55 protein-coding genes and 1 riboswitch (2 of these 56 only partly in view) are annotated in these 57482 nt (G+C 59.0%); of the genes, 30 read left to right on the plus strand and 25 right to left on the minus strand.

Translation table 11 applies throughout. The annotated features are described in order from the left end of the window. The 4 genes from J3R80_RS12340 to trpS form a co-directional block, all read right to left on the minus strand. Positions 1-275, minus strand: partial view of a DUF2461 domain-containing protein gene (locus J3R80_RS12340; RefSeq protein ID WP_275394086.1) — the beginning only. 367 nt of this gene lie to the left of the window's left edge; only the first 275 of its 642 coding nucleotides appear in the window; it begins with the start codon at positions 273-275; the stop codon falls past the left edge of the window. Positions 276-325: 50 nt separating this feature from the next. Beyond that, the gene (locus tag J3R80_RS12345; protein ID WP_275394087.1) at positions 326-892 is read right to left on the minus strand and encodes a hemerythrin domain-containing protein; all 567 of its coding nucleotides are present in this window, start codon (positions 890-892) and stop codon (positions 326-328) included. A gap of 61 nt (positions 893-953) precedes the next feature. Further along, positions 954-1589 carry a CDGSH iron-sulfur domain-containing protein gene (locus tag J3R80_RS12350; RefSeq protein ID WP_275394088.1) on the minus strand — a complete coding sequence of 212 codons (636 nt, stop codon included), beginning with the start codon at positions 1587-1589 and terminating at the stop codon, positions 954-956. A 130-nt stretch (positions 1590-1719) separates the two neighbouring features. Next, complete coding sequence (gene trpS / locus J3R80_RS12355) at positions 1720-2745, minus strand: tryptophan--tRNA ligase (protein WP_275394089.1); 1026 nt, start codon at positions 2743-2745, stop codon at positions 1720-1722. A gap of 99 nt (positions 2746-2844) precedes the next feature. Between trpS and J3R80_RS12360 the strand changes: the two genes are divergently transcribed. After that, positions 2845-3531 (plus strand): rhomboid family intramembrane serine protease, encoded by a 687-nt coding sequence (locus J3R80_RS12360; protein ID WP_275394090.1) that lies wholly within the window; start codon positions 2845-2847, stop codon positions 3529-3531. A 4-nt stretch (positions 3532-3535) separates the two neighbouring features. On the opposite strand, the gene murJ is transcribed toward J3R80_RS12360, so the two are convergent. Genes murJ through J3R80_RS12375 form a run of 3 tightly spaced genes read right to left on the minus strand, consistent with a single transcriptional unit; the run spans position 3536 to position 9016 of the window. Then, positions 3536-5074: a murein biosynthesis integral membrane protein MurJ gene (gene murJ / locus J3R80_RS12365; protein ID WP_275394091.1), complete on the minus strand. Its 1539-nt coding sequence runs from the start codon at positions 5072-5074 to the stop codon at positions 3536-3538. Further along, positions 5074-7857: a [protein-PII] uridylyltransferase gene (locus J3R80_RS12370; RefSeq protein ID WP_275394092.1), complete on the minus strand. Its 2784-nt coding sequence runs from the start codon at positions 7855-7857 to the stop codon at positions 5074-5076. The genes murJ and J3R80_RS12370 overlap by 1 nt, the downstream gene beginning before the upstream one ends. Further along, on the minus strand, positions 7844-9016 hold the full coding sequence (locus tag J3R80_RS12375; protein WP_275394093.1) for a penicillin-binding protein activator: 1173 nt from the start codon (positions 9014-9016) through the stop codon (positions 7844-7846). Before J3R80_RS12375 ends, J3R80_RS12370 begins: the two co-directional genes overlap by 14 nt. 81 nt (positions 9017-9097) lie before the next feature. On the opposite strand from J3R80_RS12375, the gene rsmI reads away from it, so the two are divergent. From rsmI to J3R80_RS12395, 4 genes are all read left to right on the plus strand, one after another. Beyond that, on the plus strand, positions 9098-9955 hold the full coding sequence (gene rsmI / locus J3R80_RS12380; protein ID WP_275394094.1) for a 16S rRNA (cytidine(1402)-2'-O)-methyltransferase: 858 nt from the start codon (positions 9098-9100) through the stop codon (positions 9953-9955). After that, positions 9952-10305 carry a YraN family protein gene (locus tag J3R80_RS12385; protein WP_275394095.1) on the plus strand — a complete coding sequence of 118 codons (354 nt, stop codon included), beginning with the start codon at positions 9952-9954 and terminating at the stop codon, positions 10303-10305. The genes rsmI and J3R80_RS12385 overlap by 4 nt, the downstream gene beginning before the upstream one ends. Before the next feature lie 61 nt (positions 10306-10366). Next, positions 10367-11308, plus strand: coding sequence for a glutathione synthase (gshB, locus tag J3R80_RS12390; protein WP_275394096.1), 942 nt, complete (start codon positions 10367-10369; stop codon positions 11306-11308). Further along, positions 11305-12237, plus strand: coding sequence for an alpha/beta hydrolase (locus tag J3R80_RS12395; RefSeq protein WP_275394097.1), 933 nt, complete (start codon positions 11305-11307; stop codon positions 12235-12237). Before gshB ends, J3R80_RS12395 begins: the two co-directional genes overlap by 4 nt. Here the strand turns inward: J3R80_RS12395 and J3R80_RS12400 are convergent. The 4 genes from J3R80_RS12400 to cobU are packed head-to-tail and all read right to left on the minus strand — an operon-like array spanning position 12197 to position 15825. After that, on the minus strand, positions 12197-13717 hold the full coding sequence (locus J3R80_RS12400) for a YifB family Mg chelatase-like AAA ATPase (RefSeq protein WP_275394098.1): 1521 nt from the start codon (positions 13715-13717) through the stop codon (positions 12197-12199). The two genes, J3R80_RS12395 and J3R80_RS12400, sit on opposite strands and share 41 nt — an antisense overlap. A 54-nt stretch (positions 13718-13771) precedes the next feature. Continuing rightward, entirely contained in the window at positions 13772-14644 is an 873-nt protein-coding gene (locus J3R80_RS12405) for a glutathione S-transferase (RefSeq protein ID WP_275394099.1), read from the minus strand. A gap of 57 nt (positions 14645-14701) precedes the next feature. After that, entirely contained in the window at positions 14702-15286 is a 585-nt protein-coding gene (locus tag J3R80_RS12410) for a histidine phosphatase family protein (RefSeq protein ID WP_275394100.1), read from the minus strand. Continuing rightward, positions 15283-15825 (minus strand): bifunctional adenosylcobinamide kinase/adenosylcobinamide-phosphate guanylyltransferase, encoded by a 543-nt coding sequence (cobU, locus tag J3R80_RS12415; RefSeq protein WP_275394101.1) that lies wholly within the window; start codon positions 15823-15825, stop codon positions 15283-15285. Before cobU ends, J3R80_RS12410 begins: the two co-directional genes overlap by 4 nt. Before the next feature lie 82 nt (positions 15826-15907). Here cobU and J3R80_RS12420 point away from each other — a divergent pair, with 82 nt between their 5' ends. From J3R80_RS12420 to J3R80_RS12450, 7 genes are all read left to right on the plus strand, one after another. Then, complete coding sequence (locus tag J3R80_RS12420) at positions 15908-16696, plus strand: ChaN family lipoprotein (protein WP_275394102.1); 789 nt, start codon at positions 15908-15910, stop codon at positions 16694-16696. 75 nt (positions 16697-16771) lie between these two features. Further along, the gene (gene coaBC / locus J3R80_RS12425) at positions 16772-17977 is read left to right on the plus strand and encodes a bifunctional phosphopantothenoylcysteine decarboxylase/phosphopantothenate--cysteine ligase CoaBC (protein ID WP_275394103.1); all 1206 of its coding nucleotides are present in this window, start codon (positions 16772-16774) and stop codon (positions 17975-17977) included. Next, a complete protein-coding gene (dut, locus tag J3R80_RS12430; protein ID WP_275394104.1) occupies positions 17974-18441 on the plus strand; it encodes a dUTP diphosphatase in 468 nt (155 codons plus the stop codon). Before coaBC ends, dut begins: the two co-directional genes overlap by 4 nt. A 12-nt stretch (positions 18442-18453) precedes the next feature. Then, complete coding sequence (gene moeB / locus J3R80_RS12435; protein WP_275394105.1) at positions 18454-19485, plus strand: molybdopterin-synthase adenylyltransferase MoeB; 1032 nt, start codon at positions 18454-18456, stop codon at positions 19483-19485. After that, positions 19463-19960, plus strand: a complete 498-nt coding sequence (locus tag J3R80_RS12440; RefSeq protein ID WP_275394106.1) for a GNAT family N-acetyltransferase — start codon at positions 19463-19465, stop codon at positions 19958-19960. Before moeB ends, J3R80_RS12440 begins: the two co-directional genes overlap by 23 nt. Before the next feature lie 132 nt (positions 19961-20092). Further along, on the plus strand, positions 20093-20482 hold the full coding sequence (locus J3R80_RS12445) for a hypothetical protein (protein ID WP_275394107.1): 390 nt from the start codon (positions 20093-20095) through the stop codon (positions 20480-20482). Positions 20483-20577: 95 nt separating this feature from the next. Beyond that, positions 20578-22602, plus strand: a complete 2025-nt coding sequence (locus J3R80_RS12450; protein WP_275394108.1) for a M3 family metallopeptidase — start codon at positions 20578-20580, stop codon at positions 22600-22602. A 2-nt stretch (positions 22603-22604) separates the two neighbouring features. Here the strand turns inward: J3R80_RS12450 and J3R80_RS12455 are convergent, their stop codons facing one another. Together J3R80_RS12455 and J3R80_RS12460 are read right to left on the minus strand one after the other, a co-directional pair. Continuing rightward, the gene (locus J3R80_RS12455; RefSeq protein WP_275394109.1) at positions 22605-23519 is read right to left on the minus strand and encodes a cation diffusion facilitator family transporter; all 915 of its coding nucleotides are present in this window, start codon (positions 23517-23519) and stop codon (positions 22605-22607) included. A gap of 52 nt (positions 23520-23571) precedes the next feature. Further along, positions 23572-24096, minus strand: a complete 525-nt coding sequence (locus J3R80_RS12460; protein ID WP_275394110.1) for an SH3 domain-containing protein — start codon at positions 24094-24096, stop codon at positions 23572-23574. A gap of 139 nt (positions 24097-24235) precedes the next feature. Here J3R80_RS12460 and J3R80_RS12465 point away from each other — a divergent pair, with 139 nt between their 5' ends. The 5 genes from J3R80_RS12465 to J3R80_RS12485 all read left to right on the plus strand — a co-directional run bounded on the left by J3R80_RS12465 (position 24236) and on the right by J3R80_RS12485 (position 29674). Continuing rightward, positions 24236-25222 (plus strand): D-glycerate dehydrogenase, encoded by a 987-nt coding sequence (locus J3R80_RS12465; RefSeq protein ID WP_275394111.1) that lies wholly within the window; start codon positions 24236-24238, stop codon positions 25220-25222. A 15-nt stretch (positions 25223-25237) separates the two neighbouring features. Then, entirely contained in the window at positions 25238-25906 is a 669-nt protein-coding gene (locus J3R80_RS12470) for a hypothetical protein (protein ID WP_275394112.1), read from the plus strand. Positions 25907-26015: 109 nt separating this feature from the next. Further along, a complete protein-coding gene (locus tag J3R80_RS12475) occupies positions 26016-28520 on the plus strand; it encodes an FAD-dependent oxidoreductase (RefSeq protein ID WP_275394113.1) in 2505 nt (834 codons plus the stop codon). Between the two features lie 91 nt (positions 28521-28611). Continuing rightward, complete coding sequence (locus J3R80_RS12480) at positions 28612-29316, plus strand: aspartate/glutamate racemase family protein (RefSeq protein ID WP_275394114.1); 705 nt, start codon at positions 28612-28614, stop codon at positions 29314-29316. Then, on the plus strand, positions 29309-29674 hold the full coding sequence (locus J3R80_RS12485; protein WP_275394115.1) for a GFA family protein: 366 nt from the start codon (positions 29309-29311) through the stop codon (positions 29672-29674). Before J3R80_RS12480 ends, J3R80_RS12485 begins: the two co-directional genes overlap by 8 nt. Here the strand turns inward: J3R80_RS12485 and J3R80_RS12490 are convergent. The 5 genes from J3R80_RS12490 to J3R80_RS12510 all read right to left on the minus strand — a co-directional run bounded on the left by J3R80_RS12490 (position 29671) and on the right by J3R80_RS12510 (position 34281). Continuing rightward, the gene (locus J3R80_RS12490) at positions 29671-30744 is read right to left on the minus strand and encodes a DUF1513 domain-containing protein (RefSeq protein ID WP_275394116.1); all 1074 of its coding nucleotides are present in this window, start codon (positions 30742-30744) and stop codon (positions 29671-29673) included. The two genes, J3R80_RS12485 and J3R80_RS12490, sit on opposite strands and share 4 nt — an antisense overlap. A 1-nt stretch (position 30745) precedes the next feature. Then, positions 30746-31774 carry an imelysin family protein gene (locus J3R80_RS12495; RefSeq protein ID WP_275394117.1) on the minus strand — a complete coding sequence of 343 codons (1029 nt, stop codon included), beginning with the start codon at positions 31772-31774 and terminating at the stop codon, positions 30746-30748. Beyond that, complete coding sequence (locus J3R80_RS12500) at positions 31771-33261, minus strand: di-heme oxidoredictase family protein (RefSeq protein ID WP_275394118.1); 1491 nt, start codon at positions 33259-33261, stop codon at positions 31771-31773. Before J3R80_RS12500 ends, J3R80_RS12495 begins: the two co-directional genes overlap by 4 nt. A 92-nt stretch (positions 33262-33353) precedes the next feature. Continuing rightward, a complete protein-coding gene (gene trxC / locus J3R80_RS12505; protein WP_275394120.1) occupies positions 33354-33794 on the minus strand; it encodes a thioredoxin TrxC in 441 nt (146 codons plus the stop codon). A 61-nt stretch (positions 33795-33855) separates the two neighbouring features. Next, positions 33856-34281: an Lrp/AsnC family transcriptional regulator gene (locus tag J3R80_RS12510; protein WP_248367426.1), complete on the minus strand. Its 426-nt coding sequence runs from the start codon at positions 34279-34281 to the stop codon at positions 33856-33858. Between the two features lie 135 nt (positions 34282-34416). Here J3R80_RS12510 and J3R80_RS12515 point away from each other — a divergent pair, with 135 nt between their 5' ends. Genes J3R80_RS12515 through J3R80_RS12525 form a run of 3 tightly spaced genes read left to right on the plus strand, consistent with a single transcriptional unit; the run spans position 34417 to position 37367 of the window. After that, the gene (locus tag J3R80_RS12515) at positions 34417-35373 is read left to right on the plus strand and encodes an arginine deiminase-related protein (protein ID WP_275394122.1); all 957 of its coding nucleotides are present in this window, start codon (positions 34417-34419) and stop codon (positions 35371-35373) included. Beyond that, the gene (rocF, locus tag J3R80_RS12520) at positions 35370-36299 is read left to right on the plus strand and encodes an arginase (protein WP_275394123.1); all 930 of its coding nucleotides are present in this window, start codon (positions 35370-35372) and stop codon (positions 36297-36299) included. Before J3R80_RS12515 ends, rocF begins: the two co-directional genes overlap by 4 nt. An 18-nt stretch (positions 36300-36317) precedes the next feature. Further along, positions 36318-37367 carry an ornithine cyclodeaminase gene (locus tag J3R80_RS12525; RefSeq protein ID WP_275394124.1) on the plus strand — a complete coding sequence of 350 codons (1050 nt, stop codon included), beginning with the start codon at positions 36318-36320 and terminating at the stop codon, positions 37365-37367. Between the two features lie 67 nt (positions 37368-37434). Here the strand turns inward: J3R80_RS12525 and gcvP are convergent, their stop codons facing one another. The 3 genes from gcvP to gcvT all read right to left on the minus strand — a co-directional run bounded on the left by gcvP (position 37435) and on the right by gcvT (position 41882). Then, on the minus strand, positions 37435-40281 hold the full coding sequence (gene gcvP / locus J3R80_RS12530) for an aminomethyl-transferring glycine dehydrogenase (protein ID WP_275394125.1): 2847 nt from the start codon (positions 40279-40281) through the stop codon (positions 37435-37437). A gap of 89 nt (positions 40282-40370) precedes the next feature. Next, positions 40371-40730 (minus strand): glycine cleavage system protein GcvH, encoded by a 360-nt coding sequence (gene gcvH, locus J3R80_RS12535; protein WP_275394126.1) that lies wholly within the window; start codon positions 40728-40730, stop codon positions 40371-40373. 27 nt (positions 40731-40757) lie between these two features. Then, positions 40758-41882, minus strand: a complete 1125-nt coding sequence (gene gcvT, locus J3R80_RS12540) for a glycine cleavage system aminomethyltransferase GcvT (protein WP_275394127.1) — start codon at positions 41880-41882, stop codon at positions 40758-40760. A gap of 152 nt (positions 41883-42034) precedes the next feature. Beyond that, positions 42035-42123: riboswitch (glycine riboswitch) on the minus strand. 71 nt (positions 42124-42194) lie between these two features. Here gcvT and J3R80_RS12545 point away from each other — a divergent pair. After that, a complete protein-coding gene (locus J3R80_RS12545) occupies positions 42195-42761 on the plus strand; it encodes a gamma-glutamylcyclotransferase family protein (protein WP_275394128.1) in 567 nt (188 codons plus the stop codon). On the opposite strand, the gene J3R80_RS12550 is transcribed toward J3R80_RS12545, so the two are convergent. After that, entirely contained in the window at positions 42732-44150 is a 1419-nt protein-coding gene (locus tag J3R80_RS12550) for an MATE family efflux transporter (protein ID WP_275394129.1), read from the minus strand. The genes J3R80_RS12545 and J3R80_RS12550 overlap by 30 nt on opposite strands. Before the next feature lie 97 nt (positions 44151-44247). After that, entirely contained in the window at positions 44248-45573 is a 1326-nt protein-coding gene (gltX, locus tag J3R80_RS12555; protein WP_275394130.1) for a glutamate--tRNA ligase, read from the minus strand. A 63-nt stretch (positions 45574-45636) separates the two neighbouring features. Here gltX and J3R80_RS12560 point away from each other — a divergent pair, with 63 nt between their 5' ends. Then, on the plus strand, positions 45637-46035 hold the full coding sequence (locus J3R80_RS12560; protein ID WP_275394131.1) for a metallopeptidase family protein: 399 nt from the start codon (positions 45637-45639) through the stop codon (positions 46033-46035). Here J3R80_RS12560 and J3R80_RS12565 read toward each other — a convergent pair whose 3' ends face one another. Beyond that, positions 46036-46470, minus strand: coding sequence for a DUF1801 domain-containing protein (locus J3R80_RS12565; RefSeq protein ID WP_275394132.1), 435 nt, complete (start codon positions 46468-46470; stop codon positions 46036-46038). A 118-nt stretch (positions 46471-46588) separates the two neighbouring features. Here J3R80_RS12565 and J3R80_RS12570 point away from each other — a divergent pair, with 118 nt between their 5' ends. After that, positions 46589-47524, plus strand: a complete 936-nt coding sequence (locus J3R80_RS12570) for an MBL fold metallo-hydrolase (protein ID WP_275394133.1) — start codon at positions 46589-46591, stop codon at positions 47522-47524. Positions 47525-47543: 19 nt separating this feature from the next. Here J3R80_RS12570 and J3R80_RS12575 read toward each other — a convergent pair whose 3' ends face one another. After that, positions 47544-49205 (minus strand): NAD+ synthase, encoded by a 1662-nt coding sequence (locus tag J3R80_RS12575; RefSeq protein WP_275394134.1) that lies wholly within the window; start codon positions 49203-49205, stop codon positions 47544-47546. 187 nt (positions 49206-49392) lie between these two features. Between J3R80_RS12575 and J3R80_RS12580 the strand changes: the two genes are divergently transcribed. From J3R80_RS12580 to mrdA, 7 genes are all read left to right on the plus strand, one after another. Beyond that, the gene (locus tag J3R80_RS12580) at positions 49393-50865 is read left to right on the plus strand and encodes a 2-isopropylmalate synthase (RefSeq protein ID WP_275394135.1); all 1473 of its coding nucleotides are present in this window, start codon (positions 49393-49395) and stop codon (positions 50863-50865) included. A 249-nt stretch (positions 50866-51114) separates the two neighbouring features. Then, positions 51115-52653, plus strand: coding sequence for a 2-isopropylmalate synthase (locus tag J3R80_RS12585; RefSeq protein ID WP_275394136.1), 1539 nt, complete (start codon positions 51115-51117; stop codon positions 52651-52653). A 39-nt stretch (positions 52654-52692) separates the two neighbouring features. Further along, on the plus strand, positions 52693-54030 hold the full coding sequence (locus tag J3R80_RS12590) for an MFS transporter (protein ID WP_275394137.1): 1338 nt from the start codon (positions 52693-52695) through the stop codon (positions 54028-54030). Between the two features lie 172 nt (positions 54031-54202). Further along, positions 54203-55240, plus strand: a complete 1038-nt coding sequence (locus J3R80_RS12595; RefSeq protein ID WP_191286430.1) for a rod shape-determining protein — start codon at positions 54203-54205, stop codon at positions 55238-55240. A gap of 55 nt (positions 55241-55295) precedes the next feature. Continuing rightward, positions 55296-56246: a rod shape-determining protein MreC gene (gene mreC, locus J3R80_RS12600; RefSeq protein ID WP_275394138.1), complete on the plus strand. Its 951-nt coding sequence runs from the start codon at positions 55296-55298 to the stop codon at positions 56244-56246. Then, positions 56243-56782, plus strand: coding sequence for a rod shape-determining protein MreD (locus J3R80_RS12605; RefSeq protein WP_275394139.1), 540 nt, complete (start codon positions 56243-56245; stop codon positions 56780-56782). Before mreC ends, J3R80_RS12605 begins: the two co-directional genes overlap by 4 nt. Further along, on the plus strand, positions 56779-57482 hold the 5' end (the start) of the coding sequence (gene mrdA, locus J3R80_RS12610) for a penicillin-binding protein 2 (RefSeq protein WP_275394140.1). 1252 nt of this gene lie beyond the right edge of the window; 704 of the gene's 1956 nt are visible here — the first part of the coding sequence; its start codon is at positions 56779-56781; its stop codon lies off the right edge, out of view. The genes J3R80_RS12605 and mrdA overlap by 4 nt, the downstream gene beginning before the upstream one ends.

Here is a 57482-nt window from a genome sequence, read left to right on the forward strand (position 1 = left end):
GCTGCCCCGGTCGCAGCGTCGCTGAAACTGATATGCACATGGGCGTTGTAGGGGGTTTTGTCTTTCGAGAATCGCAGATCGCGATGTATGCGAAACATTTTGGTGGTGACCTCTGTGCCGTATTGCGCGGCCAATCGAGGGGCAAGATCGTCGCAAAACGTTTTGGCAGCGTCCTTTACCTGGGACGAATATCGGGCCTTGTTCTGTGCAAACCAATCCCGCGTGTTGTTTGCCTTGAGATCCCGTAAGAAGGCGGTGGTTTCTTTGGTGAACATCTTGCTTCTCCCCATCAAGGTGTCTGCGCCGATTGACGCAGACACCGGTGTTACCCGCGCAGTTTGTGATGAAGCAGGATCGGCACGACCAGATCTTCCTCGTCAGTCAGATGCCGCGACAGGAATCCTTCCAGCACCCCCGACAGGTCGTGTACCGACTGAGCCTCTTCCCGCGCTTGCGCTTCGTCCAGCTGGGTTAGTTTTACCACACGATTGGCTTGCCGTGTGAACCGATCCAGCAGATCGTCCAACACAAGGTGGTCAGCCTCCAGCGTATCCAACCCGTGATCGAACCGACCATCGGCAGCGGACAATTCCGGGAAAAACTTGTGATCTTCCCAATGGTGATGCCCGTGCAGGTTTCGCACCAAAAGGTTTCCATAATGGGACAGTTGCCGGGCGTGATCGTCCGGGTCGATTTGCTTGTCCAAATACCCCTCGGTGTTCAAGCGGATCAATTCGGCCAGTTGTCCGAACATAACATGTGCCCCCATCCAGTTTTGAATGGACGCGGCGAAATTCGGGTGATCAGGCCACGCGTCGCGTGGGTAATCCCGAAGCAAAAGGCGCATATCCTCAGGCAGCGCCTCTTGTCTTATTGTGGGCATGTGTGTCATGAAGGGATAGATAGCGTTATATTATAACAATACAAGATATGGTGTAACGCCGCCCCAACCTTCAGTCGGGAGCATCCTTAAACCCGATCTGCTTGTGACCGCCATCGCAGAACGGTTTGTTCTTCGACTGTCCGCAGCGGCAAAGGAATGCCATGCCCAGTTTCGCGATACGCTTGCCTGTACCGGTACACATCTCGACATTCCCGTCGAGCTTCAGGGGGCCGTCCGCTTGCCGATCCACCTTCACCGCGCCGCCTTGCCCGTCCTTTTCCGGCGGGGTCTTGGGTGCGGGTTCGCCAGTTGTCGTAAATCCTGCGTCCACGTGGCTGTTGTCACAATAGGGCTTGTTCTTCGACTGCCCGCAGCGACACAGGGCCACGCGCGTTTGCGTGTCACCGTTTTCGACCAAGATGTTCCCCGCAAGAACCATTGGTCCGTTTTCAAGAATGGCCAGCCGGTTGATCTGTGGCGGTTGTTCATCCCGCCCGTCCTTGCGTTGATAGGCCAGCGCGCCGGAGGGGCAGGCGCGGATCACGGCGGCCACGTCTTCTGCGGCGGCTTGATCGGGCTGCACCCATGGACGGTTTTTGGGATCAAACACCTTCGGCAGTTGCAAGAAACAGTTGCGCGAATGGATGCATCGCCCAAGATCGAAACTGACGTTGATGTCCTGCCCGGTGTATTCTTTCCGTTTCATGGCGCGCTCCTTCTTGCTGTGAACCTCCAGCCTAGCGCGGAATGTCCGATTGACCAAAAAGAGTTAAACGACAAAGGGCGCGAAATTGCCCGCGCCCTTTGTTTACCGTCAAATTTTGATCAGCGCCGCTTTACCCTCGGCGTGAACGCAAAAAGCCCATGATCTCATAAGTTTGATCAAGAATTGGCTGGGCGATGGCTTCGGCTTTTTCAGCCCCTTGCGCCAAAACCCGATCAATCTCGGCCTTGTCGTCCATCAGGCGGGCCATTTCTTCCGATATTGGTCCCAGCTTGGCGACGGCCAGTTCGGCCAAGGCAGGTTTGAACGTACCCCAACCCGCGCCTGCAAACTCGGCAATCACCGCTTCGGGTGAAGTCTCGGACAGGCCCGCGTAGATATCCACGAGGTTGCGTGCCTCTGGGCGACCCTTAAGGCCCTCAAGCGTGTCGGGCAGAGGGTCAGGGTCGGTGCGCGCCTTTTTGAACTTCTTGGCAATGGTGTCGGCATCATCGGTCATGTTGATGCGCTCCATATCGCTTTCGCCCGACTTGGACATCTTTTTCGATCCGTCGCGCAGGTTCATCACCCGTGTTGCCGGTCCTTCAATAATAGGTTCGGGCAGAGGGAAAAAATCTTCGGCACCGAAATCATGGTTGAACTTGGCAGCAATGTCGCGCGTCAGTTCCACATGTTGCTTCTGATCCTCGCCCACGGGGACGTGGGTTGCGTGATAGAGCAGAATGTCCGCCGCCATCAGCGCAGGGTATGCGTAAAGACCCAACGAGACCTTCTCGGCGTTCTTGCCAGCCTTGTCCTTGAATTGCGTCATGCGGTTCATCCAGCCCACACGCGCAACACAGTTGAACAGCCACGCCAGTTCAGTATGCGCAGGAACCTGGCTTTGGTTGAACAATACAGATTTGGTTGGATCAATCCCGGCGGCCAGATAGCCTGCCGTGACCTCACGGGTGGCATCCTTCAATTCCTTTGGGTCTTGCCAGACGGTGATCGCGTGCAGATCAACGACGCAGTAAACTGCCTCGAAATCCTGCCCTTGCATGTCCACAAATCGCTTGATGGCACCAAGGTAGTTGCCCAATTGCAGCCCGCCGGATGGCTTGACGCCCGAGAAGACGCGCGGCGTGTGCTTGGTCATGATATCACTCCGTCTGGATTTCTGATCCTTCGTCGCTTACCCATGTGGGCAAGGGCCGTCAAGAAAGGCCCGCGTGGAAGTGGCCAAGGAGAGCCAGTTATGAGCAGCTATCGCGATGAAAGTCCCGTAAACCCCTTGCCGCCTGTCGTGATTGCACTGGCGGTGTTCCTGATCGGCATTGAACTTGTGTTCGCAGCGGGCGGTCAGGGTTTCATCGGTGGGCCCGAAGCTGCGGGTTGGCGTATTTCGATGATCGAGGAATGGGGATTTTACGAACCGCGTTTTTCCAAGATGGTTGAAACCAGCAGTTTCCCCCTTCGTGAACTTGCGCGCTTCTTCACCTATCCGTTCCTGCATCTGAGCTTTACCCACCTTCTGTTTGTGCTGGTTTTTCTGCTGGCGCTGGGCAAAATGGTGGGCGAGGTGTTCTCGCCGCTTGCCTTTCTGGTGGTGTATTTCGGTGCGTCGATTGCCGGGGCCTTGGCTTATTGGGTGGTGTGGGACACGCCGGTCATCCTGTTTGGCGGGTTCCCCGCGGTTTACGGCCTTATCGGGGCATATACATTCCTGCTATGGACCAATCTTGCGGCAACGGGCGGCAATCAGCTATCCGCATTCCGCATCATCGCTTTCTTGATGGGGTTGCAGTTGATCTTTGGACTGCTGTTCGGGGCAGGTCTGAACTGGGTGTCCGAAATTGCCGGGTTTGCCGCGGGCTTCGGTTTGTCTTTTCTGGTCAGTCCCGGTGGCTGGTCAAATGTTCTGGCACAGTTGCGCAAGCGGTAAAGGGTCAGGTCCGGCGCAAGGCGCCTTTGATTTCGGACAGATGGAACGCGCGGAACCAGTGCCCTAAGACCCCATAAGTAACGATCCCGCTGACGACCAATACAGTCAGGGCTATAATTTTCAGACCGGGAATGCCGAACATCGGCCCAAGAACGATGACCAAAACCCACAGTATTGCGCCCATCGCCCAACTGGCTGCCGCCAGCCGCCAGAAACGGCGCCAGAACCGGGCATCGAACCTTGTATCATCTCCCATGCGCGCCGCGCCAATCCATGTCAGCCCGGTTATAGTCCAGCCGGCAACCGTTGTGCCGATGGCGGCGGCGATGAAACCAATCCAGTAACTCAGCCCCACCGCGACCACCAGATTAACGACCATTCCCACAATGGCGAAGTAGAACGGTGTGCGGGTGTTTTCGCGCGCGAAATAGACCGAGGCGAGCACCTTTTGCAGCACGAAGGCCGGAAGGCCAGCCCCATAAATCGCGGTTGCCAAGGCGGTCGAAGCGGTGTCGTCCGACGTGAACGCGCCGCGCTGGAACAGTACCTCGACCAGCTGGGTCGGCACCACCATCAGCGCAACTGCTGCCGGAAAGGTCAGCGCCAGCGACAGTTCGCCCGCGCGGCTAAGGGCATTGCGCCCGGCAAGATTGTCACCGGATCGCAGGTTGCGCGAAAGCTCTGGCAGCAGCACGATCCCGATGGCGATGCCCACGACGCCCAGTGGCAGTTGGTATAGGCGATCAGCATAGTAAAGCCACGCCACCGCCCCATCGAAGAAGCTGGCAACCTGACGACCCACAAGAAGGTTGATCTGCGTCACCCCACCGGCAAGGGCGGCAGGGGCGGCGATGATGAAAAGGCGCTTCAGCTCGGGCGTCATGTGCGGCATGCGCGGCACAAGACGATAGCCCGCACGGCTTGCCGCCACCCACACCAAAACGGCTTGCGCGATACCGGCGACGGGTACAGTCCAAGCCAACGCGTTTCCGATGTCATGGCCAAGGCTGTCGGCGGCAAACATCGCTGCGATGAAGATTACGTTCAGAAGCACAGGTGCCGCCGCCGCTGCAATGAACCGGCCCGTCGCATTCAGCACTCCAGACAACAGCGCAGCCATCGAGATAAACAGGATATAGGGAAACGCGATGCGCCCATATGTGACAGCCAGATCGAACCGGTTATCTTCGGTGAACCCTGATGCCATTGCATAGACCAGCGCAGGCATGAAAATCTGCGCGAGGATGGTGAAGATCACCAAAATGAAGGCCAACCCGGACATGGCGTCGCGTGCGAACTCCTTCGCGCCTTCGCCGCCTTCGTGCTTCTTGGCAAACATCGGCACGAAGGCCACGTTCAGAGTGCCTTCCGCAAAGAACCGGCGGAACATGTTTGGCAGGGAAAACGCGATCAGAAAGGCCTCGGCCACTGCCGACGACCCCAGAAACGCGCCGATCATGATATCACGCACGAAACCCAAGATACGGCTGGCCATCGTCCAGCCGCCCACGGTCATGAAGCCACGCGCCAGTCTCGAGGCCATTATGCTGTCGCCCTCTCGGCCGTCTGTTCGATTGCTTGCCGCAACTTGGCTTCAAGCTGCAGTTTTTTGTGCTCGGCCATGATCTTCAGTCCAAACATGTCTTTGACGTAGAAAGAATCCACGACCTGTTCGCCATATGTGGCGATAACGGCCGACGCAATGTAGATATTCGCATTTGCCAGTGTCCGCGTCAGGTCATGCAGCAGCCCGGGACGATCCCGCGTATCGACTTCAATGATTGTGTAGATCTCGGACCCGTCATTGTTGAAGGTGATGTGAGTGGGCACCTTGAACACGCGTTCGCGCTTTTTCAGCTTGTCACTGTTGGCATTGGCTTCGGTTGCGATGACTTCGCCTTTCAGCAGGCGATGGAGCATCTTTTCAATGCGTTCCTTGCGTGCCACGTCGAAGGGGTGCCCGTCAGAATCCTGCACCCAGAAACAAGCCGTCGCATAGCCATCTTTCGAGGTATAGGTTCGCGCATCCACGATATTTGCCCGAACGGCGGTCAGCGCGCCTGCGATCCGCGAGAAGATGCCCGGATGATCCGCCAACGCGAAATAGACCCGCGTCACATCACGTTCTTCATCTTCGTAGATGTCGATCCGCACCTCATCGTCCTTGATGTCGCGCAAGAGATTGGCAAAGACCTTGTGGGCCGTGACGTGCAGGCCCTGCCAATAGCTGTCGTAATGGCGTGCAGTTTCGGCACGCAGGTCTTTGGCGGACCAATCGGACAGTTCCTGGCGCAGGGCGCGCTTGGCCTCGGTGCCCCGCGTGGCGCGGTTCAGGTCTTCCATACCGTCTTCCAGCGCGCGCCGGGTTTGATTGTAGAGTGTTCGGATCAGCGTGGCTTTCCAGTTGTTCCACGTGGTCGGGCCAACGCCGCGAATATCGCACACGGTCAGCACGGTCAGAAGCTCAAGCCTCCGCATGGATTTCACGGCCTTTGCGAAATCCCGAACCGTGCGCGGATCGGCAATGTCGCGTTTTTGTGCCATGTCCGACATCAGCAGGTGATACCGGACCAACCATTCGACCATTGAGCTGTCTTTGGTATTCAATCCCAGTCGTGGGGCCACGCGGCGTGCGATCTGCGCGCCAAGAATGGAATGGTCCTGTGGTCGTCCCTTGCCGATATCGTGCAACAACATAGCGACCATCAGCACCTTGCGATTGACGCCCCGGTCCATGATCTCGGTCGAGATTGGCAACTCGGCCCCCAGTTCGCGCCGCTCGATCTGCGCGAAGTTCGAGATCACCTGAATCGTATGCTCATCCACCGTGTAAGAGTGATACATGTTGAATTGCATCATCGCGACGATCGGTTCGAACTCGGGAATGAACGCGGCCAGCAAGCCAACTTCGTTCATCCGGCGCAGCGCACGTTCGGGGTTGCCGTGTTTCAACAAAAGCCCAAGGAAAATCCGGTTGGCTTCCTTGTTGTTCCGCATGTCATCGTCGATCAGATTCAGATTGGCCGAGACCAGCCGCATGGCGTTCGGGTGGATCAACATGCCGGCGCGCAAACCTTCTTCAAACAGGCGAAGCAGATTCAACTTGTCTGACAGGAAGGCGCTGCCGCTGACCACATCAAGTCGACCGTGTTTCTCGCGATAGCCCGCTTTCAGGCGTTTGCGGCTTTTGAACAATCTCAGAAGGGCGGGGGCCTCTTTCAACTGGGCCGCTTCCAGCGCACTCAGAACGATGCGTGTCAGGTCGCCCACTTGGGTGGCGTGCCGGAAATAAGCCTGCATGAAGTGTTCGACCCCACGCCGCCCTTCCGTGTCCTTGAAGCCAAGACGATCCGCAACTTCGACTTGAAGATCAAAGGTCAACTGATCCGAGGGGCGATTGGTCACAAGGTGCAACTGGCAGCGAACGGCCCAAAGAAACTCCTCGGCGTCGCGGAAGGTTTCGAATTCTTCCTCGGTGAACACACCCTTCGAGACAAGATCCTCGGGCTTTTTGACCCGGTGCTGGTATTTGGCGACCCAAAACAGGGTTTGCAGATCCCGCAGACCACCTTTGCCTTCTTTTACATTGGGTTCGACCATAAATCGCTGGTCGCCCTGTTTTTCGTGTCGGGCATCACGTTCAGCCAATTTGGCTTCGATGTATTCCGCCAGCGTGTTCTTGAACAATTTGCTCCAAAGTTGTTCGGAAAGTTCCTGTGCCAGCGCGGCGTCTCCGCAGATGTGACGCTGTTCCAGTAACGCCGTACGGATGGTGAGATCATCTCGGCCCAGACGCAGGCAATCGTCGATCGTCCGTGACGCATGCCCAACTTTCAGACGCAGATCCCACAGCATGTACAACATGCTTTCGATCACGCTCTCGGCCCATGGGGTTATCTTATAGGGGGTCAGGAACAGCAGATCGACATCCGATTGGGGTGCCATTTCAGCGCGCCCATACCCACCCACTGCCAGCAGCGCGATCCGCTCGGATGCGGTCGGGTTGGCTAGGGGATGCAACCGTTCAATGGCCACCCGGTAAATGAGCGAGACAATCCCATCCGTCAGATAGGCATAGGACGCAATGGCCGGATAAGCGGTCAGTGGTTGATCGGCAAGTGCGGTGGCGATGGCCGTGCGGCCCGCTTTCATGGCATCGCGTAACGCCGATACCGTCGCATTGCGCACGGTTGCTGCATCGGACGCGTCGTCGAACACGGGCTGCAGCTCGTTCCATAACGCGTCACCATCGAAGATGTCGCGCGCCGGACAGATCAAATCAGAAACCGGGGGGAAGGCGTCCCGGTTTGGCTCAGAACCCGGCACCGCCAAAACTTCTGGGTGCAGGGTCGATCACGACAACCTGATTGTTTCGTACCTGAGCGACAGCCAGCCCACGTTCATTCGTGCCGTCGGGGCGCAGGCGGAAGATGCCGTTGACGCCCACGAAACCTTGCGACTGGGTCAATGCGGTCGTGGTCAGCGCATTCGCACGGCCGGATTTGGCAAGCGCACCGATGGCGGCGATACCGTCATAGGCCAGTCCCGCAATCGGATGCGGGGCAGCACCATAACGCGCCTGATAACGGCTCGCGAAGCGGCTGGACAATCCCGGATCAGGCAGGGCAAACCAGCCCCCTTGGACGCCCGGCAGGGCAAGGGCATTCGACGGGATATCCCAGCGCTGCAAGCCGATGAACTGGGTCGTGGCGGGGTTGACACCATTTTCAGGCAGCAGGCCCGCGAGGAAGGGCAGGGCGCCGGATGTGCCTGAGGTAAAGAACACCGACTGCGCGCCTGAGCTTTTGACCTTGGAACTGATGGTCGGCATCGCATTGATGATGCCGTTCTGCGACAGCTCGAAAGAAGCGGTGCCGGCGAGGGTTGCGCCCGAGTTTGCGATTGCTGTCCGTATGGCATTGCTGCCCTGAACCTCGGCTTGATCATTCCCGTGCAGGATCATGATCCGCCCCTTGCCCGTGCGCGCGGCATAGCGGACCAGCCGGTTTGCGACATTCTCGAACGTGTTGCCCAGAACAAAGACATTGCCGCCCGCGATATCGGTGTTGTTCGAGAAGCTCAGCACATTCACATTGCGCCGCGCCACCGCGACACCGGCGGCATTTGCACTTTGGGCAAAGACTGGTCCGAGAATGATTTTTGCACCATCGTTCACGGCTTTGGTCGCCATCGCGCCCGCTTGATTCGGGCTGCCGCCTGTATTGTAAACACGCAAGTCGATCTCGACCCCCGACAGTTCTGACATCGCCATGCGCGCGGCGTTTTCAAGCGACGCCGCGAGGTTCGCGTCATTCGCCGAACCCGACCCTCCGGGCACCAAAAGGGCTACGGGGACAGGCTTTCCGGGGTTGATGTTCTGTCCGACTTGTGGACCTTGGACGCCACAAGCGGCAAGCGCGGTCAATCCCAAAGTGGCAATCAGCAGGCCGATCACCTTGCGGGTGCGGACGAAAACAGAGAACATACTAAAATCCTTTCCCAGACACGGCGCCCAACGGCCGATGCAGACGGGCATATCATAGACTCAACAATCGACAGGTCCAGTGTGAAACCCCAAAACACCCAGCTTGATCCGGGCCTCTATCTTGTGGCGACCCCCATCGGTAACGCGCGTGACATCACGCTTCGGGCGCTGGACGTTTTGGCGTCGGCTGATGTGATCGCGGCGGAAGACACCCGCACGACGCGTAAGCTGATGGATATTCACGGAATAGCCTTGAATGGACGCAAGCTGATCCCTTACCACGACCACTCCGGCGACGCGGCGCGCGCGGGCATCGTAAAGCTGATCACTGAGGGCAAATCCGTCGCATATGCAAGCGAGGCCGGAAGCCCCCTGATCGCCGATCCGGGTTATGCGCTCGCGCGGGACCTGGCCGAGCGCGGGCACTACGTGACGGCGCTGCCGGGGGCTTCTGCCACGCTCGCCGCGCTTAGCCTGTCCGGGTTGCCGACTGACAGGTTCCTGTTCGCCGGGTTTCCACCTGCGGCCAAGGGCGCACGGGCAACGTGGCTTGCCGAGCTGCTGCCCCTTCCAGCAACGCTGGTTTTCTTTGAAAGTGCCAAGCGTATTCAGAAGCTGTTAACGGAATTGTGCTCCTCTGGGGCGAATATGCGTCAGGCGGCGGTGTGCCGCGAGCTGACCAAGAAGTTTGAAGAGGTGAAGCGCGGAACGGTGGCCGAACTGGCGGAACAATTGACCGAAAACCCGATCAAGGGAGAGGTTGTTTTTGTGCTGGATCGAGCCCACGACGCGCAAGACGACGGCGCGATGGAGGATATGCTGGTGAAAGCCATGGCCGATATGTCGATGAAAGATGCCGTCAACGCGGTGTCCCATGCTTTGGGTCTGCCACGTCGCAAGGTTTATCAGGCGGCGCTGAATCTTGGGCGTCAGGGATGAGCGGGCTTGCCTCCTATTTGTCAGGGCACGCCGCTGAAGACACGATTGCGACCGACTATGATCGCAGGGGGCAAATGGTCGAAGCGCGCCGATGGCGTGGCCAATACGGCGAGGTTGATTTGATTGCCCGCGACGGCGACACGGTGGTGTTTGTCGAGGTCAAGAAATCCCGCGATTTTCTACGTGCCGCCCAGCGGATCACCCCGGCGCAACTTGAACGCATTCATGCCACGGCCTGCGAGTATCTGGAAAATGAACCAAGGGGACAGTTGACGCCCTGCCGGTTTGATGTGGCGTTGGTCGATGCCCAGGGGGCGACGCAGATCATCGAGAATGCATTGGCCTATTGAAGCCCATTGCGCATTGGCGCCCGCTGTCCCATGTAAGGGAAGTTGAAAAAGGGAGTGCGCCATGTCGCTGAAAGTCGCCATTCAAATGGATCCGATCGATCACATTGATATTGACGCGGACAGCTCGTTTCGGATCGCGGAAGAGGCACAGGCGCGGGGTCACTCGCTGTTCTACTATACGCCGGATCAACTGAGTTACCGGGAAGGGAAGGTCTGCGCACGTGGCTGGCCTCTGACGGTGCGCCGCGAAAAGGGCAATCACTTTTCCTTGGGGGATCAGATGGATGTCGACCTTCAGGATTTTGACGTCGTCTGGCTGCGACAAGACCCGCCGTTTGACATGGGCTATATCACCACAACGCATATTCTGGACATGATCCACCCCGACACGCTGGTCGTGAACGATCCGTTCTGGGTGCGGAACTATCCTGAGAAATTGTTGGTGCTGGCGTTCCCCGATCTGACCCCACCGACGATGATCGCGCGCGATTTCGCAACCTTGAAATCCTTCAAAGAGGAACATGGCGATATCATTCTGAAACCGCTTTACGGCAATGGCGGGGCCGGGGTATTTCGACTGGACGCCAATGATCGCAACCTTGCGTCGCTGCACGAGCTGTTTGCGGGCATCAACCGTGAGCCACTGATCGCGCAGAAGTTCCTTCCCGATGTGTCCAACGGCGATAAGCGTATCATTCTGGTGGACGGCGCGCCTGTGGGGGCCATCAATCGCGTGCCCGCGGCGGGTGAAACGCGGTCGAACATGCATGTCGGTGGTCGCCCGGAAAAAGTCGGGTTGACCGATCGCGATATGGAAATCTGTGCTGCGATCGGCCCGCTTCTGCGTGAAAAGGGGCAGATTTTCGTTGGGATTGACGTGATCGGTGACTACCTGACCGAGATCAACGTGACCTCGCCTACAGGCATTCAGGAACTGGAGCGGTTTGACGGTGTGAATATCGCCGAGAAAATCTGGCAAGCGATCGAGGCACGCAGGGCGTGAGCTGGCAACTTTCAGCGGCCAAATTATGTGGACGTCTGTTTGTTAAAACCCGCCTGCGGCATCTGAATGACGTTACCCGGGCGCGCCATGAGTTGGAGCACGCTGCAAACTGGATGTTTCGTGCGCCTCCATTTGCATGGTATCGCGAGGCGAAGCTGGGCGGCGCGCTTAAGACGCTGTGGATCGAAACGCGCCCGGTTTCACATCCCGCGCCGATGGACAAGGTCATCCTATATCTTCATGGCGGGGGCTTTGTCGCGGGATCCCCCAACACACATCGCAAGATGCTGGCACGGCTGTCGTGGCTGACCGGCCTGCGGGTCTGCGCGCCGGATTATCGCAAGGCACCCGAACATCCATTTCCGGCAGCCCTTGACGATTGTATTGCCGCCTATGAAGCATTGATTGCGGATGGATATGACCCGCAAAACATCATTGTTGGCGGAGACAGTGCCGGAGGTGGGCTGACCTTTTCGCTGCTTGCCCAGATCGACGGGCGACTGCCCGCGCCGCGTGCGGTCTTTGCCTTTTCGCCTATCGTGGATTTGCGGTTCACCTCACCGGCATTCGAGAACAACAAGACCAAAGACCCGCTTTTGCCCTCCGAACGACGCGATTTGGTGGTCGACAATTATCTCGGCCCAAACGTGGCGGATGACGAGCGCGCTTCACCTGTTTTGCATGGCTTTAACAGTCCACCACCAGCGCTTTTACAGTTTTCTACGACGGAAATCTTGCGCGATGAGAGTCTGAGGATGGCAGAGGTCTTGCGGGCAGCAGGTGGTCACGTCGAACTGGACGAATGGCCGGATGCGCCGCATGTGTGGGTAATTCTGGATGGTTGGGTGCCCGAGGCGCGCGAAGCATTGCGGCGCGCGGCTAAATTCATCACCCGACAGTTTCGCGATGGGATACAAGGCGAAAGCTAAGCGCCTCGGCCACGTGTTTGCGGGTGATGTTCGGGGCTTCGGCCAGATCGGCGATGGTGCGGGCAACCCGTAACACACGATGATAGCCACGCGCGGACAGGCCAAACCGCTCGGACGCTTTCAGAAGCGTATCGCGCCCATCTGGATCCGGGCTGGCGAACTCGGTCAGGGTCTTGCCTTCAATGTCGGCATTTGTTGTCACGTCACTTAGCCCCTCATAGCGTTCGGCCTGAATGGCGCGGGCGTTTGTTACGCGCTGGGCGACCGTCGTTGACAGCTCGCCATTTGCAGGCAGATCGAGGTCCTGAAACGTGACCGGTGGCACTTCGATCCGCATGTCGAACCGGTCCAGCAGGGGGCCGGAAATCCGCTGCATATAGTCCTCGCCACACAATGGTGCGCGGTTGCAGGCGCGGTTGGGGTCCGTCAGGTGACCACATTTGCAAGGGTTGGCCGCCGCGATCAGCAGAAATCGACTGGGATAGCGGACATGAGCATTGGCCCGCGCGACGGTCACATCGCCCGTTTCCAACGGCTGGCGCAGGGTCTCCAGCACTTGTCGGCTGAACTCGGGAAATTCGTCCATGAAAAGAACGCCATTATGGGCAAGGCTGATTTCGCCGGGTTTTGCACCGCGCCCCCCACCCACGATGGCAGCCATGGACGCCGTGTGATGCGGTGCGCGAAAGGGGCGGTCTTGCGAAATACCACCCCCGTCCAGCAGGCCCGACACCGAATGGATCATCGAAGTTTCAAGCGCCTCGGCTGGCAACATGGGTGGCAAAATCCCCGGCAACCGCGCTGCCAGCATGGATTTGCCTGATCCGGGAGGACCAACAAGCAGCAGGTGATGGCGCCCAGCGGCGGCAATTTCCAGCGCGCGTTTGGCGCGTTCCTGCCCTTTGACATCGCGCAGGTCTTTGGTGGTGACGTCGGTTGTGACCTTGCCGGGTTCAGCCACATCCAAGGGTGTCTGTCCGGTGAAATGCTGCAAAACGGCGGCAAGCGAAGGTGCGGCATGCACTTTGGTGGCGCCGATCCAGGCAGCCTCGGCCCCGCAATCCCTGGGACAGAACATCGACATATCTTTTTCCGCGGCTGCCAGTGCGGCGGGCAGGGCGCCGACAACCGGCAGCAGGGTGCCGTCCAACGCCAACTCGCCAAGGGCGACCACATCGGCGATGTCTTCGCGCGCCAGGATACCCGCCTCGGCCAAAAGTGCCATCGCGATGGGAAGGTCGAAATGCGAACCCTCTTTCGGGATGTCGGCAGGGGACAGGTTGATGACGATCTTGCGCGGCGGCAGGGCGACTGACATCGCAGACAGTGCCGCGCGCACCCGCTCTCGGGCCTCTGAAACCGCTTTGTCCGGTAAGCCGACGATCGAGAAGCTGGGCAAGCCGGGAGACAGGGCGCATTGCACCTCGACAAGTCGGGCGCGAATTCCTTCGAATGCGACCGTATTTATCCGAGAAACCATCACCGACCCCATGTTTCGCTGATCTGAAACTAGGAGGTTGTGGTTACCGAATGGTTAACCGTCGTGTTCGTTGACCATTTCCATGAAGGCCGTCCATACCTCTGGGTCGTTGATGGTCTTATCGCGACAGGTCGGGTTGCAAAAGCCCCAAACCTTGCCGTCCATGCGAAGAAAATCAGTGACGGGATCGCCGGAATAGGGGCACGTCAGGTTCACCGACGGACCCTCATCCGGCTGCGCCGCGCGCGGGGCCGGGCCGGGCCAGTCTGAAATGGGCTGACCTTCGATATATGGCACGGGATCATAGCTTTTGGTCATCCCCAACGCGCGCCATCGCCGAAAGGCGGGGTCTGCCAGGTGGGTGTCCACATATTTCTGCGCAGTGGCAGAAACCTGCAACCCAAACCCGGCTATACGTGCAGCCACCGGAGCATAAAATACATCAGCCAGCGAATAGTCCCCAAACAGCCATGGGCCACCGGATTTTTCGAGCGTGGCACGCCACAAGGTTTCGATCCGGGCGAGGTCATCCAAAACCCCCTCTGAAGCAACAAACCCCAGTACTTGACCCAATAGCTGCATCGGGCATTCGGTACGCAGAGATGTGAAACCAGAATGCATTTCGGCGACAAGCCACCGGGCGGTCGCACGGTCGGCAGGGTCGGCGGGCCACAACCCGGCATCCGGGTGACGTTCTGCCAAAGTTTCGGCCATGGCGATTGTGTCGCCCACAACGGTGCCTTCGGGCATGCGCATCACGGGCACCAGCCGCGCAGGTGCCAATGGTGCAAGATCTTGCGCCATCGTCCCCGAATACAGGCCGACAAGATGCGTGCGGTGTGGAATAGCAAAGCGTTCAAGCATCAACCAGCCACGCAAGGACCAGCTGGAAAATGCGCGGTCGCCGATATAAAGATCATAGGTCATGTGCGAAGCCTAGCGCGGCGCACGATCCATGCAAATCGTCATTTGTGACCATGTCGATCAGGGCAGGTGATTGATGGAATGAATGGACCAGAGCCGCCCGTCCCAGTCCAGCCGAGTCACCGACAGATTGTCGATCTTGTGTCCCAAAGCGGCGTAGGGTGTCATGCCACCGGCCCGCGCGATCTGAGTCAGTATGGTGCCGAAATGCGCCACGGCAATGACATGGCGATGGCCGTTGGTGTTGATCCGGTCGACGCTGCCCGAGACCCGCCCGGCAAGTTGGTTCCAGCTTTCACCGTTCGGGGCTTGATGGTCGCCCGGGTCTTCCCAAAACGCGCGGGACAGGGCGGGGTCACGGGTGGCGACCTCGTCCCAATGCAATCCGTCCCAGTCGCCAAAGTTAAACTCACGCAGGGATTGCTGATGGGGCAGGCGGTGACGCGTGCCCGTCACTGCATCCGCGGTTGAAACGGCGCGGGACAAGTCGGAGGACACGACAGCCGCTTGGTCTGGTAAGAAATCTGACAAACGCTCAAGGGCGGCTTTGTTCGACAAATCCGCTGGCAAATCGCGCCAACCGACCATGTTTTTTGCGTGTGTTGGGCCGTGCCGCACCCACCACCAGGTGACCGGGGTGGTCATGGCGCACCCGTGGGCAAGCGGCCCTTCAGGACCAAAGGCAAACCTGCCATGACCGTGATCACCAGATCTGCGCGCAGGGCAATCCGTTGGTTCAACTCACCCTGCGCCTGTCGAAATCGGCGTGCCAGTGCGTTTTCGGGCACGATGCCCGCGCCGACTTCGTTCGAGACGACGACAACAGGTGCCGCGCAGCCGGACAGGGCGGTGAACAGCCGCGCTTCGGCATCTACCAGGTCCGCTTCGGCAAAAAGATGATTAGACAGCCACATGGTGGCACAGTCGAACAGGACGACCTCGGCATTGCCTGCAGCGCAGAGGGCCGAGGTGGCGTCCAGTGGCGCTTCGATCGTGCGCCAGCCAGCGCCGCGTCTGGATTGGTGACGTGCAATCTTCGCCGTCATTTCCGTGTCATGTGCCTGAGCGGTTGCGACATAAAGCATGGCGCGCGCGGTCGCGGTCACCAGCCGTTCGGCATAGTCCGACTTGCCGGATGCAGCGCCGCCCAGAACGAGCGTAAGGGGGGGAAGCGTGACGGTCATGGCGCTTGCCTAGCACTGCGACACCGGGTCCGCCAAGGCGAAAGCGCTTGAGGTGGTGTGCAACCAGACATAGCTTTGCCCCATGAAACTGTATCCCTTTCTTTTTGCGCTATTGACCCCGACTGTAGCGTTTCCCTTGGATGCCGGGCCAAGCGCGGATGATCTGGCACTTTTTGCAACGGCGGACGTGGTGATCATTGGCGAAACCCATGACAATCCGGCCCATCACGACGTGCAGGCACAGATTGTCGCCGCTTTGCAACCAGCGGCTTTGGTGCTTGAGATGCTGACACCCGAGCAAGTTGCGGCGCTGACGAAAGATCTGCCCGGCTATGGCGCTGCGTGGAAGGAGGCAGGCTGGCCGGACTACAAGATGTATCTGCCGATCTTCACGGCGTCGAACGCCGAGATCTTCGGCGCTGCCGTCCCGCGTGACGTGGCGCGGGCGAGCTATACTGATGGCGTCGCCGCGCATTTCGACGGTGATGTGGCGTTGTTCGGACTGGATCAACCGCTGCCCACGGACCAGTATGACCAACGGTTGGACCTTCAGTTCTTCGCCCATTGCGAAGCCATGCCCCGTATTGCGCTGGGCGGCATGATCGAGGTGCAGCGTCTGCGCGATGCAACGCTTGCGAAAGCGGCGGTGGATGCCCTTGATCAGGTTGGAAAGCCCATGGTCATCATAACCGGCAATGGACATGCGCGGACGGATTGGGGTGTGCCGGCCATGCTGCGACTGGCCCGTTCGGAGCTGGTCATAATAAGCGTGGGTCAGGCCGAAGATGGAAACGCGCCCGAAGGAACGTTTGACCTTGTTTATGACGCGCCCAGTGTTGACCGACCCGATCCGTGCGACGCATTCAAGTGATCGGCGCGCGTCCTGCCCATTGATCCATGCGCGCTGGTCCCGTAACTGTTTGATAAAGCGAAATCGGGGGCGCCTATGCTGGCTGGCAAACATGTTCTTTTGATAATTGGCGGCGGGATCGCGGCCTTCAAGGCGCTGGACCTGATCCGCCGCCTGCGTGAACGCGGCGCCGAGGTGACTCCGGTTCTGACCCGTGCAGGACAGGAATTTGTGACACCCTTGTCCGCGTCCGGTCTGGCAGCGCGCAAGGTCTATACTGACCTGTTCGATCTGACGGACGAGGCCGAGATGGGTCATATCGAACTCAGCCGCTCCGCCGATCTGGTGGTTGTTGCGCCCGCAACTGCTGATTTACTGGGAAAGATGGCGGGGGGGCTGGCGAACGATCTTGCCTCGACCCTCTTGATGGCGACGGACAAGCGCGTGCTGGTGGCACCCGCCATGAATGTGCGGATGTGGGAACATCCGGCCAACCAGCGCAATGTCGAAACCCTGAAGGGCGATGGCGTGCTGTTCGTCGGTCCCACCGACGGGGCCATGGCATGTGGTGAGTTCGGGCCCGGCCGCATGTCCGAACCGTTAGAGATTGTTGCCGTCGTCGAAGCGGCGCTGATGGATGGTCCCTTGAAGGGCAAGCATGTGCTTGTGACCTCTGGCCCCACCCATGAACCAATTGATCCTGTGCGCTACATTGCTAACCGTTCCTCGGGGGCGCAAGGCACTGCTTTGGCACGCGCCCTGTCGGCGTTGGGGGCTGATGTGACCTTTGTGACAGGCCCGGCAGATGTGCCGCCACCTGACGGGGTGAAAGTCGTCAAAGTGCAGACCGCTGCGCAGATGTTGGAGGCCGTTCAGGCTGCGCTGCCCGCAGATGCAGCGGTGTTTGCTGCCGCGGTTGCCGATTGGCGTGTCGCTTCGGCTTCGGACAAGAAGATTAAAAAGGACAAGAAAGGCAGTTTGCCAGTGTTGGAGTTTGCTGAAAACCCCGACATCCTTGCCACCGTCAGTCAGATGAAGAAGGGTCGCCCTGCTTTGGTGGTCGGCTTTGCTGCCGAAACCAATGATGTTGTTGCCAATGCCACCGCCAAGCGCAAACGTAAGGGCTGTGACTGGATCGTCGCCAATGATGTCAGCCCGGAAACTGGTATCATGGGCGGGTCTGAAAACGCGGTGACGTTGATATCGGATCAAGGCGCTGATGATTGGCCGCGCATGGGCAAGGATGATGTGGCGCGACAGCTCGCCGCCCGAATTGCCGAAGCAATCGGGGGTGATAAGTGATGCCCACCATTAACGTATTGCGTGATCCTGACGCCGACCCGGACGTTTTGCTTCCCAGCTACGAAACCGCTGGGTCTGCCGGGGCAGACCTGCGCGCCAATTTGCCGGATGCGGATCGCAAGACCGGCTGGACGCTTGCCCCGATGGAACGGCGCATCGTGCCAACGGGTCTGCGCGTTGAGATTCCCGACGGCTTTGAAATGCAGATCCGCCCGCGTTCGGGTCTTGCGGCCAAACACGGTATCACCTTGGCGAATGCCCCCGGCACCATCGACAGCGATTATCGCGGCCCGCTGGGAGTGATCCTGATCAATCTGGGCGCTGATCCGTTTGTCATCGGCCACGGGGATCGCATCGCGCAGGCCGTCATCGCACCGGTGGTGCAGGCGGATTATGTTCAAGTCGACGAACTGACAGATACCACCCGCGGCGCGGGTGGTTTCGGCTCGACCGGGCGTGGCTGATCGGAGGCGGCAGTGATCTGGGTTCTGATCTGGGCAGCGGTGATCTGGGTGGGCGGCGCCTTTGGTGGCCTGTCTGTCACGCGCCGTTGGCAGCTGACGGCACTTCTGGGCGCGGTGGTGCTGTTGAGCCATTTGGTCTTGCCGGAAGACGCGCAGATACGTCAGGCGCTGGGCGGCAGTTTCGCATCATGGGCCGTTCTGTTTGCCGTCATTGCTCTGGGTGCGCTTTATGGGCGTGGACTGGCATGGCTGAAGGCGCGAGCGCCGAAAGTGCCGGTTGCGGAAACGGATGACGGTCCTTTTTCAGAAACTGAGCTAAACCGTTATGCCCGCCATATCGTGCTGCGCGAAATCGGTGGACCGGGGCAGGTGGCCCTGAAACATGCACGGGTTTTGGTCGTGGGGGCAGGGGGGCTTGGCTCGCCCGTGCTGCTTTATCTGGCTGCCGCCGGGGTTGGAACAATTGGTGTGATTGACGATGACGTGGTCGACAATTCGAACCTGCAACGGCAGGTCATTCATCGCGACGCTGATATTGGAACACCGAAGGTCTTTTCCGCCGAGGCTGCAATGCGTTCACAGAACCCTGCGATCACGGTGCGCCCTTATAACCGCCGTCTGACTGCAGACATCGCAGAAGAGCTGATAGGCGACTATGATCTGGTGCTGGAAGGCACAGATAATCTCGAGACCCGCTATCTGGTCAATCGTGTCGCCGCGAAACTGGGCGTTCCGATGATCGGCGGTGCGCTCAGTCAGTGGGAAGGGCAGGTCTCTACCTTCGATCCGGCCTCGGGCGCGCCGTGTTATCAATGTATCTTCCCCGAAGCGCCTGCCCCCGGCCTTGCCCCCAATTGTTCCGAAGCGGGCGTGGTCGGTCCGTTGCCGGGTATCATCGGATCCATCATGGCGACCGAAGCGATCAAGGAAATCACCGGCGCGGGCAAAGGTTTGCGTGGGCGGATGCTGATCTATGACGCGATGTATGCCGAGACGCGGGTGATCCGCACCTTCAGGCGCGATGGATGCCCCTGCTGTGCCTGATCTGGAACTGGCCCCGCTTAGCATTGACGATGCGCCCAGCCTGTTTGCGTTCGAGGTCGAGAACCGGTCGTGGTTCGAAAAGCATGTTGGCCCTCGCCCGGACAGCTACTGGAACCTTGCCTCTCTGACGGACATCGTGCGCGAGCAGGTAAAGGCAGGCGAGATGATGTTCTTGTTGAAGGTCGATGGGCGGATCGTTGGACGGGTGAACGTGACCGCGTTAGAGGGTGGCGTGGCGCAACTGGGCTATCGCATCGGCCAAGCCCATACCGGGCAGGGGATTGCGACCCGCGCGGTTGCGATGGCCTGCCAAGAGGCGTGTGACCGGGGTGTTTGGGCGCTTGAAGCGCGTGTTTTGCTGGATAATATCGCATCGAAACGTGTGCTTGAGAAGGTGGGCTTTATCCGAACTGGGAACGAAAAGATCGGCGATCTGGACTGCGAAACATTTCGCCGCGATCTTGATCAGGATTGACTGGTGAAAGCTAGCAGAAGCGGCTTGTAGTCCCATCCCGTTACACATAATTTCCGCGCAACTGGGGTTTGCGGACGGTTGGTCGCTTCCTCCCTAGGTGGACCAAAAGAGAGCAGCGATAGGGTTTCTGCGATGAAATGGTGGCAGGCAGCATCGATCATATTGGCTATCACGTGTTTGGTAACGCTTGCCTTTCTGACCGTCGGAAAGAATGAGTATGTCGCAGTGAATCTGCCAGGCTTGAAAGATGGCGAGGTAATACAGTTTGAGTGTGTGCGTCGCGCGGAAGAGAGCCAACAAGACTTCGACATGCGTGTGCAAGAAGCCGGATCGTTTTTCCGCGGTGCAGTAGAAGTCGCGCTGAAGGACGCTGCATACGAAATGGCGGATGCCATACGTAACAAGAACGGCTCGGATGCAGTGAAACAACTCAACAATGCTGATCAAATGCTAAACGATAAGTTGAACCAAGCAGCGCGGAGTTTGCGAACTTTGTATGATTGCAATTTCGTCACCATGTGAGGTGCAGTTATTAGTCTAGCAAACGTCCCAAGTTGTTTTGCGCTCTAGCAATCGTCGCACGCGCCACATAGCTTCTTGGCAAAGGAGATTTGCCGATGACCAATCCGCTGCTGGCCCACTGGGACACCCCGTTCAACCTGCCTCCGTTTGACGCGATCCGGGATGGTGATTTCGAACCCGCCTTCGATGCCGCGCTGGATCAGACACGGGCCGCTATCGCCGCGATCGCCGGAACCGACGCAGCGCCCACCTTCGCCAACACGATCGAGGCGTTGGAGCTGTCCGACGCCGCCCTGGATCAGGTTTTGGGCGTGTTCTATAACGTCGCTGGGGCAGACAGCACACCGGCCCGCGAGGAGCTGCAACGCAAGTTTTCCCCGCGTCTGGCGGCGTTTTCGTCCGAGGTGATGATGAATGAAGCGCTGTTTGCACGGGTCGAAACCCTTTGGCAGGCGCGCGAAACGCTGAACCTGACCGACGAACAGGCCCGCGTGCTGATGCTGACCCGACGCCGGTTCGTGCGTTCTGGCGCGCTGTTGAAAGGGGCGGGTCGAGAGCGCCTGAAAGAGGTGCAGCAGAAGCTGGCCAGCCTGGGGACAGCGTTCACGCAGAACCTTCTGGTGGATGAACGGTCGTGGTTTATGCCCCTGACCGAACAAGATCTTGAGGGGTTGCCCGATTTTGTCGTCAACGCCGCCCGCGCGGCGGGGGCCGAGAAGGGTTGCAACGGTCCGGCCGTCACGTTGTCGCGGTCAGTTATCACACCATTTCTGCAACACTCCCCCCGGCGCGATCTGCGCAAGACGGCCTATCTGGCCTACACTGCACGCGGGGCGAATGGTGGTGAGACTGATAACCGCGCGATTGCCGCCGAAACGCTGGGCCTACGCGAGGAACGCGCGCGCCTTCTGGGCTATGAAAATTTTGCTCAGTTCAAATTGGAAACCGAGATGGCTGGTCACCCGGATCGGGTGCGTGATCTGTTGATGCAAGTGTGGGAACCCGCCCGCAAAGCCGCCTTGGCCGATGCTGCCAAAATGACAGAAATGCTGCATGCAGACGGTCACAACGGTGATTTGGAGCCTTGGGACTGGCACTATTACGCGGAACGGCGCCGCGAAGCCGAACATGATCTGGACGAGGCCGAGATCAAACCCTACTTGCAACTGGACCGGATGATTGAGGCATCTTTTGACACTGCAAACCGTCTGTTCGGGTTGGAATTCGCCCCGCTTGATGTGGCTCTCTATCATCCTGACGCACGTGCTTGGAATGTTACGCGAAATGGCAAGCATGTCGCGGTGTTCATCGGGGACTATTTCGCCCGTGGTTCGAAACGGTCCGGTGCGTGGTGTTCGGCGATCCGCAGCCAGCAGAAACTGGCCGGTGACATCCGCCCTGTGGTCGTCAATGTCTGCAACTTTGCCAAGCCCGAAGCGGGTCAGGCCGCGCTGTTGTCATGGGATGATGCACGCACGCTGTTTCATGAATTCGGGCACGCCCTGCACCAGATGCTGTCGGATGTGACCTATCCGTCGATCTCGGGGACGTCTGTTGCGCGTGATTTTGTCGAGCTGCCCAGCCAGCTTTACGAACACTGGCTGGAAGTGCCCGAGGTTTTGGGCAAGTTCGCTACCCATGCTGAAACCGGACAACCCATGCCCGGCAAGCTGTTGCAACGTCTGCTGGCGGCATCGACGCACGATATGGGCTTCCAGACGGTCGAGTTCCTGTCATCGGCTTTGGTTGATCTGGATTTCCACGATCGTCCGGCCCCTGCTGACGCCATGGCTGCGCAGCAGGCGACGTTGGATCGAATCGGGATGCCCCCGGCCATCAAGATGCGGCATGCGACGCCACATTTTGCGCATGTGTTTGCGGGCGACGGGTATTCGTCTGGCTATTACAGCTACATGTGGTCGGAAGTGATGGATGCCGATGCCTTCGAGGCGTTCAAGGAAACGGGGGATGCATTTGACCCTGATATGGCTCAGAGATTAGAGGCCCACATCTTGTCCAAAGGTGGTTCTGTCGATGCCGAAGACCTTTACACCGCATTTCGCGGGCGCTTGCCGGGTGTGGAGGCGCTGTTGAAAGGGCGCGGGCTGGCGGAGGCCTGAGCTTACGTCGCCTGACGTGATGGATCATCGGGGTGTGGTGTCACACCGACAGGATCCTTGTGAATCATGACGTCCGTATCGGGGTATGCGCGAAGGATCGCGCGGCGCAGGCTTGCGCCGATGGCATGCGCATCATTCAGGGTTTGGTTGCCGTCCAGCTCGATATGCATATTCACAAACGTGATCGAACCAGAACGGCGTGTCTTGAGATCGTGAAAGCCGTGGACGCCGGGATGGGTGCGGGCAATTTCCTCGACCCCGGTGACAAGATCGGGGTCGGCGGCGGCGTCCATCAACCCGTCCCACGCCGTTTTGAAGATGCGCAGGGCACCAACCACCAGCTTGATGGCGGCCCCGATGGCGACGACACTGTCGATGGCTTCCATCCCGAACAGGTTCGCAGCCCACAGCGACAGGATTGCCCCAATGTTGGGGATCAGGTCGCCAAGATAATGCAGGCTGTCGGCCTTCACGACAGCCGACCCGGTTCGCGATGCGACATGCCGTTGCCAAAGCACCAGTGCTATTGTCAGGCCGATGGAAAGGACCATGACGGCGATGCCGCGCTGATGGGCCATGATCGGGGCGGGTTCCCCGGATAAAAGCCGCGCGACGGCGGCCCATGTGATGACACCCGCCGAGGCCATGATGAACAGGCTTTGCCCAAGGGCGGCCAGATCCTCGGCGGCGGAATGTCCGAAGGCGTGATCATCATCTGCGGGGCGGGCAGCATACCAGATCGCAGCCAAAGCCCCCAGTGACACCATCAGGTCCATTGCGCTGTCGGCCAGCGATGCCGCGACCGATAGCGACTGTGTTTGCCCGAGCGCCCAGAGCTTCAGCGCCACCAGCGTCACCGCCACCGATGCCGACGCGATGCCAGCGGAAAGGTTCAGTCTGATACGATCTTCGGTCATGGCTTCCGGCTTACCCAGCGGTTTTGCCCGACGCAAGTGAAGGGTGGTGGTTCTATTCGATCACTTCGTTTGGGCGCACACCCCAAAGATTGGATTTGAGCGTCCAGCCCCGGATGCCGTCTGCCTTAACCCGGCACCAGTCAAGGCCGCAGCTCTCAAGCCGCGCAATGACACCAGCCTCAAGATAAGCGTCAATCTGGCTTTCGGGGTCGGCGCGGCTGAAAAGCGGGCTGAGGTCCGTATCAACAATTGACGTGCGCACACCGGACAGAAGCGAGTAATGCACCCACCCACCGACGCCGTCACGGTCACGCACCTGCCGCCAGTGGCCGAACTCCCCAATGATTTCCAGGGGCATACCGGGATGTTTAAAGACCCAGTCAATTCGGTGGCGCAGGGATGGCCCGCGGCGCACGTTTCCTTCCGAGGTCTTAAGGGAAACGAACCGTGGAATCGGCAGATTGGTAACAGGTCCGCGTTTCTGCGCGCCTTGACCCTGGTCCGCCATCGCGGGCTCGACCCAAATGACGGCAGTTATGGCGATCGCAATCACTGCCAACATGCTGGAAAACCGCATTTCCGTCCTCATTTCCTGTGTCACACCAGCGCGCGCGCAATTTTCTTTCGTTTGCGTCCCGGCGGTGCTTGTGCCTTGCCTCGTTCCTTGTCACTTTGTCAGGGAGACGCGCAAAAGAAAAGCCAAAGGGAGGGCGGGCATGGCCGCTGAACGTCTGAGTGTTGTTGTCACGCGACGGTTGCCCGAGGTCGTCGAGACCCGGATGAAAGAACTTTTCGATGTCGAGCTTCGGGATGACGACACACCGATGACGCGATCCGAACTGGCAGACGCGATGGCACGCTGTGATGTGCTTGTCCCGACGATCAACGACCAGATCGACGCAAACATGCTGGCCGGTGCCGGTGAACGGTTGCGCCTTATTGCGAATTATGGTGCCGGGGTTGACCATATCGACGTGGGATCAGCGCGGCAGCGCGGTATTCTGGTCTCGAACACAGCCGGTGTATCGGCAGATGACACCGCAGACATGGCGATTGCCTTGATATTGGCCGTAACCCGTCGGTTCCCGGAAGGCATTCGGCTGATGGCATCTGGCGAATGGGCCGGGTGGTCGCCAACGGCGATGCTTGGCCACCGGATTCAGGGCCGACGCGTGGGGATTCTGGGCATGGGCCGGATCGGACAGGCGGTCGCGATGCGCGCCCGCGCCTTCGGGATGCAGGTGCATTACCACAACCGCAGGCGGCTGCACGCCAAGATCGAAGAACAGTTGGAGGCGACCTATTGGGAAAGCCTTGATCAGATGGTGGCGCGGATGGACGTGATTTCCATCAACTGCCCACATACGCCGTCGACGTTCCATTTGATGAATGCGCGTCGGCTAAAGCTGATGAAACCTGATGCGGTGATCGTGAACACTTCGCGCGGCGAGGTGATCGACGAAAACGCCCTGACGCGGATGTTGCGCGCGGGCGAGATCGCTGGCGCGGGCCTTGATGTCTACGAGCATGGCAACGAGATTAATCCGCGCCTGCGCGACCTGCCCAATGTGGTGGCTTTGCCGCATATGGGGTCCGCAACCGTGGAAGGGCGCGTCGAGATGGGCGAGAAAGTGTTGATCAACATCAAGACCTTTGCGGATGGGCACCGGCCGCCTGATCAAGTTGTTCCGGGGATGCTGTAGGTCTGATTGCCTCACATGAATGTCCGGCTGATCTTTGTGGCATGGCTGTTGGTGGCGCTGGGCGTTGCAGGATGCGCCCGAAAACTGTCAGACACCGAGGTCCATATGTCGCGACTTGTCTTCGGCGACAGTCTGGACACCGAAAGAGTGCGCGTGCGGGCGGGAATAGGGGTACTTCCCCTGCCAAAATCAGATCCGATCCCGGCGGGCGCTGCGAAACAGAACGCACGAAAACTGCCTAAGGGCATCTGCGATCGCGTGCCCCAGCCGGATCGCAAGATCGAGTTTCCGGCGGGGTTTGTCCTGTGGAATCAAGTGTTTCTGAAGCGCGATCTATATCGCGATGACATGTTTGAAGGCTGGCCCGAAAGCCTGCCAATGCCTCAAGCCCTTCTGATGATGCACGAGCTGGTGCATGTTTGGCAGTGGCAAAACCGTGGTCGCACGGGATACTCGCCTTTCAAATCAGGTGCCGAAAGCCTTCGGCCCGGTGATCCTTATTACTGGCCGGCACGTGAGGCAGGCGCATATCTGTCCTATGGATTTGAAGCACAGGCCGCGATGGTCGAGGATTATATGTGCATGACGTTGTTTGACCCAGCGAACCCGCGCCGCAAGGAGATCGAGGCTTTGATCGCCCCAGTCATCCCCGTGAATCGACTTGCTGATGCGTTAAACCGCTGAATCCCACAGCTATGTCGTTTTCATTATGTGTAAGGTCGGGCAGGTTCGGACCCGACCGCTGCCTTTCGGCATCTATGATGCAACGCAAATACCCCAAGGGAGTCGCCCCATGAAAACCCAAGTCAAAGCGCTTGTCGTCGGCGGTGGTGCCGTTGGCACCTCGATTGCCTATCATCTTGCGAAAGCGGGCTGGGATGATGTGATGCTGATCGAGCGGGACGAGCTGACCTCGGGCTCGACCTGGCACGCTGCCGGTCTTCTGCCGCTGTTCAACATGTCCTATGCGACGACCCACATCCACGATTATTCGGTCAAGTTCTACAAGACGCTGGAAGAAGAGACCGGCCTGAACGCGGGCTTCGCCGTTGTGGGCAACCTGCGCATGGCGCAGACCGACGAGCGTATGGATGAATACCAGCTCTATGCCTCCACCGCGGACACCGTTGGCATCAACTATGAATTTCTGACGCCTGAGCAGATCAAAGAGCGCTGGCCGCTGATCGAAACCGGCGACCTGAAGGGTGCGCTTTATCACACCGAGGACGGATACATTAACCCGGCAGACGTGACGCAGGCGATGGCCAAGGGTGCCCGTCAGCGCGGCGTGGACATCGTACGCAAGCTGCAAGCCGACGCGTTCCACTGGACCGGCACCCACTGGGAAGTCACCTGCACCAAGATGGTGGAAAAGGGCGGCAACCTAGTTGAAAGTGATGAGCAGGTGGTGATCACTGCCGAGCACGTCGTGACCGCATCCGGCAACCACGCACAGCGCACCGCCAAGATGCTGGGCATCAAGATGCCCGCCATCCCGGTGGAACACACCTTCATCGTCATGGACAAAGACCCCGAGCTGGTGAAATGGCGTGAAGCGGGCAACCCCGAGCACCCCGTTGTGCGCGACGCCGACAACGAAAGCTATGCCCGTGAAGAACGCGGCGGCTGGATCCTTGGTATCTACGAGCGCGGCGCCCCCGCCCGCTTTGAACATGGCGTGCCAGACAGCTTCCGTGCCGACCTGTTCCCGCTGGATCTGGACCGCATCGCAGACCAGTACATGGCGATGGCCGAACGTGTGCCGTCCTGTGCGGAAAGCGGGTTGAAAGACGATTTCAACGGTCCGATCTGCTACACCCCTGACGGCAACCCGCTGGTGGGACCGGCCCCCGGTCTGCGCAACATGTGGCTGGCGGAAGGGTTCAGCTTCGGGATCACCGCTGCTGGCGGTACCGGCTATTACCTCGCCCAGATGATGGTCGATGGCGAAGCCGAAATCGACATGGCGTCGCTGGACCCCAAGCGTTACAGCTCGAACTGGATGACCACCGAGTTTGCAGCGCGTAAGAACGAAGAATGCTACGAACACGTCTATATCCTGCACCACCCGGATGAAGAGCGCCCGGCTTGTCGCCCGCTGCGCACCTCGCCCGCCTATGATCGTCAGAAAGAAAAAGGCGCTCAGTTTGGCTGGGTGAATGGCTGGGAACGTCCGAACTATTATGGTCCCGTCGATGCGCCCTCGAACTTCGACGAAGAAAGTCGTTCGTTCCGCCGTGGTGGCTGGTGGCAATATGCCGTGGACGAGGCGAAAGCCGTGCGCGAAGGCGTTGGCCTGATCGACGCAACCGCCTTCACCAAGCACGTCGTCAAAGGCCCCGGCGCGACCCAGTTCCTGGACTGGTTCACCTGTAACAAACTGCCGCGCGTTGGCCGGATCAACCTGACCTACGCCCTGACGTCTGCAGGCACCACCCGCACCGAATACACCATCGTGCGCAATGGCGAGAATAACTACTACCTCGTCTCGGCCGGTGCATGGACCGAGTACGACGCCGACTTCCTGCGCAAGGCGGCCGAGGACAAGATGGACGAGTTCGGCTATATCGAGATCCAGGACGTGACCACCCAGTGGGGCGTCTTCGCCATCGCGGGTCCGAAATCGCGTGACGTTCTGAAAGAGATCATCGTCGATGCCGACCCGGAAAACGCGCTGACCAACAAGGCGTTCCCGTGGCTGTCGGCCAAGCAGATCGAGCTGGGCATGTGCCCGGTCAATGCGATCCGTGTGGCTTATACCGGCGAGCTGGGTTGGGAACTGCACCACCCGATCGAGATGCAGAACTATCTGTGGGATCTGCTGACCAAAGCAGGCGAAAAGCACGGCATGAAGCTGGTTGGCGCCCGCGCGCAGAACTGGCTGCGTCAGGAAAAATCCTATCGTGCATTCGGGACCGAGCTGGGCCGCGACGCGACCCCGCAAGAGGCCGACCTGCCGCGCTTCATTGATCTGGAAAAAGACTTCCACGGCAAAGACGCCATGCTGGAAACCGGCGTGCGCGTGAAGTGCTGCACCTTCCTGATCGACGGGCCGGATGATGCGGACCCATGGGGCCGCGAGGCGCTGTTCCTGGATGGTAAGAAAGTGGGTCGTCTGACCTCGGGTGGCTATTCGGTCGCGTTTGAGAAGTCGATCGGCATGGGCTATCTGCCGCCGGACCTGGCGGTGCCGGGCCAGAAACTGAAGGTCAAGATCATGGGCGGTCTCCATGATGCCGAGGTCACGGTCGACAGCCCCTATGACCCGAAGAACGAAACGATCCGCGTTAACGGCTGATCTTTTCGGAGCTTCCCTGAAACCCCGTCTTCAAGGCGGGGTTTTTTCTTTGGGTCAGCAGGGTTAGGCTGGCAGAATGGAAGGGGGCGCAATGAAAACCATTGGCATTCTGGGCGGCATGTCTGCGGCGTCCACGCAAATTTATTATCGCACGCTCTGTGATCTGACGCGGGTGAAGCTGGGAGGACTGCATTCGCCCGAGCTGTTGATCCGGTCGCTGGATTTCGCGCCGATCGAAGCCTTGCAAGCGGCAGGGGATTGGGCAACCGCCGGACAGATTCTGAACGACAACGCCAAGGCGCTGGAACGGGGCGGGGCCGAGGTTCTGGTGCTGGCGACCAACACCATGCACAAGCTGGCGGACGAGATGATGGCGGATGTGACGATCCCCTTCATTCACATTGCTGACGCGACGGCTGATGCGATCAGGGCGCAGGGACTGTCACGTCCCGGCCTGATGGCCACCGCCTTCACGATGGAGCAGCGGTTCTATCTGGACCGGTTGGAGGCCGCAGGGCTGTCTCCGGTGGTGCCCAACGACGCAGACCGGGCAGAGACGCACCGGATCATCTATGACGAACTGTGCAAGGACATTGTGACCGATAACAGCCGCGCGCAGTACGAGGCGATTGCCGCACGGCTGATCAAGGCCGGCTGCGATTGCCTGATCCTCGGCTGTACCGAAGTCGGGATGCTGCTGAACGCCGGCAATGTCTCGGTCCCCGTATTTGACACAACCCATATACATTGCAAGGCTGTGTTGAGTGCGGCGCTGAGAGGGGATGACAATGGCTGAGATGATCCAAGGTGCGTGTCACTGTGGGGCCGTGACGTTCGAGGTCAGCGCGCCGAAGTTTGTGGTGTCCTGTAATTGCTCCATATGCCGCCGCTATGGCGCGCTGTGGGCGCATTGTCCGCCCAACACGGGCGCAATTCTGACCGGGCGGAACCACACGAAAACCTATAGCTGGGGCGATCACTTGATCGACTTCCACGCCTGCAAGACCTGTGGCTGTATCACCCATTGGGGGCCTGGCCCAAAAGCCGATCAACAGCGTATCGCCCTGAACCTCAGAATGGCCGAACCTTCGGATATCGCTGACATACCAGTGCGCCATTTTGACGGTGCCGACAGTTGGGAATTTCTTGACTAGCGTGCAACCAGATGGTTGTCCCACGACCAGTCGCCTGCCACTGGGATTACTGTTTCACCAGTTTTGTGACGGTGAACCAACCCGCCGTCTCGGGTGATCATCAGACCGCCACTTGGTGCGGGCGCAACGCCGGATGCCGTGCTGTGATGTTCAGAGCCGATCGCGGAGCCGTCAGCACTGAAATATATGACCGTGCTGCCTTTTGGCCCCGTCACTGCGACCTCTCCAGTGCTTGGACAAACCGCGACAGACCCCGCATAGTTTTTCAACAGTCGCGTGTCCGGGTGCGGCATAAACTGCACCTTTTGCCCGCGTTCGTGCTTCAGAACCAATGGCACCTGGCGCGTCGGCATGCCTTGCCATTGAAGTGCGGCGACAATCGCGCCGGTTCCATCTATCGCGATATGTCGAATTGAGTTCTGGTGCATGTCGCCCGACAATTCTATCTGGTCAATGATCTCTGCTTTCGGGGAGAGATAGGTCAGATTGGTGCGCATTGACGGCAGGTTCAGTTTTGCGCGCGCCATGTCGGGATGGGTCTGGATGCCACCGTTGGCAACAGCAAAACCACCGTCATTCAGGCGCAGGATTTCGTGTGGGCCGATCCCGCCAGACGGCACTTCGCCTATGCGGCGATACCCGTCGGTCACGTCCCAGATACCAAGAACACCCGCTGGCGCGTCATAATCGTTCTCGGTGGTGAACAGGATCTTTCCATCCGCTGAAAACGCCCCGTGCCCATAGAAGTGCCGCCCTTCAGGTGTTTCCAACCGTGCAACTTCAGAACTATTGGCGCAGTCAATCACCACCGCGAAACGCCCCGGGCGACGTGCAAAGGCCACGGCCTGAGCGGCCTGTGGGTTGACTGCCGCCGCATGTCCGCGATTGGGAATGGGGATTTGGAAGACCACTTCGCCGCTCTGGGTCAGTCCCACCAACCACGAGCTTTTATCGGCCAGATTTCCAGCTGTGATAAAGTCGGGCGCGCCAGCGGCGGCCCATGAAAGTGTAGGCAAATTGCCCATTCCAAGGCTGGCGGACGCCCCGACAAGAAAACTGCGGCGTTTCATGTCAATCTCCATCCCCGGCGCTGAACCCGGCTTTGACACCCAGGGCATTCCCAACCTCGTTATCAAGACGAATCTGCAGGTAGTCGAGATTGGTTTGTACCGCCTCCACCCGGATGCGTGTTAGCGGATCGTCCAGCGCCTGTGACAGCGGGGCGCCAATGGACCGGATGCGCGTTTGGATGTCGCGCGCGATTTGCGTGATCTCGGCTGATGTTATGTCGGGAATGCTGTCGGCAAAACCTTTCTCGACGACCTCGATCAAGCCGTCGATCTGCGCGACCATGATGTCATTTGTAATGCCGGACCGCCACGCCTCCGCCCGTTTGGGAAAGCTGCGTTCATAGGTGCCAAGGGGGCGCCCGATCCGATGTTCGCGCAGGCGCAAGATCGAAAAGTCGAGTGCGGTGAATATCTGGCGGGTAAATTCCTGATGTGACAGATAAACCGGGTTCTCAGGACCTGCATTCCTGACAAGATCGGCCCAGCCATCGGCAGCAAACCAACCCTCGTAAAGCTCGGCTCCGATCCGGGCAAGGTTGCCGGACACTCCGACCAGCGCCGGGCAGGTTTGTTTGTCATCAAACAGCAACTGTTCGATTGCGGGCAGTCCCTGGGTGCCGGCGCTGGATGCGGCGATTACCGAAGGGTCTGCCTGATCGCTTTCCGGGCGCTTGAGCAGATCAGACACCGCCCGTCCAACGAAGTTCTTCTTGTCTGGAAAGAAATTGACGGTGAGCGCAGCTGCTTGGGTTTCTATCGGGCCAAACTGATATGCATCCAGCGGTGCCCATGCACGCCAGCTATCGGCAAAAGCGTCCTCGATCAGGCTGCGGTCGGCGGTTCCATCACAATAGGCGATCGCGGTGTCGAACAGGGTGGCAGTTTCGTCCTTAAACGCGTCAAACTGATGTTCCAGAACAACCAGAACACGGTCTGACACAGCGACGTGGTCGATGGCTGGGGGCGTGTCCGCGGAAAACACCACCGTGGGCAAAAGGCAGGCGACCATGAGGGTTGCAAGATTTTTCATAAGGACTCCAAGAACGCGATCAGGGCGGCACGATCTTCGGTGCTGAACCGCCGGACGGTTTCACGGGCGTCATTCGCTTCGCCACCGTGCCACATAATCGCTTCCAACACTGTACGCGCACGTCCGTCGTGAAGGAAGCTTTGTTCACCCGCAACTTGTTCGGTTCTGCCCAACCCCCACAATGGCGGCGTGCGCCATTCGCGGCCCGTGGCGCGCCCTTCCGGACGCAGGTCTGCCAACCCATCACCCATGTCGTGCAGAAGCAGGTCCGTGTAAGGCCAGATCAGCTGGAAGGACCGCGCAGGATCGTCCGGCAGGCGGTGAGTTACAAACGCTGGTCGGTGACAGGCGGCACAGCCAGATGTGTGAAACAAGGACTTTCCTTCGAGGATCTGTTCATCATCCGTATTCACACGTGCTGGCACCGCAAGATTGGCGGCGTAGAAAGCCATCAAACCCAAGGCCGTGTCGCCCAGTTCCTGATTGTCCTGAGCGGCAGAATTGCCATTGCGCGCCGCGCGGCAGTCGGTTTGCCGTTCAGTGCAGTCGCCATGCGGTGCGGGAAACAACGTGCTGGAAAGGCCGATATCACCATTCGCGGCGTCGGCGGTTTGTTGGCGTATCGTGGGATTGCCCGCCTTGTGGCCAAACCGGCCCAGCATCCATTGGCCATACTCGCGTGACCAGACACGGTTGGGTCGACCGGAAATTCCATCCCCATCCGTGTCATCGGGGTCGGCATTTGCCAGAATATCGGCTTCCGGTATCGCCTCTAACAGTCCCAGCCCAATCATCGGAGGTGCGATGCGGGGCGAGGTCATGGTCTGATCATCCAGCTCCCCATAGATGGGAGATGCGAGTGTGTAGGTTGGTTGCCGCAGTTCAACGACATGGCCGTCCGCCAAGGGAACGGTTCTGGTCTCATAATGGATCGCGATCGACGCCTCGGCCGGGTGCCCCGATATCGCCCGGTCCTGAATTTGGAACCCATACTGGGGATCTGACCGCACCAATCCAGCCGGATCAATTTGCGACAAGCGCAAGACCAGACCGGGGGTCGCATCGCTGGGGTCCGTTGGCGGATGTCCCCGGCCATCGTTGATGTGGCAGGCTGAACAGGCGCGGGCGTTGTAAAGCGGGCCAAGCCCGTCTGACGAAATCGTAGAAGCGGGGCCTTGAACCCATAGCTTTTCGAATAAGGCTTCGCCCAGCCTGAAATCCAGCGCCTGTTCGGCAGTCAAGCCAGACGCAGGTTCGGAAAACGGCGCATGAGCCGGCGGTGACATTGCGGTGGCCGCACCGGCAGACCGGCTTTCATATGGCGAGACTGCTTTGGGATCGGCCGCGATTGCGGTTTGAATCCGACGGCTTTCGTCATTGGTGCGGGGGGTGGGGGCCAGATGTGGCTCGCCCCACGGGGGATGGCCCTCGGCCGACGCCATCGGGCCGCCAATCAGATAGACTACCAGAAAAAGCAGGCCGCGCATCACAGGTTCCTACAGAGAGCGCCCCGTTGTAATGCGGTTAGCCAATGAGGTAAAGCTGTTCTGACAGAAATAGTCAGGATTTGTGTGATGCACTACAGAGATGCGTTCTTGCGCACAAAGTCTTCGATCGCATTGGCTGGAATGGCCCCGGCATGACGCGCGATTTCCTTGCCGTTTTGATACAGGATCAGCGCGGGAATGCCCCGGATGTTCTTCTGCAGAGAGACTTTCGGGTGGTCTTCCGTATTGATCTTCGCGAAACGGGCCTGTGGCGACATTGACCGTGCAGCCTGTGCAAAAGCTGGGGCCATCGAACGGCACGGTCCACACCACGGTGCCCAGAAATCCACCAGCAATGGGGTGCTGTCGTTTTTGGCCGCTTTCGCGAGCGTGGTCGGATCCAGCTCGCGCACCTTGCCGTCAGACAGCTTCGCGCCGCAGGTGCCACATTTCGGGCCTGCGCCCAGTTTGCTTGTTGGGACGCGGTTAACGCTGCCACATTCAAGGCAGGTCACTTTGGCTGAGCTGGACATGAGGCATTCCTTCAAATTCTATAAGATGCATATGATGGTGGCGCCTGCCCACGTCAAGGGATCAGACCGTGCTGAGTAGAATGCTGGTTTCGCTGTTGGTGATCCCTTCGACAACCCGCACATCGCGCAGCACTCGGTCGAAATCGGTCAGGCTTTCAGCGGTCAATTGCGCCACAAGGTCCCATTTCCCGTTTGTTGAATGCAGGCTACGCAGCTCGGGAAGACCGCGCAGACGTTTGATGACAGCAGTGGTGGATTTTCCCGAAACCTCGATCATCATGATTGCATGAACCCCATCCGGGCCGTGGTCCTGCCGCGCGCGGATGGTGAAGCCCAGAACCGCCCCACTGTCCAGCAAACGATCAAGGCGGGCTTGCACCGTAGCACGAGACACACCGAGAATTTCGGCCAGTTTTGAAATGGGTGCGCGGCCGTCTTCGCGCAGGATTGCGATCAAGTTGCGATCAAGGTCATCAAAAATATGCATAACATATTGCTAAGTGATATAGAGATATATGACAAGAATATGCGCAATAATTTATAGTTATGTATATTATATCAGAAAACATGTGGGTGCTATGCTTGGGGTCTCGCATTGCTCAGAAACCCACCAGAGACCCAAATGCCACAAAGCTCGCTTCAGGCCCCAAGCGCTGTGATCATGATCCGTCCGCACAATTTCCACCCGAATGCCGAAACGGCGCGGGACAATGGGTTTCAAACTGAAGTAACGGAAGGTGCCTCTGGACATCTGGCTGTTCAGGCAAAAGCCGAGGTGACGACGGCGGTGCAGACATTGCGCGAGGCTGGCGTTCAGGTTCACCTTTTCGACGATCCGCGTGATGATCGCCCAGACGCCGTGTTTCCGAACAACTGGTTTTCGACGCATCCCGGTGGGCATGTGGCGGTCTATCCGATGTATTCGCCGAACCGCCGGATCGAGCGGCGTGCCGATGTGTTGGAAATGCTCAAGCATCGCTATCGGGTGCAGGACATCATCGACTATTCCGGGTTAGAGCAGGATGGGCTGTTTCTGGAAGGCACCGGCGCGATGGTGTTGGATCACGTCGAACGCGTGGCCTATGCCGCCCGGTCCAGACGCACAAGCGAGGTGTTGTTGGAGCGGTTCTGCACGCATTTCAACTACGAACCGATGGTGTTTGATGCCTATGATGCTGATGATGTGCCGATCTATCATACCAATGTGCTGATGTGCATTGGCACCGATGTGGCGTTGATTGGGCTGCAGACGATCCACGATGCAGCGCGCCGGGACGAGTTGCGCGCGCGATTGGTGCAAGGTGGCCGGGAGATTGTCGAACTGACGCAGGAGCAGATCGCCAATTTCGCAGGCAACGCCATCGAGCTTCAGGGGAAAAGCGGTCGTCTGTTGGCCATGTCTACGCGCGCCTATGATGCTCTGTCCCCGGCGCAACGCCAGAAAATCGAGACGCATCTGAAGATACTACCGTTGGATATCCCTACAATCGAAATGGCAGGCGGGTCCGTGCGCTGCACCATTGCAGGCATCCACCTAAGCCAGCGTCCGCAAGCAACCTCGGAAGGAGAGGCCAAATGACCAATATTCACCTGCTTGGCGCCCCAATAGAAGAAGGCGCAGGGCGTCGCGGCTGCATCATGGGGCCAGCGGCCTATCGCACTGCAGGTTTGGCCGAGGAGCTGTCGTCACTGGGTCATGACGTTGTCGATCTGGGCGACGCGCAACGTGACGAGGTTGGCACCCTTGAAACCGAGCACACGCACCTGAAGTTTCTGCCGGAAGTCGCGGGATGGGCCCGCAGCCTGCATCGACATGCTTATGAGCTTGCAAATCAGGATGTGCTGCCAATTTACCTTGGAGGGGACCATGCGCTGTCACTGGGTACTGTTACCGGCCATGTGGCGGCAGCTGCCGAAATGGGACGCCCGCAATATGTGCTTTGGTTAGACGCACATTCCGATTTCAACATTCCCGCGTCGTCACCCAGTGGCAACATCCACGGCATGCCGGTTGCCTTCGCCTGCGGGCTGGACGGATTTCCCGATATGCTGGGCAAACCACTTCCGGCACGTCTTGATCCGTTGAATGTTTGCATGATCGGTCTTCGGTCTGTTGACGGGATGGAGCGCGAGCTTTTGCAGGCCTCGGGCGCGCAAACATATGATATGCGCACGATTGATGAAAACGGCGTGGCAAAGCTGCTGTTGCCGTTTCTTGATCAGGTTGCACAAACCAACGGCCTTTTGCATGTCAGCCTTGATGTGGATTTCATCGAACCAGACATCGCGCCTGCCGTGGGCACCACTGTCCCCGGTGGCGCCACCTTCCGCGAGGCCCATCACATCATGGAAATGCTGCATGACAGCGGCCTTGTCACCTCGCTGGATCTGGTCGAGCTGAACCCGTTTCTCGATGACCGCGGCCGCACCGCCCGTCTGATGGTGGACCTGACCGCAAGCCTGTTTGGCCGCCGCGTGCTTGATCGCCGCACCCAAAGTTACTGATCGTCGAAAGGACATCCAATGCCGCCTCTGCCCTCTGAACTTGCTTATGTACCCTTCGTCTCGGTCGAACACATGATGGGACTTGTCCATCATATCGGCATTGAAAAGCTGCTGATCGAGCTGGCCGATGAAATTGAAGCCGATTTCAAACGGTGGGAGCTGTTTGACAAAACCCCGCGCGTGGCCAGCCATTCCGATGTCGGCGTGATCGAATTGATGCCGACCTCGGATGGCGAGATGTACGGCTTCAAATACGTGAACGGACATCCGAAGAACACCAAGGAAGGGCTGCAAACCGTTACGGCGTTTGGTCTGCTGGCGGATGTAAGCTCGGGCTATCCCAAGCTGCTGAGCGAGATGACGGTGCTGACAGCCTTGCGCACGGCGGCAACCTCGGCCATGGCGGCGAAGCATCTGGCACCGAAGGGTGCAACCACCATGGCGATGATCGGCAACGGTGCGCAGTCGGAATTCCAGTGCCTGGCATTCAAGGCGATCTGTGGCATCGACACGGTGCGCTTGTATGACATTGATCCCGCTGCGACCGAGAAATGCGCCCGCAACCTGCAAGGGCAGGGACTGACCGTCGTGCCGTGCAAAACGGGCGAGGAAAGCATGGAAGGCGCGCAGATCATCACCACCTGCACCGCCGACAAGCAATATGCGACCATCCTGACCGACAACATGATTGGCGAGGGGGTGCATATCAACGCGATTGGCGGCGACTGCCCCGGCAAAACCGAACTGCACCGTGACATCCTTCTGCGCTCGAACATTTTCGTAGAGTATCCTGAACAGACATGGATCGAAGGCGAGATCCAGCAGTTGGAGAAGGATCACCCGATCACCGAGCTGTGGCAGGTGATCACCGGGCAGGCAAAAGGTCGCCGTGATGCCAAGCAGATCACCCTGTTCGACAGTGTTGGCTTCGCGATCGAGGATTTCTCGGCGCTTCGCTACATCTCGAATGCCATTGTTGGGACGGAGTACTTCACCCAGCTTGACATGTTGGCCGATCCCGACGACCCGCGCGATCTGTTTGGAATGCTAGAGCGATCAAAAGGCTGAGGTCTTGTAAAACGGGCGGTGGAGTGATCCACCGCCCGTTTTTCTGTGTTGGTCGTTATCGCGACACTTAACCTTCGTCTGTGTAGTCCGTCAGAGGCGGACATGTGCAGACCAGATGTCGGTCACCATAAGCGTTGTCGACCCGGTTCACAGGCGACCAGTATTTGTCCACCCGGAAGCTGCCTGCCGGGAAACACCCTTGCTCGCGGGTATAGGGGCGATCCCACTCACCGACGAGGTCCACGTAAGTGTGGGGTGCGTTCTTGAGCGGGTTGTTTTCCGGGTCGATCTTGCCTTCTTCGATCTCGCGGATTTCCTCGCGGATTGCCAGCATGGCGTCGCAGAAACGATCCAGCTCGGCCTTGGTCTCGGACTCGGTCGGTTCGATCATCAAGGTGCCCGCCACCGGCCAGCTCATCGTTGGAGCGTGGAAGCCGTTGTCGATCAGCCGCTTGGCGATGTCGTCGACGGTCACGCCTGCGCTGTCGGCATAGGGGCGGGTGTCGATGATGCATTCATGCGCGACGCGGCCATTGTTGCCGGTGAACAGAACGTCGAACGCGCCTTTCAGGCGGGCTGCGATGTAGTTCCCGTTCAGGATCGCCACCTTGGTTGCTTGGGTCAGCCCGTCACCGCCCATCATCAGGACGTAAGCCCAGCTGATCGGCAGGATCGAACCCGAACCGTAGGGGGCGGCAGACACCGCACCTTCTTCACCGACAAGGCCGTTGCCGGGCAGATGTGGCGCAAGGTGCGCCTTCACACCAATCGGACCCATGCCGGGGCCTCCGCCGCCATGCGGAATGGCGAAGGTTTTGTGCAGGTTCAGGTGGCTGACATCGCCGCCGATCTCGCCCAGCTTGGACAGACCAACCATCGCATTCAGGTTCGCCCCGTCGATATAGACCTGCCCCCCGTGGTCATGGGTGATTTTGCACACCTCGCGCACGGTTTCTTCGAACACGCCATGGGTTGACGGATAGGTGATCATGCAGGCGGCCAGCTTGTCGCCTGCGGCTTCTGCCTTGGCGCGGAAATCATCAAGGTCGATATCCCCGTTCTCGGCCGATTTGACGACCACCACGTCCAGATCGACCATATGTGCCGAAGCGGGGTTCGTGCCATGGGCCGAGATCGGGATCAGGCAGATGTTGCGATCCCCCTGACCATTGGCCTTGTGATAGGCCTGAATGGTCAGAAGCCCGGCATATTCGCCCTGAGCACCCGAATTGGGCTGCATCGACATGTCGTCATAGCCCGTGATCAGGCAAAGCTTCTGCTTCAGATCCTCGATCATTTCGGCATAGCCCTCGACCTGCTTTTCGGGCGCCATCGGGTGGATATAGGCAAACTCGCGCCATGTGACTGGCATCATCTCAGCAGCCGCGTTCAGCTTCATCGTACATGACCCCAGCGGGATCATGGCGCGGTCCAGCGCCAAGTCACGGTCGGCCAAGCGGCGCATATAGCGCATCATCTCGGTCTCGGCCCGGTTCATGTGGAACACGGGATGAGTCAGGTATTCAGAGGTCCGCAGGATGTCATCGGGCAGACGATATTCGTTGTCACTGTCGTCATAGCTGCGGGTGATCCCAAACGCACGCCAAACGCCTTCGATCACAGCAGGGCGAGTCGCTTCGTCCAGCGTGATGCCGACATATTCGGTGTCCACCGGGCGCAGGTTGATACCTTCCTCGCGGGCCGATTTCAGAACGGTGTTTTGCAGCGCGCCCACATGCACGGTGATCGTGTCAAAGAAGTGCTTCGAGGTGATGGTGAAGCCCGCATCCTCAAGCCCCTTGGCCAGACGCACGGTTTTCAGGTGCACGTCCTGCGCGATGGCTTTCAAACCCTCGGGACCATGGAACACGGCATAGAAGCCTGCCATCACGGCGAGAAGCGCTTGCGCCGTGCAGACGTTCGAGGTTGCTTTTTCGCGGCGGATGTGCTGCTCACGGGTTTGCAGTGACAGGCGATAGGCCTGATTGCCGCGCGCATCGACCGATACACCGATCAGGCGGCCGGGCATCGAACGTTTGTGCTTGTCGGCGGTGGCCATGTATGCGGCATGCGGGCCGCCGAACCCCATCGGGACGCCGAAGCGTTGCGACGATCCGACGGCAATGTCGGCCCCCATCGCGCCCGGCTCTTTCAACACGGTCAATGCAAGCGGGTCGGCGGATACGATACCAACAGCCTTCGCATCGTGCAGGGCCGCGATCTGGTCAGTGAAATCACGCACACGACCATATGTGCCGGGATATTGGAAAATTGCGCCGAACACTTCGTCCGCGACAAGATCGGTTTCCGGGTCGCCGATGACGATCTCGATTCCTAAGGGCGCGGCGCGGGTTTTCATCACGGCAATGTTTTGCGGGTGGCAGGCCTCGTCCACGAAGAATTTCGTGGCTTTCGACTTGGCGATACGCTGCCCCATCGTCATCGCCTCTGCGCAGGCAGTTGCTTCGTCCAGCAGCGATGCGTTCGCAATCTCAAGCCCCGTAAGGTCGGAAATCATGGTCTGGAAGTTCAACAGCGCCTCAAGCCGACCCTGCGAAATCTCGGGCTGATAGGGCGTGTAGGCTGTGTACCAGGCTGGGTTTTCAAGAATGTTGCGTTGGATCGCAGGCGGCGTGACGGTGCCGTGATACCCTTGGCCCAGCAACGAGCGCATGACTTTGTTTTTCGCCGCAGTATAGCGCATCTTGTGCAACGCCTCGCGTTCGGACAAGGCTGGCCCCCAGTCCAAAGCATCCTGTTGTCGGATACTTTCGGGGACGGTCTGGTCTATCAGGTCATCCAAATTCTTGACGCCGATGGTTTTGAACATCTCGTCCATCTCGGTGGGCGAGGGTCCAATGTGACGGCGGTTGGCGAAGTCATAGGGTTTGTAACCGGTGGGCGTGAACGACATTGCGTTTCTCCGTGCGGGGGGCAGGCATATGGGTTTGGCAAGGGCCGAATGGCCCCTGCACCTGTGCGGAAAGGGGTATGATCCGTGGATCAGCCGATGAACTTCTTGTATCCGGCTTCGTCCATGTAATCGTCCAGCGGGCTGGTGTCCGACGCCTTGATCTTGAAGAACCATGCCTCGCCTTCAGGGTCGTCGTTGACCTTGGTGGGTTCGTCGACGATGGCCTCGTTCACCTCGAGGATTTCGCCGTCCAGCGGGCTGAGGATATCGGACGCGGCCTTGACGCTTTCGATCACGACAATCTCGTCATCCTTGGACACGGTATCGCCCACCTCGGGAAGTTCGACAAAAACAACGTCTCCAAGCTGCTCGGCGGCGTGGGCGGTGATGCCCACCACATAGACGCCGTCTTCTTCACGCAGCCATTCATGTTCTTCGGTATATTTCATTCTGTTTCTCCTGCTGGATTACTGGGGTCAACGTTTATAGGTGGCGGGGCGGAACGGCATGTCCGCGACCACTACAGGCTGGCGCTTGCCGCGCACATCGCCAAAGATTTGTGTGCCGGTGGCGGCGTAATCAATCGCGACATAGCCCATCGACATCGGGCGTTCGATGGACGGACCAAATGCGCCGGATGTGACTTCACCGATGGGTTCATCCGCGTCAGCGGTCGCAAAAAGCACGGTGCCCGCCCGCATGGGTGCGCGACCTTCCGGCAAAAGCCCGACGCGGCGGCGGGATGCGCCATTGTCGAACTCGGCCAGGATACGTTCTGCGCCGGGAAAGCCGCCTTCACGCTCCCCTCCGGTCTTGCGCACTTTCTGAACGGCCCATTCCAATGCAGCCTCTACCGGTGTCGTGGTCGTATCAATGTCGTTGCCATAGAGGCACAGCCCGGCCTCAAGCCGCAGGCTGTCACGCGCACCAAGCCCGATCGGTTCGACCTCTTCCATTGCCAGCAAAGCACGGGCGAAGTTTTCGGCATGCGCATCCCGCACGGAAACTTCATAGCCGTCTTCGCCGGTGTAGCCCGAGCGTGAAATCCAAAGCTCGCCAAAATCGCTGCCGGTGACGGCCACATCCATGAATTTCATGTCCTTGGCCGAAGGTACAAGCCGGGACAGTGCGGTTTCGGCCGCAGGGCCTTGCAAAGCCAGAAGCGCCCGATCGTCAATCACCTCGACCTCGCAATCGGTCAGGTGGGCGCGCATATGGGCGATGTCGGCCTCCTTGCAACCTGCGTTCACGACAAGGAACAAATGGTCGCCGCGATTGGCGATCATCAGATCATCCAGAATGCCGCCATCGTCATTGGTGAAAAGACCATAACGCTGGCGACCTTCAGCAAGGGCCATAACGGACTGTGGCACGATGCGCTCCAACGATTGTGCAGGCTTTTCGCCGCGCAGGATCACTTGCCCCATGTGGCTGACATCAAACAGGCCCGCGGCATTGCGTGTATGAAGATGTTCTTTCATCACGCCCAGCGGGTATTGCACAGGCATCTCATAGCCTGCAAACGGCACCATCTTGGCGCCAAGCTCCAGATGCAGGTCATACAGACCCGTCCGTTTCAGATTGTCTTGGGCTGCACCCATGGCCATTCCTCCAACTACTACCGGTGAGTCATGGAAGACATGCGCCCGGCATCTTTCAGACGCTCGCGCGCCTATCGATGCCCCCTCTGTCCGTTTCGCCTGAGATCGTTATCCCTTCGGCGGGCATCTGTGTGCCTCTCTCCAGAGTCATGTGCGCCGCATCGGTCCGTGGGCCTGAGAGTTTACCGGGGCGGTTGCTCCTTCGGCACCAGCTTTCGCCAGATTCTCCCGATGCGATGACGCCAAGTTATCCGTCCGCACCGGTTTCGGCAAGAGCTTGAATACAATCGCATGCGGCGGCACAGTAAGTTCATGCATGACCCCTATTTCTTTGGCTATGGTTCGCTGGTGAATCGTCGCACACATTCATTTCAGAACGCCCAGCCCGCGCAGGTGACGGGTTGGCGAAGGGCGTGGCGCCGCTCGCCGTTGAGGAAGGTGTGCTATCTGACGGCGGTGCCGGATCGGCAGGATTACATCGAAGGGTTGATCGCCTCGGTGCCCGGAGCAGATTGGGCAGCACTGGATGAACGCGAGCGGGCCTATGCGCGCGTCCCGCTTGGGTCTGAGCTGCGACATCAGGCTGGTGCGGTGAATGTGGCGATCTATGCCATTGAACCCGATAAGCATTTTGAGCCGACAGACGATAATCCGGTTTTACTCAGCTATCTGGATGTGGTGGTGCAGGGTTACTTGTCCGAGTTCGGTATGGCTGGTGTCACACATTTCTTCGAAACCACAGAGGGTTGGCATGCGCCCATCCTGAACGACCGCGATGCCCCAATATACTCGCGTGCGCAGGCACTGACCGAGGAAGAGCGGCAGATCGTCGATGAAGGTCTGTCGCGCCTATCGCCGCATTCCAAACAGCGATATTAGGCGGGTTTGCCGCTGGAACGGGTGGGCATCCGCCTCGCATTCGCCGCGTTCTGCCATGCGCAGGACGCGCGCCGACAATAGCAGGGCGATGGCGGCGAAGATCACCCCTCCGATCGCCTGACCGATCAGCACCCCGGGTGCGCCCCAATAGGCGGCCCCCAGTATGACCAGCGGGATCGTGCCCAGTGTCTGTCGCCCCCAGTTCACCCAAGTCGAATAGAACGGATGCCCCAGATTGTTGAAACTGGCATTGGTGACGAAAATCACGCCGTTGAAGAACCACGCCAGCGCCAATGGTCCGCAGAACAGATAAACAAGCTCGCGGCTTAGGCCTTCGGCACTGAAAAGATTCGCAATCGGCGCGCGCAGGACGAACAATATGGCGCTGACTCCGACCGAGACGCATAGGACGAATACCAACCCGTCACGAATGGCGCGGCGCACCCGGTCCAGCTGACCAGCCCCGAAATTCTGGCCGACGATGGGGCCAATTGCACCCGACAATGCGAAAATCACGGCGAATGAGACCGGGACGAGCCGCCCGACAATGGCCATGCCCGCCACGGCATCCTCGCCAAACTCTGCCATGGCGCGGGTGACATAGGCCTGACCGACCGGCGTTGCGAACTGGGTCAGGATGGCGGGCAGGGCGATGGTCATGATTGCGGTGAAATCAACCTTGAAGTCGACCGATCTGGGGCGGTCCAACCCGCCGTGAAAGCGTAGCACAGGATAAAGCGACATGACCGCAATGGTTGCCCGCGCGCAAACCGAGGCAAGGGCGGCCCCTGTCAGTTCGAGATCAAGTCCGAAGATCAGGATTGGGTCCAGCACTGCGTTCACAACGCCGCCCCAGATCGTTGCCATCATGGCACGGCGTGCGTCCCCGTGGGCGCGCAGGATCGCGCCGCCGACCATGCCCACGATCAGGATCGGCAGGCTGGGCAAGATGATCCTGAGATAGCTTGTGGCAAGCACCAAGGTTTCGCCGGACGCACCCAAAAGCGCGGTCAGTTGGGGAACGAATATCCAGACGACAGCGGCAAAAACGCTTCCGATCACGACGCCATACAGAAGGGCCGTTGCAGCCCGGCGTTTGGCGGTTTGTGTGTCACCTTCGCCCAAGGCCCGCGCAACCAACGCACCCGCGGCAATCGACATGCCGATCCCGAAGGATGTGGTGAAGAACAGGATTGCACCGGCATAGCCCACGGCCGCCGCCAGCTCTTCATGTCCCAGCATCGAGATGAAAATCATGTCGACGAGGTCGACAAGGAAAATCGCCATCAAACCAACAGAGGCGGTCAGCGACATGACCGTGATGTGACGCATCAGACTGCCGCTTAGAAACTTCGCTTGTGTGCCGTTCTCATCTGTTGGTTGGGCCATCGTCTTCTCCTGTCACGCCCCTGCAGCATGGAGGAGAGACGCGCGGTGGGCCAGAAGCAATTGAACTCGACCGGACCTTACCCGCGACTGCGAGATATCAGCCCTTTGCGCGAATAACCTGGAGCAATGGCATCAAGGCCGACATATCCGGCCCGTGGCTCATCCCGGTCAACGCCTTACGCAGTGGCATGAACAGCCCGCGCCCTTTGCGTCCGGTGGCGTCTTTCACTGCTGCGGTCCAGTTTGACCAGCTATCGGCGTCATACGGCCCATCGGGCAAAAGTTTCATCGCGCTGGTAACAAACTCGCGGTCTTCTTCGTCAATCACCGGGTCGGCACCGTCGCGGCACAGGGTCCACCAAGCCTCCAGATCACCCAGCGTCGTGATGTTTTCACGTGCCACGGTCCAGAATGCTTCGGCTTTGTCGGACGGGACGCCGAGGTCATCCAACGTCCTCGACACAGCATCAACGGGAAGATTCGCCAGATAACGGGCGGTCAGCGGGAACAGGTCGTCGACATCAAATTTGGTCGGAGCGGAACCAAAGGTCGACAGGTCGAAGCCTTCGACGATCTCGTCCAGCGAACTGCGCAGCTCGACCGGCTGTGATGACCCCAATCGCGCCAGCAGGCTCAGCAGGGCCATTGGCTGCACACCGCGCTCTCGCAAGTCGCGGATGGCCAGTGTGCCAAGGCGCTTGGACAGCGCCTCGCCTTGCGGGCCGGTCAAAAGCGAGTGGTGGGCGAAGGATGGCACCTTGCCGCCCAACGCTTCGATGATCTGGATCTGTGTGGCCGTGTTGGTCACATGGTCCGACCCGCGCACCACGTTCGTAATGCCGAAGTCGATGTCGTCACAGACCGAGGCAAGCGTGTACAGGAACTGCCCGTCGCCCCGGATCAGCACCGGGTCCGACACGGATGCGGCATCAATCGAAATGTCGCCCAGAATCCCGTCAGCCCAATTGATCCGTTCGTGATCCAGCTTGAACCGCCAGTGGCCTTGCCCGCGCTCATCGCGCAGCTTGGCTTTTTCGTCTTCTGACAGGGCCAGCGCCGAACGGTCATAGACCGGCGGCTTGCCCATGTTCAGTTGCTTCTTGCGCTTAAGGTCCAGCTCGGTCGGGGTTTCAAATGCTTCGTAGAAGCGGCCCATGTCGCGCAGCTTCTGTGCGGCGTCTTCATACCGGTCCAGACGGTCTGACTGTTTTTCAACTCGGTCCCATGTCAGGCCCAGCCATTCCAGATCCTCCATGATCGCGTCCGCGTATTCCTGCTTGGAGCGTTCCGGATCGGTGTCGTCAAGGCGCAGGATGAATTTTCCGCCCGACTTGGCAGCTATCAAATAGTTGAACAGCGCGGTGCGCAGGTTGCCAACATGGATGTAGCCGGTGGGCGATGGGGCAAAGCGGGTGGTGGTCATGGGTCAGGTCTCCTTGGCTCGACCCTCTTTCATACTGGTCCCGATTTGTCCATATAATCTGGTATGACTCGCAAATACGCCCCTTCAATTGCTGATATCGAGGCACTTGCAAATGACGCCCGGATGCGTCTGCCGCCAGCCTTTGTTGAAAAGGCGCTGGAGGTCGCGATCCGCGTCGAAAACATGCCGAACGCCGTATTGCTGTCCGAGATGGAGATCGAGGATCCGTTCGAGTTGACCGCAGTTTACGAGGGCATTCCGCTGACACAGAAATCCGTGTCCGATCAGCCCTTCGCACCCGACACGGTCACGCTGTTTCGACGGCCCATTCTGGATGAATGGGCGTCGCGCGGAGACGTTTCGCTGGCAGAATTGGTGGGGCACATCATCGTGCACGAGTTCGCGCATCATTTCGGCTGGTCAGACGCCGATATTGCCCAAATTGATCGCTGGTGGGAATGATCAGCTGGGCTGCACCTTCCACGTCTTGTCCAGATCGCGCAATCCGGCGCGGATCAACTCGGCCAACACGTCCAAGTCGATATCGGCCAGCTTGTTCACATAAAGGCAGGACTTGCCCATCTTGTGCTTGCCCAACCGGGTCAGAATGTCCCCATAGTCGGCATATCCCGGCATGATATAAATCGAATGGCGCGCCTTGCGGGGCGAGAATCCGGTGGCCAGAAAATCGCCCTCGCGCCCGCTGGCATAGCGATAGTGATAGCTGCCATAGCCGATGATGGATGGCCCCCACATGGCCGGCGCGAAGCCAGTGACCCGACGGAACAGCCGATCCATCGTCTCGGCGTCCCTGCGTTTCGTTTCGGGATCGACTGAGTTGATGAAATCGACAACGGTCTGGCCGGTGGGACGTGTCTTGTTTTCCTTTGCACTCATTTCATGCCCTTGCTTTCGATCCTGTCACGATTGCGTGACGCCATCCATTTTCGTCGGAATTCGAAGTATAGTGCAGGTCTGTATTTCATCAAAATCTGCTCATACCGGGAGGTCACTCATGAAATCTTTCTCTGTTCCACATCTATCGCGCCGACACCTGTTGATGGCGGGGGCTGCCGCGCCATTGGCAGGACTTGCTGCTGGATCTGCGCGGGCGATGGCGCCGCAAATGGGTCTGTCCAGCACTGCTTCGCAGACCGTGAAGCTGGGCCAGTTCGAGGTCACGACCCTTCTGGCGGGCAACCGCACGGTGGAAGAACCGCAAAGCATCTTCGGCATGAATGTCAGCGAGGACGAGTTCGCAGCGGTCTCCGAAGCGGCCCATATTCCAACCGATGCGGCGCAGTTTTTCTTTACGCCAACCTTGATCAATACCGGGTCCGAGCTTGTTTTGTTCGACACGGGCTTGAATCCGGCCGGGATCACAGCGGCACTGACCGGGGCGGGCTATACACCGGATCAGGTGGATATTGTGGTCATCACCCACATGCATGGCGACCATATCGGAGGGCTGGCAGGCGACGCCGGCGCAACCTTCCCGAATGCGCGTTATGTCACCGGCGCGATCGAGTTCGACCACTGGGCGGCGGCAGGAAATGAAGGGTTCGATGCCAAGGTGGCGCCTCTGGCTGAACAGATGACGATGATCAACGGTGGCGATACCGTTGTCTCCGGGATCGAAGCGGTCGAGGCCTTTGGCCATACGCCCGGTCATATGGCCTATCGTCTGGAAAGCGATGGAAAATCGCTTTTGGTCGCAGCGGATTTCGCCAACCACTATATCTGGTCGCTGGGCTATCCCGACTGGGAGGTCAGGTTCGATATGGACAAATCAGCCGCAGCCGCAACGCGCAAATCGCTGCTGGGAATGCTGGCAGCCGAAAAGATGCCCTTCATCGGCTATCACATGCCATTCCCGGCACTGGGCTATGTCGAGGCCCGTGATTCAGGATTTCAATACGTGCCGCACAGCTATCAGCTTTTGATGGGATGAAGCCTGTTGGCGGGGCGGCCTAGCTTGTGTCCCGCCAACGGTTCACGATCGGATAACGCCGATCCAGCCAGAAGCTGCGCATGGTCAGACGGGTGCCCGGCGCGGATTGGAAGCGTTTGTATTCGCTGATGAAGATCAGATGCTCGACCTTCTTGACGGTGTCGCGGTCAAACCCGTCCGCGACCAGTTCGGCCACGGATTTCTCGTCGTCAATTAAGCCCTCTAGGATGGCATCCAGCACCTCATAGGGTGGCAGGCTGTCTTCGTCCTTTTGATCGGGGCGCAGCTCGGCCGAGGGCGGTTTGTCGATGATCGACACCGGAATGACCTCGCCTTCCGGGCCTTTCATCCAGTCGCGGTGATTGGCGTTGCGCCAGCGGCATTGTTCAAAGACACGCGTTTTGTACAAGTCCTTGATCGGGTTATAGCCGCCCGCCATGTCGCCATAGATGGTGGCATAGCCCACGGCGACCTCGGATTTGTTGCCGGTGGTCAGAAGCATCGCGCCGGTCTTGTTGGACAGCGCCATCAACAGCAATCCGCGCAGGCGGGACTGGATGTTTTCTTCGGTCACGTCAGGCTGGGTGCCTTCGAAGAACGGAGCGAGCGTATTGGTGATCGCGTCGCGACCTTCTTTGATCGGCACGAAATCATAGGTGCAGCCAAGTCGGTTTGCGATGTCCTTGGCGTCGTCCAGTGAGTTTTGTGACGTGTATTCCGACGGCAGCATGACGCAGCGGACGTTCTCGGGACCAAGCGCATCCGCGGCGATGGTTGCTACAATCGCGCTGTCGATCCCGCCGGACAGACCCAGAAGCACCTGTTTGAAACCGGTCTTGCCCATATAGTCACGTAAGGATTCGACCATCGCGCGATAGTCCTGTTCCCACTCGTCCCCATGCACGGCGATGGGGCCGGGGGCAATGCGCCAACCGTCGTCCGTGCGGTTCAGATCGACATGGCGGATTTCTTCGTCAAAGGTGGTCATGCGGAAGGCAAGCTCCCCGCCCGGGTTCAGGGCGAATGACCCTCCGTCAAACACCTGATCGTCCTGACCGCCCACCATATTCAGATAGAGCAGCGGCAAACCGGTTTCGACCACGCGCGCCACCATGTGGTTCACGCGTACATCAAATTTGCGCCGGTAATAGGGTGATCCGTTCGGAATAAGCAGAACTTCGGCTCCGCTTTCGGCCAGCGTTTCGCATACGTCTTCGCCATGCCACGCGTCTTCGCAGATCGGAATGCCGACACGGATTGGGCCCATGGCAATCGGGCCTTGCGGATCGGCAGAGGTAAACTGCCGCTCTTCGTCGAATACCGTGAAATTGGGCAGCCGCTGTTTTAGGACTCGCGCAGCCACTTTGCCGCCGTGCAGAATGTAATAAGCGTTAAACAGATGCGTACCGTCGTGAAACGGCCCGCCGATGCCGATTGCGGGGCCATCGGCGCAATCCGCGGCCAGTTGTTCAACCGCGGCCATGGAATCGCGAAAGAACTGGGGGCGCATGACAAGGTCTTGCGTTTGATAGCCGGTGATGAATGCTTCAGGCAGGGCCAGCAGAGCACTGCCCGCCGCCTTGGCCTGTTCCCACGCAGCGCGCGCTTTGTCGGCATTGGCGGCAATTGCACCAACGGTGGGGTTCAGCTGCGCCATTGTCAGGCGGAAATGGTCACTCATCGCGCGTATCCTTGTGGCCCGGCGATCCAAGCCGGGTTTGATCTTGCGCACAGATGTAGCAGGTTTGTGTGCGGGATAAAGACCATGCGTTGGAAAACCGTTGTTTCGGGGCCACGGCTCGCATAGTCTTGCTGCGGGTTTGCGTGGGTTTAAGCGCGGAAAAATCACTTATTGAAAGAGGTTGGACATGGTTCCCCTTCGCACAGGTTTTCGTGGTGTCGTCTTTGGTCTGGCGCTGGGCACGTTGCCCGCCGTCGCGCAGATCGAGACCAAGCAATACGAGGATGGCGCGGTTTATGAGGGGACGTTCAAGGGCGGAGTGCAGCATGGAATGGGCACGCTGCAACTGCCGACGGGTTACGAATATACCGGCGAGTTCATTGAAGGCGAGATCATCGGACAGGGCGTGGCGCGTTTCCCCAACGGCTCGATTTACGAAGGCAGTTTTGCCAAGGGCAAGCCCGAGGGGTTCGGCAAGATCACCTTCGCAGATGGGTCGACCTTCGAGGGGGATTGGGTGGATGGCAAGATCAACGGATCCGGTCTGGCGATCTATGCCAACGGAATAAAATACGAAGGCGGGTTTCGAAATGCCATGCATCATGGTCAAGGGCGTCTGCAAAGCCCGACAGGATATATCTATGAAGGCGATTGGGTTGCTGGCGTAAAAGAAGGACGTGGCACCTCGACCTATGCGGACGGTTCAACATATGACGGTGAGATGCGCGCAGGCGAACGACATGGCACGGGCGTTCTGACCCAAGCGGACGGTATGATTTTCGACGGCACCTGGGAAAAGGGTCAGATGCAGGGTGAAGGCATCCTGAAACAGGCCAATGGCGATATCTATTCCGGAAACTTCGAAGCGGGGGCCCGTCAGGGGCAGGGTGTGGTCGAATACACCAATGGCGACCGCTATGAAGGAAGTTTCGAAAAGGACAAGCGCCAGGGGCAGGGTGTTTTTGAAGGTGCTGATGGCTATCGCTATGAAGGCAATTGGGTTGCCGGTGTGATCGAAGGTGCGGGTAAAGTGACCTATCCCGACGGCTCGGTTTACGAGGGGCAGTTTCGCGATGGGGTGGCTGATGGCACAGGCATGATCAAATACCCCGATGGAAATACGTATGAAGGTGAATGGAAAGCCGGCGTGATCGAAGGCAAAGGTATCGCCCGCTATGCCAATGGTACGGTTTACGACGGCATGTTCAAAGACGCGCTTTATGACGGACAGGGCAGCTTGACCACGGCGGACGGGACTTCTTATGTCGGGGATTGGCAAGCAGGTCAGCCGCACGGCCAAGGCAAATCGGTCTTCGCCGATGGCGCGACGTATGAGGGTGGATTCGTCGGAGGGCTACGCGAGGGCAAGGGCAAATACACGATCGCCGACGGGTTCTCGTATGAAGGGGAATGGCGGTCTGGGCTGTTTCACGGTCAAGGCGTGGCGATCTATGCCAATGGCGATCGCTACGAGGGCAGCTTCCAAAAAGGCAAACGTCATGGCGAAGGGGTTGTGACCCGCGCCGATGGCAGTCAGGAGGATGGCACCTGGGAGGACGGCGTCATTGCCGGAGCAGCCATCACGGTGCCCGCACCCGAAGTTGACAGCGCAGCGGGGGCAGCCGCGGCGGATGCCAGTTCGGATGCCGCCACCAACTAAGCTTGGCCCGGTAAATTGTCCCAGATTGTCAGAAAAAGGGCTTTATCTTGGCCAAAACCGCCCTATAGTCGCGCCATGGAAACGCAGAAACATATCACACACCGCCCCGCGCTGGGCCTTCTGCTTCTTCTTAGCCGCCTCTGAGCGTGCCGTTTTGGCGCGACCGCTCAGGGGAACCGCCAGACGCGCCACGAACCGGCCCGGATTTGGGCCACCAAGGCTAAGACACATCTACTGAAAGACAAGACTATGACCACCACATCGGATCACGTGTTGATTTTCGACACAACCTTGCGTGACGGCGAACAAAGCCCCGGCGCGACCATGACCCATGACGAGAAACTGGAAATCGCCGAGATGCTGGACGACATGGGCGTCGACATCATCGAAGCAGGTTTCCCGATTGCCTCGGAAGGTGATTTCGCAGCGGTCAGCGAGATTGCAAAGCGATCAAAGAACTCGGTCATCTGCGGGCTGAGCCGCGCAAACTTCAAAGATATCGACCGCTGCGCGGAAGCCGTGCGCCATGCCGCCAAACCGCGCATTCACACCTTTATCGGTACGTCTCCGCTGCACCGGGATATCCCCAATCTGACCAAAGATGCGATGGCGGATCTGATCCACGAGACGGTCACCCATGCGCGCAATCTGACGGATGATGTTCAATGGTCTGCGATGGACGCAACCCGGACCGAGCATGACTATCTGTGTCGCGTGATCGAGATCGCGATCAAGGCTGGGGCGTCCACCATCAACATTCCCGACACAGTTGGCTATACTGCGCCGCGCGAGAGTGCCGATCTGATCAGGATGCTGATCGAAAAGGTTCCGGGGGCGGACGAGGTTACCTTTGCCACCCACTGCCACAACGATTTGGGCATGGCGACGGCGAACTCGCTGGCTGCGGTCGAAGCGGGCGCGCGCCAGATTGAATGCACAATCAATGGTCTGGGCGAACGCGCGGGCAATACAGCTCTGGAAGAGGTCGTGATGGCCCTGAAAGTGCGCCACGATATCATGCCGTGGAACACGGGCGTAGATACGAAGAAAATCATGAACATCTCGCGCCGCGTGGCGCAGGTGTCCGGCTTTGCTGTGCAGTACAACAAAGCCATCGTTGGGAAGAACGCCTTTGCCCACGAAAGCGGCATCCACCAGGACGGGATGCTGAAAAACGCCGAAACCTTTGAAATCATGCGTCCCGAAGATGTGGGCCTGTCCGAAACCAGCCTGGTGCTGGGAAAGCATTCGGGCCGCGCCGCCTTGCGCGACCGGTTGAACCAACTGGGGTTTGACGTGGGCGATAACCAGTTGAAAGACGTGTTCGTGCGCTTCAAGGAACTGGCAGATCGCAAGAAAGAGGTATTCGACGACGACCTGATCGCCCTGATGCGCGATGGAACGGACGCCGCGAATGATCGCATTCAGGTGAAATTCCTGCGCGTGATCTGCGGCACGGAAGCGCCTCAGTCCGCTGACCTGACATTGGAGATCGACGGGGTCGACCATCAAAAAACAGCGACGGGCGACGGGCCGGTTGATGCAACCTTCAACGCGATCCAGCATCTGTTTCCGCATGATGCACGGCTGCAATTGTATCAGGTGCATGCCGTGACCGAAGGGACCGACGCACAAGCGACCGTGTCTGTCCGGATGGAAGAGAACGGCAAGATCGTCACCGGCCAGTCGTCTGACACGGACACCGTCGTTGCCTCGGCAAAGGCCTATGTGAACGCATTGAACAACCTGTTGGTACGGCGCGAGAAAACCAAGCCCGAAGGCGTTTGATACATTGACCTGCATACGGGCGGGGCTACACTCGCCCGTATGATACGCGCCCTGTCAAACCGCACTTATGCCGCACTCTTCACCGCTCAGGTGGTGGCTTTGCTGGGCACCGGATTGATGACCATCGCGCTGGGTCTTCTGGCCTATGAGCTGGCAGAAGACGCGGCGGGGGCGGTGCTGGGAACGGCCTTTACGATCAAGATGGTTGCCTATGTCGGTCTGTCACCGGTGTTGGCTGCGATTGCAGAGCGACTGCCGCGAAAGGCGGTTATGATCGGTGCAGATTTGGTGCGCGCAACGGTTGCGCTTGCCCTGCCGTTCGTCACCGAGGTTTGGCAGATTTATACCCTGATCTTTCTGCTGCAAGCTGCATCGGCCAGTTTCACGCCGGTGTTTCAGGCCACGATCCCCGATGTGCTGACCGACGAAGACGACTATACGCAGGCACTATCCCTGTCGCGGCTGGCCTATGACGTCGAAAACCTTCTAAGCCCTACACTTGCTGCCTTGCTTCTGGCGGTGATCTCGTTCCACGGGTTGTTCGTTGGCACGGTGATTGGTTTTCTGATTTCGGCCGTCCTTGTGGCGCGCAGTTCGTTGCCAGACCGGGCGCAGCCGGACGAGAAACGATCATTCCGGGATCGCTTGACACGCGGCAGCCGCATTTACCTTGCGACACCTCGTTTGCGCGGGTTGCTGTCGTTGAACATGACTGCCGCTGCTATCAGCGCCTTCGTGCTGGTGAATACGGTCGTGCTGGTTCGGGCCGACTACGGTTTGGGGGAAGGGGCGCTGGGCGTCGCCATGGCGGCGTTCGGGGGTGGTTCCATGCTGGCCGCGATGATGTTGCCCCCGCTGTTGAGCCGGATGCGGGAACGTGATGTTATGATGCCGTCGGCGATTGCTCTGACCGCGCTTGCCTTTGTCTTTGCCGCACTAAGCTGGGGGGATTCCTTGCCGCCCTGGGGGGTGTTCCTGACGATCTGGGCGTTTTTCGGCTTGCTCTATTCGGCGATCCTGACGCCATCCGGGCGGTTATTGCGCATCTCAGCCCATTCCGAGGATCGCCCCGCACTCTTTGCGGCTCAGTTCGCGCTGTCACATGCGTGCTGGCTTGTGACCTATCCTCTGGCGGGGTGGGTCGGGAAAATTGCTGGCCTTTCGGTTTCACTTCTTATGCTTGGTGGGTTGGGCGCGCTGGGCGTTCTGTCCGCGATCAGGTTTTGGCCCGCGAATGCTGAAAGGATCGTTCAACACAGTCACCCCCACCTGTCGCCTGATCACCCCCACATGAAAGCCCATCATGGTCATGGGCAAAGCCACGCCCATGCCTTCGTCATCGACGATGAACACAGGGTCTGGCCGACCCACGGCTAGGCGCTTGAATCCAACCCGCACAAGGCGTTTCCCGGCCTTCCATCTAAGCAATAAGCCGCTTGCGAACGCGTATTAGGCCTTTCACCTGAGCCTGCTGACCCTTATATATCCATCGGTCTGCGTCCTTTGGGGAATCGCGGACCACAAGGGTATTGAAGCGGGGTAGGCTGTAATGGTTGGGCTTTCGGGTTTGTTTTCGTCGGACATGGCAATTGACCTTGGGACGGCGAACACGCTGGTTTACGTGAAGGGCAAGGGAATTGTCCTAAACGAACCTTCGGTTGTTGCCTACCATGTTAAAGACGGCGTCAAGAAGGTGCTGGCCGTGGGCGAAGACGCCAAGCTGATGCTGGGCCGCACACCCGGTTCGATCGAGGCCATCCGACCCATGCGCGAAGGCGTGATCGCGGATTTCGACAGCGCGGAAGAGATGATCAAGCATTTCATCCGCAAGGTGCACAAGCGCACGACCTTCTCGAAGCCGAAAATCATCGTCTGCGTCCCGCATGGCGCAACCCCCGTCGAAAAGCGAGCCATTCGCCAGTCTGTGATCTCGGCCGGTGCCCGCAAGGCCGGGCTGGTTGCCGAACCGATTGCCGCAGCGATTGGCGCGGGGATGCCCATTACCGACCCGACCGGCAACATGGTTGTCGATATCGGTGGCGGCACGACCGAGGTTGCCGTGATGTCGTTGGGCGACATCGTCTATGCGCGCTCGGTGCGGGTGGGTGGCGACCGGATGGATGATGCGATCATCAACTACCTGCGTCGTCAGCAGAACATCCTTGTTGGGGAAACCACGGCAGAGCGGATCAAAACCTCGATCGGCACGGCTCGTATGCCGGATGATGGGCGCGGAGCGTCGCTGAAGATTCGGGGTCGCGATCTGTTGAACGGCGTACCCAAAGAAACCGAGATTTCACAGGCGCAAGTGGCCGAGGCGCTGGCCGAACCCGTGCAACAGATCTGCGAAGCGGTGATGACCGCGCTGGAAGCGACCCCGCCCGATCTGGCGGCTGATATCGTGGACCGCGGCGTGATGCTGACAGGTGGTGGCGCGCTTCTGGGCGAGTTGGACCTTGCGCTGCGCGAACAAACCGGGCTGTCTATCTCGGTCGCGGATGAAAGCCTGAATTGCGTGGCGCTGGGCACTGGCAAAGCGTTGGAATTCGAAAAGCAACTGCGCCACGTCATCGACTACGACAGCTGACCGTCCTGCCCCGTGTCGTCGGGGCTGGTCTCGTCTGGTGTGAGCGGAGGCCATTTTGGCAAAAAAGAGCAATCAGAGCGACATCTACGCCCGCCCGCTGCGCAGGCTGATGATCGGTATCCTGATGCTGTGTCTGTTTCTGATCTTCCTTCTGTGGCGCATCGACAGCCCGCGGGTGGAGCGCTTCCGCGCCAATCTGGTGGATCGTGTGGTGCCCAGCTTCGATTGGGCGCTGGTGCCGGTGACGAAGCTGGTGGGAATGGTCGAAGATTTTCAATCCTATCAGCGGATTTATGATCAAAATCAGGAACTTCGCCGCGAGTTGCAGCAGATGAAAGCGTGGAAAGAGGCCGCGCTTCAATTGGAACAGGAGAATGCGCAGCTTCTGAACCTGAACAACGTTCGGCTGGATGCGCAATTATCATACGTCACCGGCGTCGTGCTGACGGACAGCGGCTCGCCATTCCGGCAGTCTGTACTTTTGAACATCGGCGCGCGTGACGGGATCATTGATGGTTGGGCCACCACGGACGGGTTGGGATTGGCGGGTCGGATTTCGGGTGTCGGTCAGAAAACAAGTCGCGTGATCTTGTTGACCGACAGTAACAGCCGGGTGCCGATCATGGTCCAACCGTCAGGTCAGACGGCCTTGCTGGTGGGGGATAATTCTGCCGCCCCTCCCATCGAGTTTCTTGAGGCTCCAGAGAAGGTGCGCCCCGGCGATCGTGTCGTTTCCTCGGGGGATGGAGGGGTTTTCCCGGCGGGGCTTTTGGTCGGGCATGTCGCGATGGGCACCGACCGGCGCTTGCGCGTCCGCCTCTCGGCTGACTACGAACGGTTAGAGTTCCTGCGCGTCCTGCGCAGCCACCCCGGCGAGAAGGTGGATGACGACGGGGCGTTGATCGTCTCGACGCCTGCGCTTCCGCCACTGCCAGAACCAAGCACAGAAAGCGAAGGCACAGAAGCGCAAGCCGATGCGCCAGCGACCGAGGGAACTGACGGATGACAGACCATCTCACCCTCATGCGCTGGCTTTTCTCGATCGCACTCGCCGCCATCGCGGCGGTCGTGCTGTTTGCCCGCCTTCTGCCGATTGACCTGACACCGGGGCGTTTCCCCGGCCCGGATATCCTGCTGGCCTTCACGTTTGCCTGGGTGCTACGCCGCCCGGACTATGTGCCCGTGTTGCTGGTCGCAGTTCTGTTTTTTCTGATGGATATGCTATTATTGCGTGTCCCCGGCGTCTGGCCTTTGATGGTCGTCGCAGGGTCCGAATTTCTGCGTCGTCGCGAATCCGGTCTGCGCGAACAGCATTTCCTTGTCGAATGGGGGCTTGTCGCCATGACATTGTTCGCCATGTTGATCGGGCAACGTGTTCTGTTGACTGTGTTCTTTGTCGATCAAGTTCCATTCGGGCGGGAATTGATGCAACTTATCTCGACTGCTTTGGTTTATCCGCTGGTGGTCTTTGTATCGGTCTTTCTGCTGGGCGTTGAAAAACTACAACCCGGAGACGACGCAATCACGAGGCAAGCGTCATGAAGCGATCGCCAGTTGATACCGAGAAAAGCGCCCGTGGCATCACACGCCGCGGCCTGTTTCTGGGTGGTCTGCAAGTGTCGTTCGCTGCTTTGCTGGTGGGGCGGATGCGTTTCATGCAGGTTGATCAGACCGAAGAATATCGCACGCTTGCCGAAGAAAACCGCATCAAGTTCCAGCTGATCCCGCCTGCCCGTGGTATGATCCATGATCGCAACGGTAAACTGATTGCAGGTAACGAGCAGAACTATCGCATTGTTCTGGTGCGCGAAGATGCGGGCGATCCGGCCAAAGTGCTGGACCGGTTGCGAAAAATTGTCTGGATCGAAGATGAAGAGGTCGAGCGCATTCTGTCAGAAATGAAGCGCCGGAGTTCCTTTGTGCCAGTTACCGTCGCGGATCGCGTCCCTTGGGAAGATGTCGCTGAAGTTGCGATAAACGCGCCGGTCCTGCCCGGCATCACCCCCGAAGTCGGGCTGTCGCGCATTTACCCCCGCGCGTCTGATTTCGCGCATGTGGTGGGCTATGTCGGACCGGTGTCGGATTATGATCTTGGCAAGTTGGAAGATCCTGATCCACTTCTGCAAATCCCGCGTTTTCAGATCGGCAAAAGCGGGGTCGAGGCGAAGCTGGAGCTTTCGCTGCGCGGCTCGGCCGGTACGCGCGAGGTCGAAGTGAATGCTGTCGGTCGGGAGATGCGCGA

Source organism: Aliiroseovarius sp. Z3, from assembly GCF_029105185.1.
GTDB lineage: Bacteria > Pseudomonadota > Alphaproteobacteria > Rhodobacterales > Rhodobacteraceae > Aliiroseovarius.

Coding starts and splice junctions, on each gene's coding strand:
- J3R80_RS12345 (WP_275394087.1), bottom strand. CDS start 892: ATGACACACATGCCCACAATAAGACAAGAGGCGCTGCCTGAGGATATG.
- J3R80_RS12350 (WP_275394088.1), bottom strand. CDS start 1,589: ATGAAACGGAAAGAATACACCGGGCAGGACATCAACGTCAGTTTCGAT.
- trpS (WP_275394089.1), bottom strand. CDS start 2,745: ATGACCAAGCACACGCCGCGCGTCTTCTCGGGCGTCAAGCCATCCGGC.
- J3R80_RS12360 (WP_275394090.1), top strand. CDS start 2,845: ATGAGCAGCTATCGCGATGAAAGTCCCGTAAACCCCTTGCCGCCTGTC.
- murJ (WP_275394091.1), bottom strand. CDS start 5,074: ATGGCCTCGAGACTGGCGCGTGGCTTCATGACCGTGGGCGGCTGGACG.
- J3R80_RS12375 (WP_275394093.1), bottom strand. CDS start 9,016: ATGTTCTCTGTTTTCGTCCGCACCCGCAAGGTGATCGGCCTGCTGATT.
- J3R80_RS12385 (WP_275394095.1), top strand. CDS start 9,952: ATGAGCGGGCTTGCCTCCTATTTGTCAGGGCACGCCGCTGAAGACACG.
- gshB (WP_275394096.1), top strand. CDS start 10,367: ATGTCGCTGAAAGTCGCCATTCAAATGGATCCGATCGATCACATTGAT.
- J3R80_RS12400 (WP_275394098.1), bottom strand. CDS start 13,717: ATGGTTTCTCGGATAAATACGGTCGCATTCGAAGGAATTCGCGCCCGA.
- J3R80_RS12405 (WP_275394099.1), bottom strand. CDS start 14,644: ATGACCTATGATCTTTATATCGGCGACCGCGCATTTTCCAGCTGGTCC.
- J3R80_RS12410 (WP_275394100.1), bottom strand. CDS start 15,286: ATGACCACCCCGGTCACCTGGTGGTGGGTGCGGCACGGCCCAACACAC.
- cobU (WP_275394101.1), bottom strand. CDS start 15,825: ATGACCGTCACGCTTCCCCCCCTTACGCTCGTTCTGGGCGGCGCTGCA.
- J3R80_RS12420 (WP_275394102.1), top strand. CDS start 15,908: ATGAAACTGTATCCCTTTCTTTTTGCGCTATTGACCCCGACTGTAGCG.
- coaBC (WP_275394103.1), top strand. CDS start 16,772: ATGCTGGCTGGCAAACATGTTCTTTTGATAATTGGCGGCGGGATCGCG.
- J3R80_RS12440 (WP_275394106.1), top strand. CDS start 19,463: ATGGATGCCCCTGCTGTGCCTGATCTGGAACTGGCCCCGCTTAGCATT.
- J3R80_RS12445 (WP_275394107.1), top strand. CDS start 20,093: ATGAAATGGTGGCAGGCAGCATCGATCATATTGGCTATCACGTGTTTG.
- J3R80_RS12450 (WP_275394108.1), top strand. CDS start 20,578: ATGACCAATCCGCTGCTGGCCCACTGGGACACCCCGTTCAACCTGCCT.
- J3R80_RS12455 (WP_275394109.1), bottom strand. CDS start 23,519: ATGACCGAAGATCGTATCAGACTGAACCTTTCCGCTGGCATCGCGTCG.
- J3R80_RS12460 (WP_275394110.1), bottom strand. CDS start 24,096: ATGCGGTTTTCCAGCATGTTGGCAGTGATTGCGATCGCCATAACTGCC.
- J3R80_RS12465 (WP_275394111.1), top strand. CDS start 24,236: ATGGCCGCTGAACGTCTGAGTGTTGTTGTCACGCGACGGTTGCCCGAG.
- J3R80_RS12470 (WP_275394112.1), top strand. CDS start 25,238: ATGAATGTCCGGCTGATCTTTGTGGCATGGCTGTTGGTGGCGCTGGGC.
- J3R80_RS12475 (WP_275394113.1), top strand. CDS start 26,016: ATGAAAACCCAAGTCAAAGCGCTTGTCGTCGGCGGTGGTGCCGTTGGC.
- J3R80_RS12480 (WP_275394114.1), top strand. CDS start 28,612: ATGAAAACCATTGGCATTCTGGGCGGCATGTCTGCGGCGTCCACGCAA.
- J3R80_RS12485 (WP_275394115.1), top strand. CDS start 29,309: ATGGCTGAGATGATCCAAGGTGCGTGTCACTGTGGGGCCGTGACGTTC.
- J3R80_RS12490 (WP_275394116.1), bottom strand. CDS start 30,744: ATGAAACGCCGCAGTTTTCTTGTCGGGGCGTCCGCCAGCCTTGGAATG.
- J3R80_RS12495 (WP_275394117.1), bottom strand. CDS start 31,774: ATGAAAAATCTTGCAACCCTCATGGTCGCCTGCCTTTTGCCCACGGTG.
- J3R80_RS12500 (WP_275394118.1), bottom strand. CDS start 33,261: ATGCGCGGCCTGCTTTTTCTGGTAGTCTATCTGATTGGCGGCCCGATG.
- trxC (WP_275394120.1), bottom strand. CDS start 33,794: ATGTCCAGCTCAGCCAAAGTGACCTGCCTTGAATGTGGCAGCGTTAAC.
- J3R80_RS12510 (WP_248367426.1), bottom strand. CDS start 34,281: ATGCATATTTTTGATGACCTTGATCGCAACTTGATCGCAATCCTGCGC.
- J3R80_RS12515 (WP_275394122.1), top strand. CDS start 34,417: ATGCCACAAAGCTCGCTTCAGGCCCCAAGCGCTGTGATCATGATCCGT.
- rocF (WP_275394123.1), top strand. CDS start 35,370: ATGACCAATATTCACCTGCTTGGCGCCCCAATAGAAGAAGGCGCAGGG.
- J3R80_RS12525 (WP_275394124.1), top strand. CDS start 36,318: ATGCCGCCTCTGCCCTCTGAACTTGCTTATGTACCCTTCGTCTCGGTC.
- gcvP (WP_275394125.1), bottom strand. CDS start 40,281: ATGTCGTTCACGCCCACCGGTTACAAACCCTATGACTTCGCCAACCGC.
- gcvH (WP_275394126.1), bottom strand. CDS start 40,730: ATGAAATATACCGAAGAACATGAATGGCTGCGTGAAGAAGACGGCGTC.
- gcvT (WP_275394127.1), bottom strand. CDS start 41,882: ATGGGTGCAGCCCAAGACAATCTGAAACGGACGGGTCTGTATGACCTG.
- J3R80_RS12545 (WP_275394128.1), top strand. CDS start 42,195: ATGCATGACCCCTATTTCTTTGGCTATGGTTCGCTGGTGAATCGTCGC.
- J3R80_RS12550 (WP_275394129.1), bottom strand. CDS start 44,150: ATGGCCCAACCAACAGATGAGAACGGCACACAAGCGAAGTTTCTAAGC.
- gltX (WP_275394130.1), bottom strand. CDS start 45,573: ATGACCACCACCCGCTTTGCCCCATCGCCCACCGGCTACATCCATGTT.
- J3R80_RS12560 (WP_275394131.1), top strand. CDS start 45,637: ATGACTCGCAAATACGCCCCTTCAATTGCTGATATCGAGGCACTTGCA.
- J3R80_RS12565 (WP_275394132.1), bottom strand. CDS start 46,470: ATGAGTGCAAAGGAAAACAAGACACGTCCCACCGGCCAGACCGTTGTC.
- J3R80_RS12570 (WP_275394133.1), top strand. CDS start 46,589: ATGAAATCTTTCTCTGTTCCACATCTATCGCGCCGACACCTGTTGATG.
- J3R80_RS12575 (WP_275394134.1), bottom strand. CDS start 49,205: ATGAGTGACCATTTCCGCCTGACAATGGCGCAGCTGAACCCCACCGTT.
- J3R80_RS12580 (WP_275394135.1), top strand. CDS start 49,393: ATGGTTCCCCTTCGCACAGGTTTTCGTGGTGTCGTCTTTGGTCTGGCG.
- J3R80_RS12585 (WP_275394136.1), top strand. CDS start 51,115: ATGACCACCACATCGGATCACGTGTTGATTTTCGACACAACCTTGCGT.
- J3R80_RS12590 (WP_275394137.1), top strand. CDS start 52,693: ATGATACGCGCCCTGTCAAACCGCACTTATGCCGCACTCTTCACCGCT.
- J3R80_RS12595 (WP_191286430.1), top strand. CDS start 54,203: ATGGTTGGGCTTTCGGGTTTGTTTTCGTCGGACATGGCAATTGACCTT.
- J3R80_RS12605 (WP_275394139.1), top strand. CDS start 56,243: ATGACAGACCATCTCACCCTCATGCGCTGGCTTTTCTCGATCGCACTC.